The 57,153-nt window shown below is 55.5% G+C and carries 54 protein-coding genes, 3 tRNA genes and 1 pseudogene (1 of these 58 cut by a window edge); 33 read left to right on the top strand and 25 right to left on the bottom strand.

Translation table 11 applies throughout. The features are described from left to right. Positions 1-81 precede the first annotated feature (81 nt). Positions 82-1,230 carry an MFS transporter gene (locus tag BN1124_RS06665; RefSeq protein ID WP_042640245.1) on the top strand — a complete coding sequence of 383 codons (1,149 nt, stop codon included), beginning with the start codon at positions 82-84 and terminating at the stop codon, positions 1,228-1,230. 158 nt (positions 1,231-1,388) lie between these two features. Here the strand turns inward: BN1124_RS06665 and BN1124_RS06670 are convergent, their stop codons facing one another. From BN1124_RS06670 to dinG, 3 genes are all read right to left on the bottom strand, one after another. Beyond that, complete coding sequence (locus BN1124_RS06670; RefSeq protein WP_042640246.1) at positions 1,389-2,285, bottom strand: histone deacetylase family protein; 897 nt, start codon at positions 2,283-2,285, stop codon at positions 1,389-1,391. Between the two features lie 68 nt (positions 2,286-2,353). Then, positions 2,354-3,013, bottom strand: coding sequence for a YccT family protein (locus tag BN1124_RS06675; RefSeq protein WP_042640248.1), 660 nt, complete (start codon positions 3,011-3,013; stop codon positions 2,354-2,356). A 156-nt stretch (positions 3,014-3,169) separates the two neighbouring features. After that, complete coding sequence (gene dinG, locus BN1124_RS06680; protein WP_042640250.1) at positions 3,170-5,242, bottom strand: ATP-dependent DNA helicase DinG; 2,073 nt, start codon at positions 5,240-5,242, stop codon at positions 3,170-3,172. 385 nt (positions 5,243-5,627) lie between these two features. Here dinG and BN1124_RS06685 point away from each other — a divergent pair, with 385 nt between their 5' ends. The 3 genes from BN1124_RS06685 to BN1124_RS06695 all read left to right on the top strand — a co-directional run bounded on the left by BN1124_RS06685 (position 5,628) and on the right by BN1124_RS06695 (position 9,186). Then, positions 5,628-6,671: a porin gene (locus tag BN1124_RS06685; RefSeq protein ID WP_042640251.1), complete on the top strand. Its 1,044-nt coding sequence runs from the start codon at positions 5,628-5,630 to the stop codon at positions 6,669-6,671. Between the two features lie 209 nt (positions 6,672-6,880). Further along, entirely contained in the window at positions 6,881-7,822 is a 942-nt protein-coding gene (locus tag BN1124_RS06690; protein WP_042640254.1) for a hypothetical protein, read from the top strand. Positions 7,823-7,995: 173 nt separating this feature from the next. After that, the gene (locus tag BN1124_RS06695) at positions 7,996-9,186 is read left to right on the top strand and encodes an amino acid aminotransferase (protein WP_042640255.1); all 1,191 of its coding nucleotides are present in this window, start codon (positions 7,996-7,998) and stop codon (positions 9,184-9,186) included. Positions 9,187-9,288: 102 nt separating this feature from the next. On the opposite strand, the gene BN1124_RS06700 is transcribed toward BN1124_RS06695, so the two are convergent. The 3 genes from BN1124_RS06700 to BN1124_RS06710 form a co-directional block, all read right to left on the bottom strand. After that, a complete protein-coding gene (locus BN1124_RS06700; RefSeq protein ID WP_042640257.1) occupies positions 9,289-10,806 on the bottom strand; it encodes a helicase HerA-like domain-containing protein in 1,518 nt (505 codons plus the stop codon). Between the two features lie 150 nt (positions 10,807-10,956). Then, a complete protein-coding gene (locus BN1124_RS06705) occupies positions 10,957-11,454 on the bottom strand; it encodes a DUF2062 domain-containing protein (RefSeq protein ID WP_042640259.1) in 498 nt (165 codons plus the stop codon). Next, on the bottom strand, positions 11,451-11,966 hold the full coding sequence (locus BN1124_RS06710; RefSeq protein WP_042640262.1) for a DUF2062 domain-containing protein: 516 nt from the start codon (positions 11,964-11,966) through the stop codon (positions 11,451-11,453). The genes BN1124_RS06705 and BN1124_RS06710 overlap by 4 nt, the downstream gene beginning before the upstream one ends. A 28-nt stretch (positions 11,967-11,994) precedes the next feature. Here BN1124_RS06710 and BN1124_RS06715 point away from each other — a divergent pair, with 28 nt between their 5' ends. The 22 genes from BN1124_RS06715 to BN1124_RS20770 all read left to right on the top strand — a co-directional run bounded on the left by BN1124_RS06715 (position 11,995) and on the right by BN1124_RS20770 (position 32,697). Next, entirely contained in the window at positions 11,995-14,220 is a 2,226-nt protein-coding gene (locus BN1124_RS06715) for a DNA internalization-related competence protein ComEC/Rec2 (RefSeq protein ID WP_082041466.1), read from the top strand. A 155-nt stretch (positions 14,221-14,375) separates the two neighbouring features. Next, complete coding sequence (msbA, locus tag BN1124_RS06720) at positions 14,376-16,151, top strand: lipid A ABC transporter ATP-binding protein/permease MsbA (RefSeq protein ID WP_042640264.1); 1,776 nt, start codon at positions 14,376-14,378, stop codon at positions 16,149-16,151. Beyond that, positions 16,151-17,137 (top strand): tetraacyldisaccharide 4'-kinase, encoded by a 987-nt coding sequence (lpxK, locus tag BN1124_RS06725; protein WP_042640266.1) that lies wholly within the window; start codon positions 16,151-16,153, stop codon positions 17,135-17,137. Before msbA ends, lpxK begins: the two co-directional genes overlap by 1 nt. Before the next feature lie 333 nt (positions 17,138-17,470). Further along, positions 17,471-17,671 (top strand): Trm112 family protein, encoded by a 201-nt coding sequence (locus tag BN1124_RS06730; RefSeq protein ID WP_042640268.1) that lies wholly within the window; start codon positions 17,471-17,473, stop codon positions 17,669-17,671. After that, entirely contained in the window at positions 17,668-18,429 is a 762-nt protein-coding gene (kdsB, locus tag BN1124_RS06735; RefSeq protein WP_042640271.1) for a 3-deoxy-manno-octulosonate cytidylyltransferase, read from the top strand. Before BN1124_RS06730 ends, kdsB begins: the two co-directional genes overlap by 4 nt. A gap of 210 nt (positions 18,430-18,639) precedes the next feature. After that, positions 18,640-19,284 carry a UvrY/SirA/GacA family response regulator transcription factor gene (gene uvrY, locus BN1124_RS06740; RefSeq protein WP_011706579.1) on the top strand — a complete coding sequence of 215 codons (645 nt, stop codon included), beginning with the start codon at positions 18,640-18,642 and terminating at the stop codon, positions 19,282-19,284. A 253-nt stretch (positions 19,285-19,537) separates the two neighbouring features. Further along, positions 19,538-21,388: an excinuclease ABC subunit UvrC gene (gene uvrC, locus BN1124_RS06745; protein ID WP_042640275.1), complete on the top strand. Its 1,851-nt coding sequence runs from the start codon at positions 19,538-19,540 to the stop codon at positions 21,386-21,388. Positions 21,389-21,739: 351 nt separating this feature from the next. Next, positions 21,740-22,294: a CDP-diacylglycerol--glycerol-3-phosphate 3-phosphatidyltransferase gene (gene pgsA, locus BN1124_RS06750; protein ID WP_042640277.1), complete on the top strand. Its 555-nt coding sequence runs from the start codon at positions 21,740-21,742 to the stop codon at positions 22,292-22,294. A gap of 180 nt (positions 22,295-22,474) precedes the next feature. Further along, positions 22,475-22,550, top strand: a tRNA-Gly gene (locus tag BN1124_RS06755). A 35-nt stretch (positions 22,551-22,585) separates the two neighbouring features. After that, positions 22,586-22,659, top strand: a tRNA-Cys gene (locus BN1124_RS06760). Between the two features lie 41 nt (positions 22,660-22,700). After that, positions 22,701-22,787: transfer RNA gene (locus tag BN1124_RS06765), tRNA-Leu, on the top strand. A 351-nt stretch (positions 22,788-23,138) separates the two neighbouring features. Continuing rightward, the gene (locus BN1124_RS06770) at positions 23,139-24,344 is read left to right on the top strand and encodes a tyrosine-type recombinase/integrase (RefSeq protein WP_042640279.1); all 1,206 of its coding nucleotides are present in this window, start codon (positions 23,139-23,141) and stop codon (positions 24,342-24,344) included. A 147-nt stretch (positions 24,345-24,491) separates the two neighbouring features. Then, positions 24,492-24,848 (top strand): hypothetical protein, encoded by a 357-nt coding sequence (locus BN1124_RS06775; RefSeq protein WP_042640281.1) that lies wholly within the window; start codon positions 24,492-24,494, stop codon positions 24,846-24,848. Next, complete coding sequence (locus BN1124_RS06780; protein WP_025201450.1) at positions 24,841-25,143, top strand: YkvA family protein; 303 nt, start codon at positions 24,841-24,843, stop codon at positions 25,141-25,143. The genes BN1124_RS06775 and BN1124_RS06780 overlap by 8 nt, the downstream gene beginning before the upstream one ends. Positions 25,144-25,265: 122 nt before the next feature. Continuing rightward, the gene (locus BN1124_RS20530) at positions 25,266-25,901 is read left to right on the top strand and encodes a hypothetical protein (protein WP_052445576.1); all 636 of its coding nucleotides are present in this window, start codon (positions 25,266-25,268) and stop codon (positions 25,899-25,901) included. 61 nt (positions 25,902-25,962) lie between these two features. Further along, on the top strand, positions 25,963-26,382 hold the full coding sequence (locus tag BN1124_RS06790; protein WP_042640887.1) for a DUF2787 family protein: 420 nt from the start codon (positions 25,963-25,965) through the stop codon (positions 26,380-26,382). A gap of 734 nt (positions 26,383-27,116) precedes the next feature. Further along, on the top strand, positions 27,117-27,575 hold the full coding sequence (locus BN1124_RS21225) for a hypothetical protein (RefSeq protein WP_156128117.1): 459 nt from the start codon (positions 27,117-27,119) through the stop codon (positions 27,573-27,575). Positions 27,576-27,830: 255 nt separating this feature from the next. Further along, complete coding sequence (locus BN1124_RS06795) at positions 27,831-28,355, top strand: hypothetical protein (protein ID WP_042640284.1); 525 nt, start codon at positions 27,831-27,833, stop codon at positions 28,353-28,355. Between the two features lie 115 nt (positions 28,356-28,470). After that, positions 28,471-28,974, top strand: a complete 504-nt coding sequence (locus tag BN1124_RS21230; RefSeq protein WP_156128119.1) for a hypothetical protein — start codon at positions 28,471-28,473, stop codon at positions 28,972-28,974. A gap of 68 nt (positions 28,975-29,042) precedes the next feature. Further along, positions 29,043-29,618, top strand: a complete 576-nt coding sequence (locus tag BN1124_RS20760; RefSeq protein ID WP_082041505.1) for a hypothetical protein — start codon at positions 29,043-29,045, stop codon at positions 29,616-29,618. A gap of 62 nt (positions 29,619-29,680) precedes the next feature. After that, the gene (locus BN1124_RS20765; protein WP_082041467.1) at positions 29,681-30,853 is read left to right on the top strand and encodes an SIR2 family protein; all 1,173 of its coding nucleotides are present in this window, start codon (positions 29,681-29,683) and stop codon (positions 30,851-30,853) included. A gap of 2 nt (positions 30,854-30,855) precedes the next feature. Beyond that, complete coding sequence (locus tag BN1124_RS20770; protein WP_082041469.1) at positions 30,856-32,697, top strand: ATP-binding protein; 1,842 nt, start codon at positions 30,856-30,858, stop codon at positions 32,695-32,697. A 97-nt stretch (positions 32,698-32,794) separates the two neighbouring features. Here the strand turns inward: BN1124_RS20770 and BN1124_RS06800 are convergent, their stop codons facing one another. The 6 genes and pseudogenes from BN1124_RS06800 to BN1124_RS21835 all read right to left on the bottom strand — a co-directional run. Further along, entirely contained in the window at positions 32,795-35,683 is a 2,889-nt protein-coding gene (locus BN1124_RS06800) for a hypothetical protein (protein WP_048822931.1), read from the bottom strand. 58 nt (positions 35,684-35,741) lie between these two features. Further along, a complete protein-coding gene (locus BN1124_RS06805; protein ID WP_042640286.1) occupies positions 35,742-36,197 on the bottom strand; it encodes a hypothetical protein in 456 nt (151 codons plus the stop codon). 25 nt (positions 36,198-36,222) lie between these two features. Beyond that, entirely contained in the window at positions 36,223-36,414 is a 192-nt protein-coding gene (locus tag BN1124_RS06810) for a helix-turn-helix transcriptional regulator (RefSeq protein WP_042640288.1), read from the bottom strand. 66 nt (positions 36,415-36,480) lie between these two features. Next, positions 36,481-37,623 (bottom strand): tyrosine-type recombinase/integrase, encoded by a 1,143-nt coding sequence (locus tag BN1124_RS06815; protein ID WP_042640291.1) that lies wholly within the window; start codon positions 37,621-37,623, stop codon positions 36,481-36,483. 86 nt (positions 37,624-37,709) lie between these two features. Then, positions 37,710-38,891, bottom strand: a complete 1,182-nt coding sequence (locus tag BN1124_RS06820; RefSeq protein WP_042640293.1) for a hypothetical protein — start codon at positions 38,889-38,891, stop codon at positions 37,710-37,712. 102 nt (positions 38,892-38,993) lie between these two features. Further along, positions 38,994-39,059, bottom strand: a pseudogene (locus BN1124_RS21835) (hypothetical protein); the annotation flags it as partial. 291 nt (positions 39,060-39,350) lie between these two features. Here BN1124_RS21835 and BN1124_RS06825 point away from each other — a divergent pair. The 5 genes from BN1124_RS06825 (at position 39,351) to BN1124_RS20780 (ending at position 46,162) form a co-directional block, all read left to right on the top strand. Then, on the top strand, positions 39,351-40,706 hold the full coding sequence (locus tag BN1124_RS06825) for a hypothetical protein (protein WP_042640295.1): 1,356 nt from the start codon (positions 39,351-39,353) through the stop codon (positions 40,704-40,706). 132 nt (positions 40,707-40,838) lie between these two features. Further along, positions 40,839-41,741 carry a LysR family transcriptional regulator gene (locus BN1124_RS06830; RefSeq protein WP_042640297.1) on the top strand — a complete coding sequence of 301 codons (903 nt, stop codon included), beginning with the start codon at positions 40,839-40,841 and terminating at the stop codon, positions 41,739-41,741. Between the two features lie 149 nt (positions 41,742-41,890). After that, the gene (locus BN1124_RS06835; protein ID WP_042640299.1) at positions 41,891-42,883 is read left to right on the top strand and encodes a zinc-dependent alcohol dehydrogenase family protein; all 993 of its coding nucleotides are present in this window, start codon (positions 41,891-41,893) and stop codon (positions 42,881-42,883) included. A 360-nt stretch (positions 42,884-43,243) separates the two neighbouring features. After that, positions 43,244-44,056, top strand: a complete 813-nt coding sequence (locus tag BN1124_RS06840; RefSeq protein WP_197066174.1) for an NADPH-dependent F420 reductase — start codon at positions 43,244-43,246, stop codon at positions 44,054-44,056. 1,428 nt (positions 44,057-45,484) lie between these two features. Further along, positions 45,485-46,162 carry a DUF4145 domain-containing protein gene (locus BN1124_RS20780; protein WP_197066175.1) on the top strand — a complete coding sequence of 226 codons (678 nt, stop codon included), beginning with the start codon at positions 45,485-45,487 and terminating at the stop codon, positions 46,160-46,162. A gap of 85 nt (positions 46,163-46,247) precedes the next feature. Here the strand turns inward: BN1124_RS20780 and BN1124_RS20535 are convergent, their stop codons facing one another. From BN1124_RS20535 to BN1124_RS06895, 12 genes are all read right to left on the bottom strand, one after another. Then, on the bottom strand, positions 46,248-46,919 hold the full coding sequence (locus BN1124_RS20535; RefSeq protein WP_052445577.1) for a Rha family transcriptional regulator: 672 nt from the start codon (positions 46,917-46,919) through the stop codon (positions 46,248-46,250). Positions 46,920-47,369: 450 nt separating this feature from the next. Then, positions 47,370-48,200, bottom strand: a complete 831-nt coding sequence (locus BN1124_RS21235; RefSeq protein WP_156128121.1) for a hypothetical protein — start codon at positions 48,198-48,200, stop codon at positions 47,370-47,372. A 68-nt stretch (positions 48,201-48,268) separates the two neighbouring features. Beyond that, positions 48,269-48,721: a phage virion morphogenesis protein gene (locus tag BN1124_RS06850; protein ID WP_042640303.1), complete on the bottom strand. Its 453-nt coding sequence runs from the start codon at positions 48,719-48,721 to the stop codon at positions 48,269-48,271. Then, a complete protein-coding gene (locus BN1124_RS06855) occupies positions 48,703-49,173 on the bottom strand; it encodes a phage tail protein (RefSeq protein WP_042640305.1) in 471 nt (156 codons plus the stop codon). The genes BN1124_RS06850 and BN1124_RS06855 overlap by 19 nt, the downstream gene beginning before the upstream one ends. Position 49,174: 1 nt before the next feature. Continuing rightward, positions 49,175-49,510: a peptidoglycan-binding domain-containing protein gene (locus tag BN1124_RS21795; protein ID WP_197066176.1), complete on the bottom strand. Its 336-nt coding sequence runs from the start codon at positions 49,508-49,510 to the stop codon at positions 49,175-49,177. Beyond that, positions 49,507-49,800 (bottom strand): putative holin, encoded by a 294-nt coding sequence (locus BN1124_RS20785; protein ID WP_082041471.1) that lies wholly within the window; start codon positions 49,798-49,800, stop codon positions 49,507-49,509. Before BN1124_RS20785 ends, BN1124_RS21795 begins: the two co-directional genes overlap by 4 nt. Positions 49,801-49,895: 95 nt before the next feature. Further along, positions 49,896-50,108, bottom strand: coding sequence for a TraR/DksA C4-type zinc finger protein (locus BN1124_RS06870; RefSeq protein ID WP_042640307.1), 213 nt, complete (start codon positions 50,106-50,108; stop codon positions 49,896-49,898). Between the two features lie 2 nt (positions 50,109-50,110). After that, a complete protein-coding gene (locus BN1124_RS06875; RefSeq protein ID WP_042640309.1) occupies positions 50,111-50,314 on the bottom strand; it encodes a tail protein X in 204 nt (67 codons plus the stop codon). Beyond that, positions 50,314-50,784, bottom strand: a complete 471-nt coding sequence (locus tag BN1124_RS06880; RefSeq protein ID WP_042640311.1) for a head completion/stabilization protein — start codon at positions 50,782-50,784, stop codon at positions 50,314-50,316. The genes BN1124_RS06875 and BN1124_RS06880 overlap by 1 nt, the downstream gene beginning before the upstream one ends. 97 nt (positions 50,785-50,881) lie before the next feature. Next, positions 50,882-51,562: a phage terminase small subunit gene (gpM, locus tag BN1124_RS06885; RefSeq protein WP_042640313.1), complete on the bottom strand. Its 681-nt coding sequence runs from the start codon at positions 51,560-51,562 to the stop codon at positions 50,882-50,884. Positions 51,563-51,571: 9 nt separating this feature from the next. After that, positions 51,572-52,603: a phage major capsid protein, P2 family gene (locus BN1124_RS06890; protein WP_042640315.1), complete on the bottom strand. Its 1,032-nt coding sequence runs from the start codon at positions 52,601-52,603 to the stop codon at positions 51,572-51,574. An 11-nt stretch (positions 52,604-52,614) separates the two neighbouring features. Then, a complete protein-coding gene (locus tag BN1124_RS06895) occupies positions 52,615-53,448 on the bottom strand; it encodes a GPO family capsid scaffolding protein (RefSeq protein WP_042640317.1) in 834 nt (277 codons plus the stop codon). A 156-nt stretch (positions 53,449-53,604) separates the two neighbouring features. Here BN1124_RS06895 and BN1124_RS06900 point away from each other — a divergent pair, with 156 nt between their 5' ends. Beyond that, on the top strand, positions 53,605-55,374 hold the full coding sequence (locus tag BN1124_RS06900) for a terminase ATPase subunit family protein (protein ID WP_042640319.1): 1,770 nt from the start codon (positions 53,605-53,607) through the stop codon (positions 55,372-55,374). Next, the gene (locus tag BN1124_RS06905) at positions 55,371-56,429 is read left to right on the top strand and encodes a phage portal protein (protein WP_082041473.1); all 1,059 of its coding nucleotides are present in this window, start codon (positions 55,371-55,373) and stop codon (positions 56,427-56,429) included. Before BN1124_RS06900 ends, BN1124_RS06905 begins: the two co-directional genes overlap by 4 nt. A 419-nt stretch (positions 56,430-56,848) precedes the next feature. On the opposite strand, the gene BN1124_RS06910 is transcribed toward BN1124_RS06905, so the two are convergent. After that, on the bottom strand, positions 56,849-57,153 hold the 3' portion of the coding sequence (locus tag BN1124_RS06910) for an SEL1-like repeat protein (RefSeq protein ID WP_042640321.1). Its footprint extends 1,600 nt past the window's final position; the window shows 305 of its 1,905 coding nt (coding positions 1,601-1,905); its start codon lies off the right edge, out of view; it ends in the stop codon at positions 56,849-56,851.

Below are 57,153 nucleotides of genomic sequence, written 5' to 3' on the forward strand. Positions count from 1 at the left end.
CGGGCCATCTCAGGCAGATTGACAATCCAATCGGCGGTGGCATGATGCGCTCGCATTTTGCCTCTCTTCAGGGTTTCCCCCATGACCATCTACACCCGACCAGTGCTGTTATTGCTCTGTGGCCTGCTGCTGCTGACCCTGGCCATCGCGGTGTTGAACACACTAGTGCCGCTCTGGCTTGCCCATGAAAAACTGCCGACCTGGCAGGTGGGCATGGTCGGCTCCTCCTATTTCAGTGGCAACCTGCTGGGGACCCTGCTCGCGGGGGCGCTGATCAAACGGGTCGGGTTCAACCGCAGCTACTACCTGGCGTCCCTGATCTTTGCCGCCGGCTGTGTCGGCTTAGGGATCACCCTCGGCTTCTGGAGCTGGCTCGCATGGCGATTCATCGCCGGGGTCGGCTGCGCCATGATCTGGGTGGTGGTGGAGAGCGCGCTGATGTGCAGCGGCACCTCCCGCAATCGTGGCCGCCTGCTGGCCGCCTACATGATGGTCTATTACGTGGGCACTGTGCTGGGGCAACTTTTGGTCAGCAAGGTGCCGACGGGCCTGATGGAGGTGCTGCCCTGGGTGACGGCGCTGGTGTTGGCGGCCATCTTGCCACTGCTGTTCACTCGCATCGTGCACGAGCGCGGCGAGCATCAGGCCACCACCCTGGTCTGGCCCATGCTGCGCCTGCGTCAGGCCCGTCTCGGTGTCAACGGCTGCATCATCTCCGGCATCGTCTTGGGATCCCTCTATGGGTTGATGCCGCTCTATCTGAACCATCAGGGAGTGAGTGATGCCGGCATCGGCTTCTGGATGGCGGTAATGGTGAGCGCCGGCATCCTGGGGCAGTGGCCCATCGGTCGCCTGGCGGACAGATTCGGGCGATTGCCCGTGTTGCGGGTCCAGGTGTTGGTGGTGATCCTGGGGGCCATGGCGATGCTCGGCAACGCGGCCATGGGCCCGGCGCTGTTTATCCTCGGGGCTGCGGGTTTTACGCTCTATCCGGTGGCCATGGCCTGGGCCTGCGAGAAGGTTGAACAGCATCAGCTGGTGGCGATGAACCAGGCGCTGCTGCTGAGCTACACCATCGGCAGCCTGCTCGGCCCGACCTTTACTTCGCTGCTGATGCAGCACTACTCGGATAAGCTGCTGTTTGTCATGATCGCCGGCGTCTCCCTTGTCTACCTGCTGATGCTGCTACGTAAAATGGGCGAGCATCCGACGCCGGTGGCCCATGCCTGACGACTCAAGGGGCGCAACGAAAAAGTCTGTAACGGGTAGGCCTGATTGGCGGGAAAAAACGCGGTAGAACACTGTTGTGCTTTATATAAAGAAGAGGCGACCCTGGGTCGCCTCTTCTTTTTGGAATGTGGGAAGTCATAGGCACGCGACGGCGCGGTCTAGCCAAAGTGGCGCCGCGCCTCCTCAAACAGGGACAGGTGCAGCGGGATCAGTTTTTGCCAGTCGCGCCGGTAGCCGCCACCCGGCACGGCGGCGATGGCCAGGCCATGTTGCTTGGCACAATCGAACACCATGGCGTCCCGCTGGCGCACGCCCCCATCGCTCAAGGCGAGGTAACCGAGCTCATCGGCCTGATGCACATCCACCCCGGCCTGATAGAGGATGAGATCGGGTTGGTATAGGCGCAGCGCCAGCGAGAGCGCCTGCGCCAGGGTGCTGAGGTAGGCGTCATCCTGCATGCCGGTGGGCAGCGGGAAATCGAGGTGGGAGGCCGGCTTGTCGCGGGGGAAGTTGTGCTCCCCGTGCAACGAGAGGGTGATGATGTCACGGCTGCCGGCGCACAGGGCCGCGCTGCCATCCCCCTGATGAACATCGAGATCCAGGATCAGCACCCGATCGCAGCGCCCCTCGTCGAGACAAACCTGCGCCGCAATCACCAGATCGTTGAACAGGCAGAAACCGCTGCCAAAGTCCCGGTGGGCATGGTGGTAGCCGCCGGAGATCTGCAGGCCGCAGCCGTGCTCGAGGGCGTGGCGGCTGGCGGCGATAGTGGCCCCGACCGAGTGCAGGGTGCGTTCAATCAGCATGGGAGACCAGGGAAAGCCGAGCCGGCGGATGGCCTGCAGATCGAGCCGGCCGGCGAGGGCCGCGTCCACATAGTCAGCATCGTGGACGCGCGCTAGCTGCTCCCGGCTGGCGGGGGAGGCCAGTGCCAGCGGATAACCCTGCTCCGAGAGGGCATCATGGAGTGCCTGATACTTGGCCAGGGGGAAGCGGTGGCGCTCGGGCAGTGCCAGGGAGGAGTAGCTGCGGTGGTGGAAGATGCGAAAGGACATAGTCTCGGCTCAACAAGGTATGAAAAAGGGGAGCCTGGGCTCCCCTTTTTGCTGGCACGCGAGCGCCATTATTGCTGCTGGATCACCCAGATCTGGAAGGCTTTGCGGGTCTCCGCATCGGCCTTGTTGTACCAGCTCTGCAGCTGGGTCAGGGCTTCCGGGTTGCTCTGGGCCTTGCTTGGCGCCACTTCGACCGGCGCGCTGGCGGCGGCCATCACGGCGGCGGTGGAGACGGCCACTGTAGTTGGCTGATTAAAGGCCTTGCCCATCTTCAGCAGCTCCTGCTGGTAGTCGCGGGTCAGCTGGAAGCCACCTACTTTTGGCATGACGAACTGCTCGCTCTCCAGCACCTGGCCGCTGGCCTTGTCTTTGAGGACCACTTTTTGATCCTTGACGAACAGCTTGGCCTCGCTTTCGTTGCGCGGCTTCTTGTAGTCCAGCACCAGGGTCTGGTTGTCGGCGGCGGTGAAGTTGATCACCAGGGGCTCGGCGGTCACCAGCTTGGTGTCGCTGCGGTTGGAGTAGTTGCCTTCGAAGGCCACCACCAGCTGGTGCTTGCCAGCACTGATGGGGAAGCTGCTGGTCTTGTCAAGCAACTTGGGGTTGATGGACTCACCATCGAGCAATTGAGTGACGTAGGGATTGCTTATTTCCAGTTGGCTAACAGCCAGGGCGCTACCTGCCCACAACAGACCAGCCAAGGCTGGCACCAGAACAGTCAGTTTCATTTCATCTCCTTGAACAGTCAGGCAAGTGCCCACTGAAAAATAGGGGCTCATTTTTACAGGTTTGCCACAGGGCGGCAATAGCCGTTTATGGCGTTCCCGCCGGGGATTTTCGCGTTTTTTATCTTCAAGTTGTCCGCCGCCAGTCGATCGTACGGCTTATTCGATCCGTCGGGTGAAGGGAGGCAGGGCGTCGAGCAGCCCCTTGCCATAGCGTTTGGTGAGCAGGCGCCGGTCGAGTATGGTAACCCTGCCCCGATCGGCTTCCTTGCGGATGAGACGACCGCAGGCCTGGATGAGTTTGCGGGAGGCCTCCGGCACCGTCAGCTGCAGGAAGGGGTTGCCGCCGCGCTGCTCGATCCACTCGGCGGTGGCCTCCTCCACCGGGGAGTTCGGCACCGCGAACGGCAGCTTGGTGATCACCAGGTTGGTGAGGTAGTGGCCGGGCAGGTCCAGCCCCTCGGAGAAGCTGCCGGTGCCGAACAGGATGCTGGCCTGGCCGCCGTCACACTTCTGCTTGTGCAGTGTCAGCAGGGCGCTGCGGGACGCTTCCCCCTGTACCAGCAGGGAGAGACCCTTGGCCCGCAGCCCTTGTGCCACCTCGTTCATCTGCTTGTAGGAGGAGAACAGCACCAGGCTCGCCTCCTTGCCCGCCAGCAGGCGTGGCAGTACTTCGACAAGCTCCTGGGTGAAGGCAGGGGCGCTCGGCTCATTGACCATCTTCGGCAGATAGAGCTCGGCCTTGTGGTAATCGAAGGGGGAGCGCAGGCGCAGATAGCGGGTGCCATCGTGTTCTTTCAGCCCCACCTGATGGCGGAAATAGCTGAAGGAGGAGAGGGCGGTGAGGGTGGCCGACACCAGCACGGCGCCGAGGCACCTCGACCAGAGCCACTCCTCCAGCAGATAGCCCACCTCGATGGGGGAGGCGTGCAGCCAGATGTCGCCATCCTCCCCCTTGACCATCCAGCGCGCCATCGGCGTCTTGCCGGTCGGCACGTGGCGGCTCAGCATCTCCCACAGGGCGCAGAAGCTCTCCAGTCGCTGCAGGTGGAAACCGCTCTCGGCCAGCAGGGGTTCGGCCTCCTTGCGACGGATTTCGCCGTCTTTGAGGGCCTCGCCGATGGCACCCTGCATCCGGTCCAGGGCGCGCAGCGCCTTCTTGCTCGCCTCTTTCAGATTTTCCGCCAGCATGGGCAGCGGATCTGGCAAGACGCCATCGGCGAATCGGCAGTGTTGCTCGTGGCCAAACAGGTGTTCGTTGCTGCCGAGCCACTGCTCCAGCGCCTTGAGATCAGGTTGCAGGGAGGCCAGGGCATCCTGCAGCTTGAGCTGGGGATCGAGCAGGCTCTCCTTGTTGAGGGCCCGGGCCAGCTTGCCGGCACTCTGCACCAGTTTCTCCAGCCAGCGACGGGAACCCTTGACACTGGCCGAGGCAGCGCCGTGATCCCGCGCGATGGTGGGCAGGTGGTGGGCTTCATCCAGCACGTAGATGCACTCGTCCGGGGGGGGCAGGATGATGCCTCCTCCCATGGTGAGATCGGAGAGCAGCAGGGCATGGTTGACCACCAGCACGTCGGCTGCGTCCATGTCGTTGCGGGCGCGGTGGAAGGGGCAGTGCTGGTGGTGGCTCAGGGCCTTGTTGCAGCTGTGACGATCGGCGGCGATCCGCTCCCAGCACAGGTCCGGGATGGGCTTGGGCCAGTTGTCTCTATCGCCGTCCCACTTCCCGTCCGTGTAGGCCTGCCACAGCGCCTGATAGCGATCCTTGTCGGCATCGGAGGGCTTGTGCTTGCTTAAACTCCCGAAATCCAGCTCGAAGTTGGCCATCTCGACGCCGTTTGCGGCCTGCTCCAGCAGGTGTTCGCAGCAATAGCGCTGGCGCCCCTTGACCAGCATGAAGCGAAACGGCAGCTCGCTGTGGCGGTGATAAAACGGCAGGTCCTTGTGGATCAACTGCTCCTGCAGGGCGACGGTGGCGGTGGAGATCACCAGTTTTTTCTGGGTGAGGCGCGCCACCGGGATGGCACCCTGGGCATAGGAGAGGGATTTACCGATGCCGGTGCCCGCCTCGGCCACCAGAATGCGACGAGCCCGGTCGTATTCACCGGTCAGCGTCTTGGCGATTTCGGCCACCAGAAAATTCTGCTCCTTGCGCGGCACAAAACCGGGTAAGCCATCGGCAATCTGGCGATAGGTATTGCGAATGGTGGCTTTGAGGCGAGTTGATAGCATGAATGGGGCGTGACCGTATCGGAGGTGAATGCGCACAGGATACCCGCAACAGACGGGCGGGGTCGAGGCAAGCGGAGGCAGGCTCCGATGCTCGAACATTGCACTTATAGTATGCGGACTCATTGCGGTGCAATAAACCACCATAAAGTGGCGATTCAGGCAGCGACTATCGCTGTAAACGTTTTCCCTGACGGGGTAAACAATGTGGGATTCAGCTCACAAAATTTTCGCTATGACTATGCTTTTCGCAAAAAGTTCAAAGTTTTTTCATTGCGGATTGGAAAACCCGGTGATAGTCTCGGCGCCATAGTGATGCAAAGAACATCGCTAACACAGGGAATAACAAGGACTTAGTGTTTAATTACAGTAGGCATTGGAAACAACTATGAAAAAGACAATTCTGGCAATCGCAATCCCGGCTCTGTTCGCTTCTGCTGCTAACGCTGCGGTCGTTTATGACAAAGACGGCACCTCTTTTGATATCTACGGCCGTGTTCAGGCTAACTACTACGCAGACCACAATAAGCTCGACGACAATGGCAACTCGGTTGATGTTGATAGCGAACTGATCGGTACCTCCCGTCTGGGTTGGTCCGGTAAAGTTGCTCTGAACAACACCTGGTCTGGTATCGCCAAAACCGAGTGGCAAGTTTCTGCCGAGAACTCCGACAACAAGTTTGACTCCCGTCATATCTATGTTGGCTTCGATGGTACCCAGTACGGCAAGATCATCTTCGGCCAAACCGACACCGCGTTCTACGACGTGCTGGAGCCGACCGATATCTTCAACGAATGGGGTGATGCCGGTAACTACTACGACGGTCGCCAAGAAGGTCAGATCATCTACTCTAACAGCTATCAAGGTTTCAAGGGCAAGCTGTCCTATCAGACCAACGATGATACTGTCGAGAAGATTGCCGATGTTGGTGGTGATATCAAGAAGACTATCTTCCCGAATGTTAAGCGCAACTACGGCTATGCAGCTGCCGCCGGTTACGACTTCGACTTCGGTCTGGGCTTCAATGCCGGTTATGCCTACTCCGATCTGGAAGGCAAGACCAGTACTGACAGCGGTGACAAGTCTGAGTGGGCTCTGGGCGCACACTACGCTATCAACGGTTTCTACTTCGCCGGTGTTTACACCCAGGGCGAGCTGAATAACGACACCACCAGCTTCGAAGGCAAGGGTCGTGGTTACGAGCTGGCTGCTTCCTACAACGTAGACGCCTGGACCTTCCTGGCTGGCTACAACTTCAAGGAAGCCAAGAACAACACCACTCAGACCAGCTACGAAGACCAGGTTGACGAAACTCTGCTGGGTGTTCAATACAACTTCACTTCCAAGCTGAAGGCGTACACCGAGTACAAAATCCAGGGTATCGACGACCTGGACGACGAGTTCACTGTTGCTCTGCAATATAACTTCTAATCCAGTCTTAGCACTGAGTTAGTGGATAAACGGCCAAGCTTGCTTGGCCGTTTTGTTTTATCTGTCGTCCGTCGTCCTGTTACCTCCTCTGTCCGTCATTCCCCCTGCGCCAGTTCACGTTGTCTCTTTTTTACCCTTGGCTCGCTTCCCGTAAATCGCTAGATTATTCAATTCGTTGAAAGATGGTCGACCCACAGGGAAGGATGCGTTTGATCGATTTCAGTCACCCCGAGTGGCAAGCACTGGCCCGGCAACTGCTGACCGAGGCTCCGCTGGCTCTTCGTGGCCGCCAGTGGCAGCCGCTGATCGGCATGCTCAGGGACAACCAGCTGCTGATCACCCTCGGCAATCACCGCTATGAACTGACCCCGGCCGGCCGCCGCTACCTCACCCGCGAGCTGATGCTGGCCGAAATGAGCTGTGCGCCACCTGAGCCGGAGGAGTGGTTGCAGGCCCAGGGTTGGCAGCTGGGAGAGCGGGTCAACGAGCGGGTGCTGGCGGCGCTCTACCGCAAGGGGGAGGGAGCGTTCAGCCCGGTTGAGCAGATCAACTTTGAAGACAAGGGCATCAGGTTGTGCGGCGATCAGTCGCTCAGGCTGCGTGCCGCTCGCCCCTTCAGCCTGTTCTTCAGCGGCGGCACCCTGCTCGATGCGACGCCCTGGCTGCAGACTCTGGGGGAGGTGGCATTGCCTGCGCGTACCCTGGCGGGGCTTGGCAAGATCCTGTGGGGAGAGGGGGACATCCAGCGGGTGATCAGCACGGATTCCGTCGGCATCTTCACCGAGCTGGCGCTGCCGGAAGATGTCCTGCTGGTGTGGGCCCCGGCGCTGGAGCCCGGCGCCCTGCAATCCCTGATCGCCGCGCTGCCGCCCCACACCCTCTGGAGCCATCTCACCGCCCTGGATCCCGCCGGCGTGGACAGGGTACAGGTGCTGGCCCAGCGACTGGGCCGCCCGCCCAGCTGGTGGCTGCCGCGGGCACTTGCCCCCATCAAGGCGGCCTATGCCGCCCCCTTGCAGGGTTCTCGTCCCTGGGAGCCGAGCCGGATCCCGCGACCCTTGCTGGCACTGTGCAGTGATCTGATCGAATCAAACCGTGGTTTGTCGGCCGAGGCGTGCGCCCTGGCACCCGACTGGCATGCCATTGGCTGACATGGCCGCAGTGCCTCTCGAAAAAGCGGTTTTCCCCTACGGAAGGCGATGGTATAAAGAGTTGACGGAACGCTTGCCAATCTGGCGTTTTTGTCCGCCGCTTTTCGTTTGCTGCTTTTTGTTTCAAAAAAGCGCCTGACACCCCACACATTCAATGGAATACAGGGACTACCATGTTTGAAAAGGTTGTTGCCGCCCCAGCGGATCCTATCCTGGGCCTGACCGAAGCTTTCCGTGCCGATACTTGCAGCCACAAGATCAATCTGGGGGTCGGAATCTACAAGGATGAGACCGGCGCCACCCCCATCCTTCATTGCGTCAAGAAGGCCGAGCAGAAGCTGCTCAGCGACGAGAAGACCAAAAACTACCTCGGCATCGAAGGCAACATCGAATACGGTCGCATCGTGCAGCAACTCTTGTTCGGGCAAGACTCCGCACTGGTTGCCAGCGGCCGGGCCAAGACGGCACAAGCGCCAGGTGGTACCGGTGCCCTGCGCATCGCCGCCGAGTTCGTGGTGCGCAACGGCCTGGCCAAGACCATCTGGATCTCCGATCCCACCTGGGCCAACCACGTCAGCGTGTTCCAGTCCGCCGGCCTCACCGTGAAGTGGTACAAGTATTACGATGCCGCCACCAAGGGGCTGGACTTTGCCGCCATGCAGGCGTCCCTCTCCGAGGTGCAACCCGGGGATCTGGTGCTGTTGCACGGCTGCTGCCACAACCCGACCGGCATAGACCCCACCACCGAGCAGTGGCAGGCCCTGGCCAAACAGAGCGCGGCCGCAGGCTGGTTGCCGCTGTTTGACTTCGCCTATCAGGGCTTTGCCCGTGGCATCGAGGAAGACGCCGAGGGTCTGCGCATCTTCGCCGTCTGCCACGACGAGCTGCTGGTGGCGAGCTCCTTCTCCAAGAACTTTGGCCTCTATAACGAGCGGGTCGGTGCCTTCACTCTGGTCAGCGCGAGCAAGGCCGTGGCCGACGTCGCCTTCACCCAGGTGAAGACCGTCATTCGCGCCAACTACTCCAACCCGCCGTCACACGGCGCCGCCGTGGTGACTGCCATCGTCAGCGATCCGGCCCTCTATGCCGAGTGGGTAGAAGAAGTGACCGCCATGCGGGTGCGGATCCGTGAGATGCGCGAGCTGCTGGTGGAGAAGCTGGCGGCCCTCGGGGTGAGCCAGGACTTCGGTTTCATCCGCGAGCAGAACGGCATGTTCTCCTTCTCCGGTCTCTCCAAGGATCAGGTGGAGCGCCTCAAGAGCGAGTTTGCCATCTATATCGTCGGCTCCGGCCGGATCAGCGTGGCCGGGATCACCCGCTCCAACATCGATCCCCTGTGTGATGCCATCGCCAAGGTGCTGTAAGCCTGGCTTGAGGTGATCACCCGAGCCGGATGATCACAGACTCGACAGCGTAAAAAGCCCGCCATATTTGGCGGGCTTTTCTATTTTTGTCTGTCTGCGGGATCAGCGTCGGCTCTTGCCCCCCAGCAGGGAGCCAAGCACCCCGCGGATCAGCTGCCGCCCCACCTCGTTGCCCAGGGTGCGGGCCACGCTCTTGGCGGCGGTCTGCACCACGCCGTCGTGCTGGCCACCACGGGGGCCGGTGCGGCCAAACAGCATGCCGTTGAGGGCGTCGAGCAGGCCTCCGCCCGCCGGTTGGGTCGACTGAGCGGGGGTCAGGTCGGGTTTATTCTCGGCCTCGGTTTTGTCTCCGTGACTCAATCGCTCGAAAGCAGATTCCCTGTCCTCGGTTTTTTCATAGCGGCCGTGGAGCAGGGAGCCCAGGATCAGCGCTTGACGCTCGGCCTCCGTGAGTGGCCCGATCCGGCTGGCGGGTGGGGCGATAAAGGCGCGCTCCACCACGCTGGGGCGACCCTTCTCATCAAGCAGGGAAACCAGGGCCTCGCCAACCCCGAGCTCGGTGATGACACCGGCCGCATCGAAGGCCGGGTTGGCCCGCAGGGTGTTGGCGGCAATCCGCACCGCCTTCTGATCGCTCGGGGTGAAGGCGCGCAGGGCATGTTGCACCCGGTTGCCGAGCTGCCCCAGCACGCTGTCCGGGATATCGGCCGGGCTCTGGGTCACGAAGTAGATGCCGACGCCCTTGGAGCGGATGAGGCGCACCACCAGCTCTATCTTCTCCAGCAGCGCCTTGGGGGCGTCGTTGAACAGCAGGTGGGCCTCGTCGAAGAAGAACACCAACACGGGCTTCTCAGGATCCCCCACCTCGGGTAACTGCTCGAACAACTCGGACAGCAGCCAGAGCAGGAAGCAGGCGTAGAGCCGGCTGGACTGGGTCAGCCTGGCCGCCGCCAGCACATTGACGTGGCCCCGGCCGGTCTGGTCGGTCTGCAACAAGTCCTGGATATCCAGCATGGGCTCGCCGAAGAAGTGATCGCCCCCCGCGCTCTCCAGGGTGAGCAGGTTGCGCAGTATGGCGCCGACGGAGGCGGTGGAGACATTGCCGTAGCGGGTGGTGAGGAACTTGGCGTTCTCCCCCACGAACTGCACCATGGCGCGCAAGTCTTTCAGATCGAGCAGCAACAGACCCTCGTCGTCCGCCACCTTGAACACCAGCTCCAGCACCCCGCTCTGGGTATCGTTCAGGCCGAGCAGCCGGGCCAGCAGCAGGGGGCCCATGTCGGAGACGGTGGCCCGCACCGGATGGCCCTGTTCGGCAAACAGATCCCAGCAGAGGGTGGGGCAGGGGGCAAAGGCGGGGGCCCCGATGCCGAGCTGGGCGAGGCGGGCATCCATCTTGGAGGAGGGAGTGCCAGGGGCCCCGAGGCCCGCAAGATCTCCTTTCACGTCTGCCAGAAAGACCGGCACCCCGAGGCGGGAGAAGCCCTCCGCCATCACCTGCAGCGTGACTGTCTTGCCCGTGCCCGTGGCGCCCGTGATGAGGCCGTGGCGATTGGCGAGGGCGGGCAGCAGGGAGATGGGACGGCCATTGGCATAGGCGAGGATCAACGGTTCGGCCATGGTGGGCTCCTTGTCTAGGATCGGGCGATGCTGATGGTGTTAAGGGGAAAGAGGGCTACAAGGAGTGTGGTGGTTGAGTCAAGCGATGGCAAGCCGGGCACGCAGTCAGCGCGGACTCAGGGCTTGCCATCCCTGTGATGGGTCAATGGCTTAGGGTGTGTGGGGGCGGCGCTTGCCCAGTCTGGTCAGTTGCAACAGCAGCAGGGTGATCAGGGCGCCGGTGGCGGCGGTCAATACCGCCAGCAGCAGGCTGCCGAGCAGGAAGGGAGGCACCAGGGTGGCCGCCTCGTGCTCCAGCCAATGCAGGGACCAGGTGAGGTGGAAGGGCTCCGGAGTCTGCTGCAGCACCAGGCAGCCGGTGCGATAGGCCCACAGATACATGAAGGGCAGGGTCAGCGGGTTGTTGAACCAGACCGCCAGCAGGGCCAGCGGCAGGTTGAAACTGAAGATGAGGGCCAGCGCAACCGCGACCAGGGAGTGCATGGGCATGGGCACCCAGCTCGCGAAGATCCCCGATGCGATGGCGCCACAGAGCGCCCGACGGCCACCCTGCCACAGCGCCGGGGCAAACAGCCGCTCGCCGAACAGGGCGAACCATTTCTGCTTGCGCAGGGAGTCGGGATCCAGCTTGAAGCGAGAGAGGTTCATGCCTGGGCTCCTCGGCGCTGGCGCCATCGGCGCACCACACTCAGCCGCCACAGCAGAAGGGTCGCGAGGTAGCCGCACAGCGCACTGATGCACGCCAGCAGCAGGGCGCCAAGCAACAGCGGTGGCGCCACCGTCTCGAAGACGGAGCTCAGCCAGTGCCAGCTGAATTCGATGTCGATATCCTGGGAGGGGCTCCCCAGCAGCAGGCAACCGAGCTTGTAGGCACCATAGAACATGGGCGGCATGGTGACGGGATTGGCGACCCAGCACAGGGCCACCGCCAGTGGCAGGTTGGCCCGGCAGACGATGGCGCCACCTGCGGCCAGCAACATCTGAAAAGGCACCGGGATCCAGGCCATGAAGAGGCCGACCCCGACCGCGGCCGAGGCACTGCGGCGGTTGAGATGCCAGAGATTGTTATCCAGCAGCAGGCTGCCGAACATCTTCAGGTGTTTGTGAGTCTTGAGCGCGTCTTGATCGGGTAGCCAGCGCTGGATGAGATGTTTGGGCATGATTGAAACCTTGCTAAATACTTGCTCCATGGATCTGCGTCTGTTGTCGTTTGCCCTGGGGGCAAGCTCCTCATTGCTCTGGCCATGGTTACCTTCAGTCGCATGGGGGGGCGTCTTGCTGTCCCTCGCCATTCCCCTCGCATATTACCGCCATTGGCGGCTGTTGTTCCTGGTGTTCGGCATGCTCTGGATGCAGGCCAGCTTGCCGTATCGGCTTGGCTGGCTGGCGCTGCTGGCGGAGCAGACGAACCACATCATAACCGCACGGGTACAAAGTACGGAGCCATCAGGTGAGAAACCGGGTGATAAATTTGTCCGCCTGCTGCTGCGAGTGGAATCCCTCGATGAGCGAACGCTGGCCCCGGCGCCCCTGGTGCGGATCAACGCCTATCAGGCGCTGCCGCCGATCCCCGCCGGCAGTCGCATCACCCTGGTGAGCAGCCTCAAGCCTGCCCACGGCCTCGCCAACGAGGCGGGAATGGATGGGCGACGGCTGCTGCTTGGCAAGGGGATCACCGCCACCGGCAACCTGCGCCGGATCGTCGAGACCGAGGCGGCGGCCCCAGGCTGGCGCGATCGCTGGCTGGCGCAGGCGAATGCCGGTTGGCAGGGGCTGCCCCATGCCCCCTTGTTGGCGGCGCTCAGCTTCGGCGAGCAGAGCGGCATCACGGATGCGCAGTGGGAGCTTTTTCGCGGCAGCGGCCTGACCCACATCATCGCCATCTCCGGCCAGCACATCGCCCTGGTGGCGGTGCTCGGCTGGTGGCTTGGGCGGCTGTTCGGGTTGCGTGGCGCCATCCTGGTCTCCCTGCTGTTCGCCGCGACCTACAGCGCCCTGGCAGGCTTTGCGGTGGCGACCGAGCGGGCGCTCATCATGGTCGCGGTCTGGAGCCTACTGCGCTGGTTGAAACGAGACTGGCCCAGCCACCGGATCTGGCTGTGGGCCTTCGTGGTGCTTTGCCTCTGGGACCCCTTCGCCCTCTATTCGGCCGGTTTCTGGCTCTCTTTCATGGCGGTGGCGCTGTTGCTGCTGGCGGGATATCTGGAGGCCAAGCCCGGTCTGGTGCGGCTGCAGATCCTGCTGCTTCTGGGGCTGCTTCCGCTGCAACTGCTGCTGTTCGAGGGCATGGCGCCGCTGGCCCTGTTGCTCAATCTGCTGGCACTGCCGCTGTTTTGTCTCGGCATCATCCCCCTCGCCCTCATCGGCGTCCTGATTGCCCCCCTGTCGACCACTCTCGCCCACGGCCTGTTCTGGTTGGCGGATCTCGGGTTGGAGTGGGTGCTATGGGGACTGAGCCTGCTGGCTGAGCATCTGCAGCTCTGGTGGCCGGTACCCGGCTGGCTGATGCCCACCAGCCTGTTGCTCATCCTGCTGTGGGCGGGCTGGCAACTGCCGGTGGCGCGCAGCCTGCTGATCCCGGTGGTCGCCGCCCTGGGGCTGGCCTGCTGGCCGGCACCTGTGCCCTGGCAGTTGCGGGTGCTGGACGTGGGGCAGGGGTTGTCGGTGCTCATCACCCGCGGGGAGCGGGGCATCCTGTATGACACCGGCGATCGCTACCCCGGCGGCTACAACATGGCCGATGCCGCCATCTTGCCCCAGCTCAACCGGCTCGGGGTGCGAGTGCTGGACCAGCTCATCATCAGCCACAAGGACAGGGATCATGCCGGCAATCGGCAAGCCATCTTGCAGGCGGTGCCGGTGCGGCGCGAGCTCTCCTCGTTCAAGTTTGATCAAGGCACCGAGCTGTGTCGGCGCGGGCAGCGGTGGCACTGGCAGGGGCTCGAGTTCGCCGTGCTCTGGCCCGAGCGGCCCGGGGGCGGCCACAACAACGACGGTTGTGTGATGCAGATAAGTGACGGCCAGCAGCGCATCCTGCTAAGCGCCGATATCGAGAAGGAGGCGGAGCGTCGGCTGCTCGAGCTGGAGGGCAAGGGGCCAGCCAGCATGCTTTCCAGCACAATGCTGGTCAGTCCGCACCACGGTAGCCGAACCTCCTCGACACCGGGGTTCGTGGCAGCAGTGCATCCCGAATTTGTGGTGCACAGCGCAGGCTATATGAACCAGTGGCAATTTCCCCGCCCCGAGGTGGTGGCGAGATATGCGGCCGCGCGGCAGTGGGTGACCGGTCAGGATGGGGCCGTGTTGGTGGAGCTCGGCGATGCCGGGCTAGAGATCCGGGCCGAACGTGAGCAGGGTCCTTGGTATAGACGCGGTGGTGCCTGGTGGCAGCCGAAGCTTTGGCCAGAGGAATAAGCCGAGATTTACCATCTGTTTGCCAGCGGTGGCAGGAAATGGTGGAAATTTGGCCCGATGGGAACGCCGGGTTCATGGTATCCGCGTGGCGGCGCTTGGTGGTTGCCCCGGCTTTGGCTAGAATACCCCGTCATTTCCCTTATTAACGGCTATTCATGCAACAAGAAACCTCACAAGAGAGCTGGCCCGTCTTCAAGCGCCTGCTCGGGTATGTCCGGGATCGCAAGCTGGGACTGGTTGGCGGCATCATCGGCATGCTGGGCTATGCGGCCGTGGATACCACCTTCGTCTATTCCATCAAGCCGCTGATCGATCAGGGCTTGAACGGCAACGACAGCACTGTGCTGAAATGGATGCCCTTCTTCGTGCTCGGCATAGTCGCTTTGCGCGGCTGCGCGGCCTTCCTCTCCAACTACTGCATGGCCTGGGTCGGCAACCATGTGGTGATGCGGCTGCAGCAACAGGTGTTCAGCCACCTGATGGCCATGCCCATGAGCTTCTTCGATCGCCAGAACACCGGCAACCTGCTCTCCAAGGTGACCTATGACGCCGGTCAGGTCTCCTCTGCCGCGAGCTCGACCCTGGTCTCCCTGGTGCGGGAAGGGGCCACCGTCATCGGCCTGCTCGGCCTGATGTTCTGGCACTCCTGGCAGCTGTCGGTGATCTTCCTGGTGGTGGGCCCGGTGGTGGGTATTCTGATTGGCCTTATCAGCCGTCGTTTTCGCAAGATCAGCCGCCATATCCAGCAGGCGGTGGGCGATATCACCACCTCCACCGAGCAGATGCTCAAGGGTCATAAAGAGGTGCTGATGTTTGGCGGCCAGCAGGTGGAAGACAAGCGCTTCTTCGCCGTCAGCAACCGCATGCGCCAGCAGACCATGAAGATGGTGGCGGCGGATGCCATCGGCAGCCCCATAGTCCAGATGGTGGCTTCGGTCGCCCTGGCCGTGTTCCTCTATGTGGCGACCATCGACAGCGTCAAGGCGACCCTGACCGCAGGCACCTTCACCGTCATGGTCACCTCCATGATGATGCTGCTCAAGCCGCTGAAAAGCCTGACCGACGTGAACAACCAGTTCCAGCGCGGCATCACCGCCTGCCAGAGCCTGTTCGGTCTGCTCGACTCCACCCCGGAAGAAGACACCGGCACCCGCACCCTGGAGCGTGCCCGCGGCGAGATCGAGTTCCGCAACGTCACCTTCACCTACCCGACCAAAGAGACCCCGGCGCTGCACAACGTCAGCTTCAAGGTCGAGGCGGGCAAGTCCGTGGCCCTGGTGGGGCGCTCCGGCTCCGGCAAGAGCACCATCGCCAGCCTGCTTACCCGTTTCTACGACATAGAGCAGGGGGAGATCCTGCTGGATGGCGTCAATATCCGCGAATACAAGTTGAGCGAGCTGCGCAAGCAGTACGCCCTGGTGTCCCAGCACGTGCACCTGTTCAACGATTCCGTGGCCAACAACATCGCCTACGCGGCGGAAGATCGCTACAGCCGGGAAGAGATCCAGCACGCGGCCAGCATCGCCCATGCGGACGAGTTCGTGCGCAAGATGCCGGCCGGCTACGACACCATCATAGGTGAGAACGGCGCGTCCCTGTCCGGTGGCCAACGCCAGCGCATCGCCATCGCCCGCGCCCTGCTGCGCGACGCTCCCGTGCTACTGCTGGATGAGGCCACCTCGGCCCTGGATACCGAGTCCGAACGCCACATCCAGGCCGCCATCGACGAGCTGTGCAAGGCGCGCACCTCTCTGGTCATCGCCCACCGCCTCTCCACCATCGAGAAGGCGGACGAGATCCTGGTCATCGACGAGGGTCACATCGTCGAGCGTGGCAACCATAGCGAACTGATGAGCCAGCAGGGCACCTATGCCCAGCTGCGCGCCATCCAGTTCGGGGCGAGCCAACCCGCCGCGAGCCAGCAGGCCTGATGCTGGAGCTGCTCTGGTATGAGAAGAGTGGCTGGCGCTGGGCGCTGGCACCCTTCGCCCTGTTGTTTGCGCTTATCAGCGGTGGGCGTCGCTATGGTTATCGTCGCGGCTGGCTCAAATCCTACCGCGCCAGCCTGCCAGTCATCGTCGTCGGCAACATCTCGGTCGGCGGCAACGGCAAGACCCCGGTCGTGGTCTGGCTGGTGGAGCAGTTGCAGGCCCGCGGTTTCAAACCCGGGGTGGTCAGCCGCGGCTACGGCGGCAAGGCGCCCCATTATCCCTATAGGCTCGATGAGCAGAGCACCACGGCCGAGGCGGGGGATGAACCCGTGCTCATTGCCCGGCGCTGCGGCTGCCCCGTGGTGGTAGCCCCCAAGCGCGCCGATGCGGTGCGCCTGCTGGAGCAAGGCGGGGAGGTGGACATCATCATCACCGACGACGGCCTGCAGCACTACGCCCTGGCCCGGGATCTCGAACTGGTGGTGGTGGACGGCGTGCGCCGCTTCGGCAATGGCTGCCTGTTGCCCATGGGGCCCCTGCGCGAGCCCATGACCCGCTTGAAGCGGGTCGACGCCATTATCTGCAATGGCGGCACCCCGGCCAGGGGGGAGTACCCCATGCAACTGGTGGCGGATGCGCCGCGCCGGGTGCGGGACGACGCGTTAGCCGCCGAGCCCTTGCCGCGAGATATCGATGCGATGGCGGGGATCGGCCATCCCCCCCGTTTCTTTGCGACCCTGGAGAGCCTCGGCTATGAGCTCAAGCAGAGCGTCGGCTACGCGGACCATCAGGCGTTCGACAGCGCCGAGCTGCTGGCTCGCTTCGCCGATCGCCCCTTGCTGATGACCGAGAAGGACGCGGTCAAGTGCCGGGACTTCGCGCCGGCGCACTGGTGGTATCTGCCGGTCAGCGCCGAGCTGCCGACCTCCTTGCTCGATACTCTGCTGGCCTCTATGGCAGTGTCTCGCGCTGGGTTTGGTAAGTAGATTGGATTATTGTGCTGATGGTGCAACATTTACCTTGTGGAATGACTGCCATATCGGCTCGTTAAGATAAAAATACCGAGTTGTCCGGCGCAAATATCAGGCCGGCACCGTGAAGGGCGCCTCGTTTGGGGTTGCTGACATGCCTATTAAATTGCTCGACGTGATTGCTGTCGGGCACAGCCGAAGGAGTCTCGTTTTGGCTCCGGACTGCATATTAAACTGCTCGACATGATCGCCGTCGGGCACAGCCGAAGGAGTCTCATTATGGCTCCGGACATGCCTGTTAAATTGCTCGACATGATTGCCGTCGGGCGCCGCTGAAGGAGTCTCGTTTTGGCACTGGATATTAAACTGCTCGACATCATCGCCTGCCCGGTTTGCAAGGGGAAGCTGCACTATCAACCGCAATCTGACAAGGCGCCCCAGGAGCTGATCTGCCGCTTCGATCGGTTGGCCTATCCGCTGGAGGAGGGGATCCCGGTGCTGCTGGAAAACCGCGCCCGTCCGCTGGCGCTGGAAGAGTTGAAGCCATGAGTTTCGTCGTCGTCATTCCGGCCCGTTACGCCTCCACCCGGTTGCCGGGCAAGCCGCTGGCGGACATTCATGGCAAGCCCATGGTGCAACACGTGGTGGAGAAAGCCCTGCAGTCCGGCGCCGATCGGGTGATAGTCGCCACCGATGACGAGCGGGTGCGCGCCGCCCTGGCCCCCCTGACGGAGCAGACCGGCGCCGAGGTGTGCATGACCTCCCCGGATCACCAGTCCGGCACCGAGCGTCTGGCGGAGGTGTGCCGTCATTACGGCTTCGCCGCGGACACCATCATCGTCAACGTGCAGGGGGATGAGCCCCTCATCCCGCCGGTCATCATCCGTCAGGTGGCCGACAACCTGGCCGCCGCCACGGCGCCTATGGCGACTCTGTCCGTGCCCATTCTGGACGCCGAAGAGGCGTTCAACCCCAATGCGGTCAAGGTGGTGACCGACAAGGATGGCTACGCGCTCTATTTCAGTCGCGCCAGCATTCCCTGGGACAGGGACAGGTTCGCCCAGAGTCAGGCGCAGATAGGCCCGTACTACCAGCGCCACATCGGCATCTATGCCTACCGCGCCGGCTTTATCCAGCGTTACGTGGACTGGGCGCCGAGCCAGCTAGAGCAAATCGAGGCGCTGGAGCAGCTGCGGGTGCTCTGGTACGGGGAGAAGATCCATGTCGCCCAGGCGCTGGAAGCGCCACCGGTGGGGGTGGATACCCAGCGCGATCTGGACAAGGTGCGCGCCCTGTTGGCCAACTGAGTCAAAAATCAGTAAGTTGAATCGAAACGGCGCCTCAGGGCGCCGTTTTTGGGTTGAAAATTTATATAGTTATTTGATTTAAAACGGTATTGGTGCACCGCCTCAAACTTTTCCAGGCCATGGTTTGCCAAATCACCGAGTTTGGTTATGATGCAAGACGCCGTGTTAACCCTAACTGGCATATAACGAGATAAAAAACGGGGTGTATGGGTGATTAATGTATTCCTGGTCGATGATCATGAGTTGGTGCGTACAGGGATAAGACGCATTTTGGAGGATGTCCGCGGGATCAAGGTGGTGGGCGAGGCACAGAGCGGCGAGACGGCCGTGACCTTCTGCCGGCAACATCACCCCGATGTGATCCTGATGGACATGAACATGCCGGGTATCGGCGGCCTGGAAGCGACCCGCAAGATCCTGCGGATCCGGCCCGATGTACGCATCATAGTGCTGACCATTCATTCAGAAAACCCGTTCCCGACCAAGGTGATGCAGGCAGGTGCCGCCGGTTATCTGACCAAGGGCGCGGCCCCGGACGAGATGATCCACGCCATCCGGCTGGTGCACTCGGGCCAGCGTTACATCTCCCCGGAGATCGCCCAGCAGATGGCCCTGAGCCAGTTTGCCTCGGCGGACGAGAACCCCTTCAAGTCCCTCTCCGAGCGCGAGCTGCAGATCATGATGATGATCACCAAGGGGCAGAAGGTGACCGACATCTCCGAGCAGCTCAACCTGAGCCCGAAGACGGTCAACAGCTACCGCTACCGGCTGTTCAGCAAGCTCAACATCAATGGCGACGTGGAGCTGACCCATCTGGCCATTCGCTACGGCATGCTGGATGCCGACACCCTGTAACCGGGTGTGATGCACGCTTATGGATAAATAGAGGCGGCCCGAGCCGCCTTTTTACTTTGTGCTCCCTGTGCCTCGCGGTTTCTGCTTGCAGAGTCCCTTTGCGTTCAAACGAGGGGGCGCAGTATGATCTCCCCCGTACACCTTCGTTTGTCCTGAGCCGAGTCGCCGATGCCCCTTCCCGAACCCCTTTTCGATAGCCAGGCCCTGCCGAGTGCCCTGACCCACCACCTCCATCTCTGTTGTGGGGATCATCATGACGGCCTCTGAACCTCTCTTCGACAGCAAGGCATTTCTGAGTGCGGTCACGAACCAGAGCGGTGTCTACCGCATGTATGACGAGGGTGGCACCGTCATCTATGTGGGCAAGGCCAAGGATCTCAAGAAGCGGCTCGCCTCCTACTTTCGCACCAATGTGGACAGCATCAAGACCCGCACCCTGGTGCGCCAGATAGCCGACATCCAGGTGACGGTGACCCACACCGAGACCGAGGCGCTGATCCTCGAGCACAACCTCATCAAGCAGTACCAGCCGCGCTACAACGTGCTGTTGCGGGACGACAAGTCCTATCCCTGGATCATCATCACCGGCCATCGCCATCCTCGTATCGGCGTCCACCGCGGCGCCCGAAAAATCAAAGGGGATTATTTCGGCCCTTACCCCTCAGGTGGTGCGGTGCGCGAGAGTCTGCACCTGATGCAGAAGATCTTCCCGGTGCGCCAGTGTGAGGACGCCGTTTATGCCAACCGCAGTCGCCCCTGCCTGCTCTATCAGCTCAAGCGCTGCGCCGGCCCCTGTGTGGCTGGCCTGGTGAGCGAGGCGGAATACGCCCAGCAGGTGGAACTCGCCAAGCTGTTCCTGGCGGGCAAGAACCAGCAGGTGATCAGCGAACTGGTGGGCAAGATGGAGTCCGCCAGCGGCGATCTGCGCTTCGAGGAGGCGGCCCGCTATCGGGATCAGATCCAGGCGCTGCGGCGGGTCACCGAGCAGCAGTCGGTGAGCGGCAACGTGCTGGACGAGCTGGATGTGATCGGGGTAGCGTTCGAGCAGGGGACGGCGTGCATCCACGTGCTCTTCATCCGTCAGGGCAAGGTGCTGGGTTCGCGCAGCTACTTCCCCAAGGTGCCGGCGGATACGCCGCAGGATGAGGTGGTGCAATCCTTCCTGCTGCAGTTCTACCTGTCGGGGCAGGGGGGGCGGCAGATCCCGAGCGAGGTGCTGCTGGACGTGGCGCTGGAGGACGAGGATGTCATCGCGCAGACCCTGAGCGAGACCGCGGGTTACAAGGTGCGGGTGCAGAGTCGCACGCGCAGTGAACGGGCCCGCTTCATCAAGCTTGCCTCCATCAATGCACAGACGGCGCTGCGCTCGCGTCTCGCCCACAAGAGCACCACCCTGGCCCGCTTCAACCAGCTCGAAGAGCTGCTGGAGCTGGAAACTCCCATCGCCCGCATGGAGTGTTTCGATATCTCCCACACCATGGGGGAGCGCACCGTCGCCTCCTGCGTGGTGTTCAACCGGGAGGGGCCGCTCAGCTCCGAATATCGCCGCTTCAACATCGACGGCATCACCGGCGGGGATGACTACGCTGCCATGGAGCAGGCGCTGGAGCGTCGCTTTGGTAAGCTGCAGGAGCCGGACAAGGTGCCGGACGTGCTGTTTATCGACGGCGGCCTTGGCCAGTTGCGCCGCGCAGAAGAGATCCTGGCTCGCCAGCTGGAGTTTCTCGGCGGCAAATACCCGCTCTTGGTGGGCATCGCCAAGGGGGTGACCCGCAAGGCGGGGCTGGAGACCCTGATCCTGGGGGACAGCCACGAGGAGCTGCACTTGCCGGCAGATATGCCCGCTTTGCACCTGATCCAGCACATTCGCGACGAATCCCACCGTTTTGCCATCACGGGCCACCGGGCGCGGCGCGCCAAGGCCCGTACCACCAGTACCCTGGAAGATATCCCGGGGGTGGGGCCAAAGCGCCGTCAGGCCCTGCTCAAATACCTGGGTGGCTTGCAGGAGGTGAAGAAGGCCGGGGTGGACGAGCTCGCCAAGGTGCCTGGCATCAGCCAGGAGCTGGCTCAGTCCATTCACGACGCCCTGCACTCGCTCTGAGCCAGGGTTCAGGGCTTGCAGTGCTCGGCAGCAGCCAGGAGTTGGTGCAATCCATACCATTCACGACGCCCTGCATTCGCTCTGAGCCGGTGTTCAGGGCTCGCAGTGTTCGGCATCAGCCAGGAGTTGGTTCAATCCATACCATCCACTATGTCCTGCACTCACTATAAGCGGGGAAACTCACCGTACCGACGTACAAGGGCCGTGACGCAGGGGGCCCGCCAATGCCATAATGACCGGCATCCTGAGGTTGTTGATGGATTCATAGACCAAGGCGGGCACCTGTCCGGTTGCATCGGTGATCGGCTTGGGGCTACCATGTAGCGGCATACAAGAAGTGGCTGAAAAATAATGACAAATATTCCTAACCTGCTGACGTTCTTTCGGATTTTGCTCATCCCCGTCTTCGTCATCCTGTTCTACCTTCCCTATCAGTGGGCCTATGTGGCGGCCGCCATCGTCTTCATCCTGGCGGCGGCGACCGACTGGTTCGATGGCTATCTCGCCCGCAAGCTGAATCAGTCCACCGCCTTCGGTGCCTTCCTCGATCCGGTCGCCGACAAGATCATGGTGGCTGCGGCCCTGGTGGTCATCGTCGAGCACTACAACACCGTCTGGGTCACCATTCCCGCCATGACCATGATTGGCCGCGAGATCATCATCTCCGCCCTGCGTGAGTGGATGGCCGAGCTTGGCAAACGCTCCTCGGTGGCGGTCAGCTGGATTGGCAAGTGGAAGACCATGATCCAGATGGTGTCGCTCACCGGCCTCATCTGGCAATACGACATCTGGATGGTGTGGCTCGCCTATGTGTTGCTCTACGTGGCGACCGTGCTCACCTTCTGGTCCATGTTCCAGTACATGAAGGCCGCCTGGGGCGATCTGAGCTATCACTCCCGCTTCTAGCTTGCCTGAGTGAAACCACTGCTTCCCTGCCGTTGGGGCCGGGAAGCAGTCATAAAGGCTAAAAGTAGGGAAGACGGGTAAAAAATACCCGAACGATCAGCGTATTAAATGTTTTTGGTTGACTGAGCGAGGAACATCGTTAGAATGCGTCCTCGTAGTCAGGCAATCAGCCAGACCGATGCGGGAATAGCTCAGTTGGTAGAGCACGACCTTGCCAAGGTCGGGGTCGCGAGTTCGAGTCTCGTTTCCCGCTCCAAATTCAGACAATCGAGAGCCAACTCTCTTTTGCATGGCGCGTTAGCAAAGCGGTTATGCAGCGGATTGCAAATCCGTTTAGTCCGGTTCGACTCCGGAACGTGCCTCCATATTGACAAGCCCGCCGCGCGGACTTGATACCGATTGCGGTGCCCGAGTGGTGAAATCGGTAGACACAAGGGATTTAAAATCCCTCGACGTTCGCGTCGTGCCGGTTCGATTCCGGCCTCGGGCACCATTAAGATTAAAGAAAAAAGCCTTTCAGATTAAACAGATACGACGCTTTATTGCGTCGTTTTTGTTTTTAACTCTCTCCAAGATTTCTCTCCAACTTTTCCTTTCTTGTCCATTTCTTGTCTAAGCGACTTACTACTTCCTGCGACTTGTTGCGAACAACCTGCACTTCGTCCCAACATAGCCAAGGACACGTGGTTGGCCTGCGCTCCGGGCCTTTCCGGGGTCTGTCTCTGGTGCTGAGACAAGTGCCGCTCACCGTTACCCCTTCCTCTTCACTCCCTCCTAAACCCGCATTGAACCCCCTTTGAAACAGATATTAATCCCATGATCCAACCCATCATCGGAGGTATCTATGCAGACCAAATTTCGCTTTACCAATGCAGCCATCAAGGCTTTGCCTGCACAACAACGAGAGGCTGGCGCTACTGAACTGGAGTTCTCCGATACAGAGGTCATCGGCTTAAAGCTCTTGTCAGGAAAAAGCCAGGGCAGTAAGCGTTTCCTACTGCGCTATACCCTCCAGGGCAAGAAACGCAGCATCGCCCTGGGGCGATTCGGCGATATTGATGTGAGCCAAGCCAGGACCATTGCCCGCAAGTACAAGGCGATGTTGGCAGAAGGCATCGACCCGGTAGCAGAGCGGGATAGCTACAAAACTGAGCCCACCCTTTCGGAGTTCTTCTGGCAGACCTTTTTGCCGCACCTTAAGACCATCGGCAAACGATCGATCAACAGCGACATTCAGCGGTTTAAACACAACATCGAACCACGCTTTGGGGCCATGCGTTACCGACAGCTCAAGGCGATGGATGTCCTGCAGTTGCAATCGGAGATGGTTCACCCTAACAACCCTCAGCAGACGGCCTACGCACCGAGTACCGCCAACCGGGTACTGGCCCAGTTAAAGACCATGGGCAGCTATGCGGTGCGCTGGGGCATTCTGGACACCAACGAGGCGGCCAAGATCAAGCTGTTGAAAGAGGACAATGCCAGGACGCGTTTTCTATCGATTGAAGAGATGAAACGGGTCATTGAGGTGGCATTGCAGGATCGCAATCAAGCCGCAGGCAGCTTCATTGCGATGCTCTACCTGACGGGGGCAAGAAAATCAGAGGTGTTACTCGCTAAATGGGAACATGTGAACTGGGAGGATAAGACGCTGTTCGTACCCCTAACCAAGAATGGCAAGAGCCGGATCATTTACCTGAGCACATTGGCTATCGATATTCTGGAGAAGCTCCCCAGAATAGCCGGTAATCCCTATGTGTTCGCGAGCCAGCATATTCGATGTCAGGGCAAGCCCATTGGTGAACCCAGATGTGCCTATGAACGGGTGTTGCAGAAAGCGGGTATCGAAGACCTCGATGAGGTCTGCTTCCATACGGCTCGTCATTCTGTCGCCAGTGCCTTGGTCTCTTCCGGTCAATATAGCCTGTATGACGTCAAGGCACAGCTGGCCCACGCCAGCATTCAATCCTCCCAGCGGTATGCAAAGCTGACCTCTGAGCGCAGTCGCAATATCAGCGAAGGTCTCTCGTCTATGATCCAGGCGGAGTGACCGAAAAGGTATTGTTTATAAACAGATATTAATAACCAGACAGCGCTGCCACATCGGCTGTTGGTCCACATGTCACAGTTCCCAGGCCCTTAAGCTCAGCCGAGCTTAAGGGCTTTCTTATTGGAGAGAAAAACGATGAAAACTTGTATGGAATGGCCGGAGGCAACCCTGCTCGCGGCCTACCCGGACATTTACCCAATGGTCATGGAGCAAATTATCGAGCCCTTTTCATCAGTAGAGGAGGCGAGGGCATTCTGGGACACGACCGGTTGTAGTCTGGTCATTATCGAGATGACGGACTCGGTGAGTGAGTTCCAGGCCATGCCACAGCATACCCAGAATCAGGTGATGTTCGGTTTGCGTTACCCGGAGCAAGAACTCTCCATATCCGAAGATTGGCGTCTGCTGCTGGCCATCCTCAACGATGAGGGGGCGGGGATTTACCTGCTGATCCACTCAGATGCACCGCTGAACACCACCCTGGAGGCGATGAACCATGAGTAATCCCAGCCATAGCGACATCATGCGCAAGTTAAAAGAGATCAAGGGGATTAAGGAGCTGTTGGAAAAGGCCGTGCTCTTGTATGTCCTGCTCACGGATGGCGATCTGCCGGTCTGGTGCTATGCGCTCATCATCGGTGCGCTGGCTTATCTGGTAAATCCGTTCGACGTGGTACCAGATCCCATTCCATTTGCCGGTTATCTGGATGATTTATCGGTCATCACCTCGGCATTAGCCGCACTGCCGGTTAAGTCACACCACCGTCAATCCGCGAAAGACCGAATGAGATCACTGTGACAGTGATGGAGCCGGTCCTGTCACGCTATCGCGTTTTCTATGACCCTTTATCTATGACCCATCTAGCGATGAGCTGGAGATCGCAATCTCCGGTTATCTAATGACGTTGTAAGGAAACTATCATGACAAGACCCCGTAAAAACCGCGTTGAAGAGACCCCTAAACCTGTCAGTAACACGGCAGCAGCATCAAACACCCCCGACACCGCGCCAACCACAGAGCCCCCACTCACATCCGGAGCAAGCGGCTGCGCCGACCCCCTCTCGCCAGCCCTTGCGGCTGACGCCGACAAGGCCAGGCCTGGACCCGGCGACACCGCAGACTCCGTGCCCGGCGGCCCTGTACCCATACACACCTTGCTCAACCATACCGCCGAGAAACTCAGTGCCCGATCAGAAGGGCTGATTTTCTATGCCATCGGTCGTCATGAAGAGAGCGGCGAGCTGTTCCTGAAAATCACCGGCAATCAGGGTGGGGGTTTGCATAGCAAGGAGTGGATTGCGCTGTCGGCGATTGACGATGTGTTGTGCTCCTTGCCCGCAGACAAGCCGTTTAAATCCAGCGTTATGAAGCGACTGTTTAAAGGTGGCAGTGCCAATAACGCCGGATTCTTATCAGCCATTCTGCGCTCGGACGGGCTGAAGTTGATCCAGAAGGCAGACGGCAATCCGATGCTGCACGAACTGGTGCCTGATTACCTTGAGCGCTTGGGTTCGCTAACCAATGAGCTCTGTACCGTAGCTCCTACCATCGAATAACCCCTGCATAGTGCTCACCTGTCCAAGGGGGGCCCCCCTAAACAATCAATCTGAGGTGATTATGACGATCCCATTTGCGGGCGATTTTTCCCTGCCTGTCAGTCAGGCATTGATGAGTATTCTGGACCAGGAACTGGTTAGATCTGGAATGGTGCTGAAGAGGAAATCCAGTCTGGTCTTCAACTTCCGAGACCCGGATTACGGCCCGGTTCGTGGCGGGTTTCATCCGGTGGAAATTCGGCTGCTCAAGCGTAGAGACCTGTGGCAGTTCGATTACGTGACGGACTTTAGCTATCAGGGGCCGGAGGATATGGCGGAGTTGGTCAAAGAGATCGACTTCAACTTTTTGAGCGAAGAATACTACCTGCTCCGTTACGGCCAGATGGGACCAGCGTCGGCCAGGGAGCTCTATACGATGTGGGAGTCGAACTTCGTCAGTTACTACCAGATGGGCGTGTTTACCGTCTCAGTGGCTGCGTAACCGTCGCACCGGACAGGAGAGGAACAGGAACCAGCGGCGGTTTGGTTCTGGCAGTGGTTCTACTGTGTTCACCTTTCCATGCAGGGCAAGGAGCCATGGACTAACCCAACTCGAAACCGGTCAGCGGCTCAGTAGGTTAGTCCATCCTTCGTCTATTTCAGGTGTCCTTCTCACCACCCATCCCCCATCCCCCATCCCCCAAAACAAGTATCCCCCGGCCCGTGGCTGGGAGGCTTGTTTTTTTGTCATCGACGGGGAGGGAGAAAGACAGATATGTGTGTATCCCCCATGGACGTATTACACCTCACCTGAATTTAATGAAATATCAGCAGGTTATGCACGCAGTGTCTGGCGCAACGAGCGCGTTTTGCGCAAAGCAAATCAAGTTTCGTCGAGTAATCGCTCATTCTGTGATGATGGCAAATGTTAAATGTTTCAATCTGCTGGTATGGTAGGATTCTTACGCATCACTGTTCTGGTTTTTGTACGTAGGTTTGGTTTGGCGGCGCATCCATGGCTTACTAACTGACTTTTTATACAGTAGTAATGATAGCGCAAAAAGAGGAAGTTAAGCGAATACGTTCAGCCACCAAAAGGTTACTGGTAATATTATGATTTAATAAAGATTTTTTTACTTGGCGGTGATGAAAACAGGGTGGAGTTATATGGAAGGCTCTGCTAACGGATTAGTACCGCCTTCCATCTAATCACTGTTAGTCAGTCAGGGATAGCGTATGGCATGGAAAATTGAAAAATGGCTAGACGAGGTTTTTCCTGGTGAAAGCAACTTATTTTCTGAATACCGGAATCTATCTGAGCGCGAGTTTGTAATAGTTGCAGCCGGTGTTTTGGACTTAGCTCTAGCCGAATTAATTAGTAAACGACTGATTGATAACCCAAAAGAATATGAGTCATTCCTTGGTTTAGATGAATCAGGTAGTGCGCCTGCAGGTAGCATGGGTGCAAGGATTCAACTCGCGTTGCTTTTGGGAATCATCAGAATTGAAGATGCACGTATTCTTCGGATCATAAAAAATATTAGAAACAAATTTGCGCATAGGGTAAATGTTAGTTTTTTAGATCCTTCGGTTCAGCCGTTAGCCAGTAAACTCTGGTGGAGTGGTCCGAGCGCTCAAAGTTTATACTGCAGTCATACCCAGAAGATGCACGTATCGCGAGTAAACAAGGTCTGAGTGAACTAGAAGAACAACTTGATAAAGTTTCTCAAGCTGGTGAAGGTTTGTTGATGGCCGTATTCTCAGTTTATCAAGCTTATTTTTACCGCTTAAGTGATAGAGTTGAACGAATTAATTATGTAGTTGGAAAGCCAAGCAATGATCTACAAATCGACTAACAAGGCGCTATTGTCGCCGCATGCGCGGCTGGGACGGCTTACGCTGCGCTCCAGCCGCCCCCCCAAAGCTTTGCGTTAGAAGTATGGAGAGCAGATGACACAAGAAGAAATTCAGCTCTATTCCGACATTGTTAAAGTAGGCTTTCCTATTGTTGGAACGGTTTTGGGTGGCGTCATTGGCGCATTTTCCACTTACTTTATTACCAAACTTAATCATTCAAATGATGACCGCAAGGAATCGCTAAGGCGCCGCCAAGAATTAGTCCTTGAGGCCGCGAAAGATATAACAGAATTCGAGCATCTGATTGGCACATATACTACTGCTGTAAGTAATCATGTGCGTCAATTAGTTGGTGCGATTGATATGGAGGCTGCACGACAAGCGATTGTTAACAATAATCAGTCTCTTCGTCGTGCAAGAATGACCCTAAAAATACTAGCGCTGACTGAAGCAGAGAAACATCTTGAAGATTATATAGTTGTAACTCGTGAGGTTATCGCTTATGGCCCTAAAATAAAGCCAGACAGAATAGCCGAAATTGCAAAAATTATTACAAAAGGTCCTACTAAGTTCTATGAAGCTTTGGCACCAGAGCTTGGGAGCAATGTTGCTAACTAAAAAACTTCTAACAAGGCGCACCATTCGCTCCCTACGTTCGCTGGGATGCCAACCGCGATGCGGTCGTCACCCATGTGCGCGGCGTTAACTGCCTAAACCAAAATCGAGTAACCAGATGATTTCGAGAGAAGAAGTATCAGAATTATGTGAAATATTGGAAGTTCTGATTGAACGGTTCAAACATTTGCATGGTTCGTGTTTATACATGAGTTCTTTGCTGGCAGCTTGCATTAACGATCATACAGATATGAATGCAGAAGTGGTTACTGGTAGTTTGACAGTGGCAGATAAAACTGTATTTTCTGATACACCAATATTACCTGCCTTGAATAATGCAAAAGGTAATGTTTTAGGTAGCTGGGATGGGCACTCATGGGTTCAAGTTTCTGGTCTGATTCTCGATCCATCTATATTTCACACAATCTATTCCACAGCAACGCCTGAGTCAGTAGTTAAACTCTTTGTGCAGAGATTTGGTAACAACCAAAATTATCTGATTGGTCAAAGCCATAAACTAAAAGAAATCGATGTTGTTTACATGGCTAAGGAAAGGTTTGAAAACAAGCATATCGATATGCTTATAAAAAGTGCTGATGCAATGGCTGCAATCAGCAGTTAACAAATGAATCCAGGTGACGCCTACGGTGCACCTTATTTATGCGTTAGGCATCAGGAGAAATTATGGTTATGGAAATACTGACGGCGATTCTAGTCGTTGTTACTGGGATTTACGCATATTTGACATATAAAATGTCGAATATGAGTGAGCGTTCTGTACAGATGATGAAAGAACAAACCGAAGCGATGTCTCGCCCCTATTTGGTAGTTCAACCTATTGTAAGACCCCATACTCCTTTCTTGTATTTAAAAATCTACAATAGTGGCAAGACACCTGCATTAAACGTAAAGCTGGAACTGGATAAAGACTTTTATCAGTTTGATGAGTCTAATAAAAACTTGAGGGAAGTAAGCGCGTTTTCATCTACTTTTGATAGTTTTTCGCCAAACCAAGAGTTATTTTTTGCTCTTGGTCAAGGTTGGCTTATCTTTGGTGAGTCAAAGCATTCATTGCCCAAACAGTTTGTAGTCACAGCATCTTACAGCTATATGGACAAAGAAGTAGTTGAAAAAAGTCATATTGATCTACGCCCATTTGCACAAAGCGAAGGTGAAAGAAATCCTATCGTAGAAGAACTTGAGAAAATTAGAAAAGCTCAGGAGAGGTTGGCAAAAAAGTGTACAGCATGTCCCAATGTTAGATAGGTAGAAAAGCAGCAGTGATTGCCAGTGCGAACATGGTCACAGTTCTATAATAAGGAAATAAAATGAATGGATTGATTGATGATGAGTTGTTTTCGCAAATTGAAGAACACCTAAAGTGTAGTGAGCAAAGCTGGTTAATGGGGGCTGGGATCAGCTTCGATGCTAAATTGCCACTAATGTATCCTTTGACCAACAAAGTTAAGAAAGATTTAGAAGCTGGTAATAAGGGGCTGTATGAAGAAATTATAACTCCGCTTTTTGAGGAGTTGCCCGAAAATTGCCATATAGAACATGTTCTTAGTCACCTTGGAGACTACGCTGCATTAGCTGAAAGAAACAAAGAAAATAAAACGAAAATTAATGGTCGTGAAATTGAGTTAGCTAGCCTAGAGTCTGCACATAATCTAATTTTAGAATCAATCGCAAATGTTATTCGGTGTGGATACGTTGAAAATAAGGCTGGGGAAACCGTTGAAGAGGGCACTTTGTCTAAGCCAATCGTTGACATCGAAGCGCATTTAGAGTTCGTAGATACGCTATTTAACTATGCTCCTGCAGGTGTTTATGAGCGAAGGAAAACGATCAGCATTTTCACAACTAACTATGACACTCTATTAGAAGATGCTTTAGCACTAAACAAAGTTTCATATTGGGATGGATTTACGGGAGGGGCTGTGGCTCATCGCACCCAAAGATACGGCGAGCCTGTACCATTAAATGGGCAGCGAGCAAATCTAATCAAGTTGCATGGGTCGATAGATTGGTTTCTCTGTGACAAAGGTTATGTTTGGAGAGTTCGGGACAACGACCGCTACCCCAAAGTAGATCGACGTGTTCTAATTTACCCCCAAGCTACTAAGTACATTGCAACTCAACAAGACCCTTTTTCTACTCAGTTTGACCTTTTCAGAAAATCTCTAAATTCTAGTAATAGCAATACGCTAGCTGTTTGTGGTTACAGCTTTGGTGATGATCACATCAATAATGAAATTGAGTTCGCACTATCTAAAGAAAAAAATAAAACAGTGTTGTTGGCATTTTTGGAATGTAGGGATGGAATACCAGCATGTTTAGAGCGATGGCGTAGTTCCAGTTTTGGATCAAGAATTATTATTGCTTCATTGCACGGTTTATACGTCGGAAAACAAGGCCCATTTAAAAGAAAAGAAGATGATGATTATTGGTGGACATTTAGAGGTGTCACTTCAATACTAAAAAATGGATGTGAGGTATAGTCATGTTTACATCAGAAGAGGAATTAAAAATAGGACAGGTTGTTGAAGTATCTGGAACTAATATTAAAGTCGAGATCTCTGATAAAATTTCTGAGCTATCTAGAACATTCAACGGTCGCGTTTATCCTATAGGGCAAATAGGTAGCATGGTGAAAATTCACTATGGCCGAAAAATAATTTTTGGTTTGGTGACAATGCTCAGAATGCGTTCAGAGGAGTTAATTGAATCAGGAATGCCTGTGAACGCCGATTCAGATCAACGCGTAATGGAAGTACAGCTATTGGCTGAAGGAAGTTGGAATAACAGTATTTCAAAATTGTCCTTTAAACGTGGTATTAAGACTTATCCTCTACCTCAGCAAGGTGTATTTCTACTAACTAGCGAAGAAATTTCTTTTGTATACCGTTCAGCAGAAGGTTCAAGAAATGAATCCGTTGATCCACTAGTCCCTTTTGCAGTTTATAGTGCATCCGAATCGACAACATGTAGAGCTAACATAAATAAGATGTTTGGTATGCATTGTGCTGTTCTCGGTTCTACAGGATCAGGAAAATCAGGCACTGTAGCAGCAATTATTCATAGTGTGCTATCTCATAAACATGATGGTAAAGAGTTGTCTCCGCAGATAGTAGTTATTGACCCCCATGGAGAATATGGTTCAGCTTTTAAGGCTAGAGCAGTCCAATATCGTGCGTATGATATTGCAGCAGATGATGATGATCAAGAAGAGATAAAGCTTCCTTACTGGTTAATGGCGAGTGATGAGTTTACGAATCTAGTTATCGGAAAGTCTGAAAAAAGTGCTACTAGCCAAAACAATGTAGTTCAAAAAGCACTTGCTCACGCAAGAATGGTTGTTGCTGGAATTGTAAAACCTTGCCCAAGAGAATTTGGTTCAGATGCGTTGAAGCATCTGGAAAATATTGATGATCCGGATTTTTATGATAGTAAAGATGTTTCAGACATTTTGGAGTTTGATCGAGATAAACCTAGGCCATTTTGCCTGGATGAGTTTGAGAGTCACGTGCGATATATACAGGGTGGTAGATTCAAAAAGGGAGAGAAGATAATAGAAACACTACCAGCATCAGATTCAGGCATGACTTATGTTTCATCGGTATTAGACAAGCTAAAAGTGCTTAGAAGAGATAATCGTCTTTCATTCATGATGAAGTGCTGGCGAGATGATGAACATCAAATAAAATTACATGAGGTTTTGAATCAGTTTGTTGGTGCGCCAAAGCAGGAAGGAAAGGATATTAGAATTATTGATATTTCAGGTCTTCCAAATGAAGTCGCTGGCCCCCTTACCGCATTGATTGCTCGGTTGCTCTTTCAGTATAAAGTTTTTCAGACACAAGATGAGAAAGAGAAAGATCCTATTTTAATGGTGTGTGAAGAAGCACATAGATATGTCCCTGAGCATGGAGAAGCTCAGTATTCAGCGGCTCAAGGTGCCATAAGACGTATTGCAAGAGAGGGACGAAAATATGGAATTGGACTGATGCTAGTAAGTCAGCGCCCCGCTGATGTGGACAGCACTGTAATATCACAGTGTGGTACGTGGGTGGTTTTAAGACTTACAAATTCGGCCGATCAACAGCATGTCGCACGTTTCCTACCTGATGGACTATCCGGTATGGTTGGTGCGTTACCTATTTTATCTCAGCAGGAAGCGATATTTGTTGGTGAAGGTTCTGCGCTACCTTCTAGAATAAGAGTTAGAGATTTAAATAAAGAGCAATTGCCCAAGTCTAATACAATTCCATTTGCTGAGGGCTGGTCTAGTGATCGCTTAGACTTGGATAAGTTAAAGGAAATATCGGAGAGAATGTGTAGTTAATGAAAGACTTATAAAAAAGGAGCTACAAGAAGGGGAAGCAACATAATGGTTGCTTCCCCAATCGCCTTATTACACCAACCAGATATTGCTATATCAATCAGTCGGTTATCACTTCATGGCTCGGCGCATCCTGCGTGATTTGCGCTATCTCGGTCTTGGGGTTATTCAACCGGCTTTGGAGCTGTGGCATGTCCTCGGGCTTGAACAGCGCCCCCAGCTCTAACCCTGGGCACTCTTGCAGGATCACCCGCACCAGGCGGACGGTGCGCGTCGTCACCGGTACACACTGCCCGACCAGTTTGGCGCGTTTGGCGGACTTGCAGTCATCCACGCTGGTTGGGCAGCCATTGATGGTCAGCCATTCGGCCAGCTCATCGTACCCCATCGTTTTCGTCATACCGAAGGCGGACTGGGTATAAGCACGCAGGAAAACCCGCTTTAGGATGCCAAGCGAACCTTCATCCGTCACACGCATTGGCAATCCTTTTATCGACGTCTTGCAGACGAAGTAATCCTCCCAGCTCTCCCAGTCATTGAGGGTCTTCAGGCAGTTCGTTCGCCGCCAGTTATCGAATACCACCCGTTGCTCCATAGCGGCTGCTACCGTCGGCCAGGGGCGTGTATCAAAGCAGATGTGTTCGGTGCCTAGCACGCTCTGCATTGATGGCAGCATGGGTTGCCGCTTGAAGTCGAACTCAAGATTCAGGGTCTTTGACCTGCTCACTGAGACGAGATCGTGTTCATTGATCCACATTTCAGCCGTAGATATTAAATGGTCACTCTCGACTTTTTGACCGGGGGTACGATTCAGATACAGGTCAAGCATGTACGCCTGATGCAGCTCCTTAGAGCAGGGGGGCTTAACCCCAGCCTTGGCCAGGATCTGGGGCTGACCCTCAACGCCTTCGGGAGTAAGTTGACCACGAGTCTTCATCGCGATGACCTGTTTAACCTGATGTTTTTGCTCCAGCATCCGAAAGCCAGGGCCATCCAGTCGCTCGCCCAGTTCCTGAAAGCGGCGGCATATCGGGCCATTCAGCACAAGTTCGTCATAGGTTGCATCGGTGAGAAAGCCATCCGTCGTGACGCTCACTACGGTTCGGTGAGCGGGGATGGAAGCCAAGACTTCCCCGAGTACGGCACGGATCAGGCCGGTCGTATGCGCGGCAAAGAATGCGTTGGTGATGGCGGAGCGCTCAATGGGCTTGCTCAATCCACTGGATGTATCGAAGGCTGACTTGCCCCTCAGACCTTGTGCCAGCTTGCCATAGAGAGAGTTACCAATTTCTTTCCAAAGTAGCTCTTCGAAGGATTTCTTCACATACGATTGGCGTTTTTCCCGAACCTGCGAGACAAAGGGCTCAAACAGGCGCTGCGTCGTATCTGTCCAAGGGATGATGACACCTTGATGTATCTCAATCTGGCAACCCATGCGGAGTGCGACCTCGATCTCCGGTGCGGTACAGAGCGATTCACCAGTGAGGGGAAACAGCAGGCCAATTTCAGTACGCACCGGTAGGCTGGGATAACGTGTCCCGTATGGAAATCTATATTTAACGCGAGCAAGACCAAAGACATGGCCACAGAACTCGGCTGTGTTGGTGGTCATTCGCGCTCGCTCATAATCAAGGGGGAAAAGGTCAACGAGCCCTGTGGTATAGGCTCCGCTTAGGTCAAAATCGTTGAAGAGCGATAGGGGGGTCGGGCCACACCAAAAGCATTCGTTTCGTCCACCGTGGTAGCAATCGATGGCAAGATTTTCGAATAGCTTCGCAGCAGGGGTCATCTCCCGAACCTTCTTGGTCACAGGTCTGGATGAATTCTTGCTCCATCCAGTCTGCTCTACCTCATGGGTTCCAAATAGCTGGTCGCGGTCTTGGGCCGTTTCGCGCAGATGTTTCAGGAACACCGATGTGGCACAGCCGCCAATCGTCTTTGGCAGGGAGGATAGCCCCAGCGTCTTAGCAAACTCATGGAGTCGTAGGCCATATTTGACCGCGATTTCGGCATCACGCAGGGCATAAGCTTCAAAGGCGGCCTTGTCCCCGGCTAGTAGTTCATCCATGCGTTCAATGGAGTGACCGGCAGGGAGGGACAATTTTGGTAAGTCAATGAGTTCACCTACGGCAGCCAGACCAGCACCACCTGGGGTGTGCAGCATAGTGTCGACAAAGGTGAGCAAGGTTCGTTGGGCTTTACGCTGCTTGTCTCGCAAAATCAGCGGTGTCGGTTTTGCCCGGCGGCGCAAGATATTATCCAGATCGATGCCGTATGCACTGTTGATTGATGCCACTGTTTTGCGGATTCCATCCATCTGGGTTTTGAATAGCCAGAAGTCGCCAAACGAGGCAAGGTCTGCCCGTAGGAAATGGGCATACACAAAGACATGTTTGGGCCATTCCGTGATTAGCCCCTTCTCCTTACATACCACCACGATGTGGCTGATAGATCGTTCAAAACTCAGTCGGTCAGATTTTTTCGAAGAGGCAGGGTAAATGACTTCTGCGTGTTCCCCTTTCTCCGTGATGACAAAGAACTGGTAGGAGAGAATGTCGTTGTGCTTTGTCTTGGGGTTGTAAACGTATTCGCTGTCTATGCCGATATGGAGCACAGACCCTTTTGCGGGAACCACTGTCTCCCCAGGCTTGAGATAATGCTGTGTGCGTAACCGTAATGCTTTGTCGGTTGAATTCTCCTGCACGGGCAGCAGGTAATCAGGTATGTCGGGGTCTCCCGCGATCACATCAGTACTCAGACCGTTCATTACCCAGCCAGGATCGTGTGAGGGAGAATTCATGTACTGGCAGGGGTCGAGCGCACTTTCAATCGCGAGCGCCAATGCGCTCTGGTGTTGTGCGTCGTTGAACATGTCATAGCCACCGTGAGGGGGCCGGTTATTCAGATCTGGCTGCAGGTTGGCGTCTGCGTAGGGAAAGCTCACCGCCGTGCCCCCTGCATTATCTGTGGGTTTTTCTTGTCGTTTCATGAGTGTTGGCTCGTAAAAAAGGGCCTCCTTGGAGACCCTTCATTGAAGAGGAATACGGTTAGGCGCTTAGCTGGCGTTCAATAGCCTCCATGTCCTCATCAAGTTCTTCTTTAGAGTCGCATGCAACCCACAGGGGCTTGGCGTCTGGCAGCAGAAGGGAAATACTGATCCAGACATTGGCGTCTTTTACGACCGGGGTGCAACCGGCAATCAGGTCCGTTGCGACCAATAACTTCTTGGTTCGGATGAACTTGCGCTTCTTTTGCTTGAGCACGAGACTAGAGACCTCTTTGAAGCGCTCCTCGATTTCTTGACGGTCACTGCTCTTGTACATAATGGCCGGGTATGAGTTGCTGTCGGACCATGCCATCAGCGCATGTGGCTGGTCGGGATCATTGAGCTGCATGTGTGCAACGCGGCTGATCGTGCCCAGGTTCGTCAAACCACCTTTCGCTTTGAGGAATGCACCAACGATTTCATAGGCAGCGGTATGTTGAGTAGTATTTGAGCTCATGAGAGCCTCCTTGTAGTCATGGTTGTTAATTAAGGTTTTGCAGTTGCTTACTTTCCCACCTCTCCACTTCTCTGAGTGGGAAACGGGTCTGGCGACCGATAGTGACAAATGGGGGTAACGTCTCAGGTGCGATGACCATCTGCTTGTCCACCCAGCTCTTGCTGACTCGCCACCGCTGGGCCAATTCGCTGCGAGTGATCATCTTGTCTTCGTCCATCGCTACCTCTCGTTTGTGCTGTCGTTCGACTGGAGCTACTGTCCCAAAAATCGAGAACAGAAAATCTCATCTGTCATGCACGCTGCTCCAACTAGCCTGTGTGGCGTTGATTTTTTCGATGAGCTCGTTGACCTGATATCTCGCGTACAGCCGTGTCGTCTCAAGGGAGTTGTGGTTGAGTGTCTGAGCTGCCAGGGCCAGATCACCGGTTTCCTGGAGCAAGGTGGTGGCAAAGCTGCGGCGCAAATCGTGAATACATAGACCTTGGATCCCCGCATGTTTACAGACTCGTTCGAAGGCATGGCGCGGATACGCTAAAGGCGCATTGGCCCGGTTAGGAGAGAAAAACAAGTAGTCCTGAATGCCGAACGCTGCCTGCTGATCTCTAATCGTTGCGATGGCAGACGTCGATAACGGTACAACGTGCTGTTGGCCGTTTTTGGTGAGAGGAAGGACGAGATAACCAGCATCAAGATGAACGTTCGAATTCTTGATCGAGAGAACTTCACCGATCCGCATCCCTGTATAGAGGGAAAGCAACAAAGAGTAGGCCCCAGGGGTTTGTAGCGCATTGCATGCCGTGATAAATCCCTGACGTTCATCCGTGGTGAGGACCCGGTGACGCTGGTTATTTTCTTTGAGTCTCTTTACTCCATTCATGGGGCTAGAAGCCAGATAGCCATGTTCGACCGAAAGCGTGAACATGCGGGAGAGGGCGGCGAGGATCTTGTTTACGCTGGATGGCTGGAGATGAGCACAGAGGTCGAGCTTGAACGATTCAATGTCCTGCCGCTCGATTTTTCCGATCTTGCTGTCACCAAATCGAGGCAGGATATACTTCTTCACCTTATACAGCTCAGATGCCGTGTTACGTTTGTTCAGCTTGAGGTCGGTGAGGTAAAGGGTTTGATAGACCTCATCGAGCCGTTTGTTCTTGCCCAGCGAGTAAGTGCCGCTTTTGAGTGCCTGCATGCGCTCATAAACGGCTCCACGAGCATCCTGAATCGACAGGTATGGATAGGTGCCGAGTGTCTCGCAGATCCGCTGATAGTTGTGGGTGGCTTTGAATAGAAATGAGATGGTCTCAGGGTAACGCATGACTCTGAGCTGAGGCTGCGTTACGTCTTTGTATTCCTGCTGTTTCCCGTTCGTTGGGAGAGGAAGGGCATCAAGGGCTTTACGAGTAAAGTGTAGGGGGATGATGGGCATGACTGTTACCTCCTGATAGTGGGGAGGTAACAGTAATCGGAGCGTGGTTTGAGTTATCTCACGTGTGATGCATGCAGGTCAGAGCGTCAGCCCTCGTGATTGAAGTAGTGGTCAACGAGTGATGGATATTTGTAAATATCGGAAATAAGGTTTCTTCTTGAAGCTAGTTCATCTGAAATAGAATTTCCGTCGAATTCCATTCGCGTATAAGGAAACGCTTCGGCAAGCGCCATAATCATTTCCGGACCTGTTACGTACAGTTCGTCGGTTGCATCAGTGGTAGCATTTTTAAATTTTGGTTGAGAGTGTTGCCAATAGTATAGCCAAATTTTGTAAGTTATATTTCTATAGTAAATCGGTATCGACATCAACTTGTTTGTTTTTCCTTCTCCAAATGTTCTGCGATTATGTGTAAAAAATATATATTCATCAGGAGATAATGTCCTGCTGCGTTCCTTTATTGGGAATATTTCTTCAATGTGGAGTAGTATGAGATAGGTTGCGGTGAGGAATGTTTTGACTATATGATGATAACTTCCAAAATCCATTGAAATCTGAGTTCTGATTGCCATAAACATATCATCGGTTGTATTTTTCTCAGGGTGATGCTGAGCATTTTCTTCAAACTTTAACCATTGTTCAGTAATGCCCTGAGGAATATTAATTAAGAGGATGTCGGCTAGATGTGAAAGGAACTCAGTCGACGTTCCAACAAGCGTAGATCTATCCGGATATTGATATACTTCATTTGCGAAGGAAATCAGTCTTGTAGCGATGTCACGTGCGGAAGCGTTAATGTCATTCGTCATCTGAAATATATCGAGTTTACTACCAATATGTTTTCCAATAATAATCCCAAGGAAATTTACATTTTGGGGGGAAGGGTGAATAAGCGATCGTAGTTGGACTGCTATATCCTTAATAACTGAGGTGTCTATAGGGAGGTTTTCATTGTTTTCTGAGAGCGCCATCAAATGCTCAAAAGTATTTTGAAAAGCGTTTTCTTTGTGCTGATAATTTTTTATTTTCGTCGTTAATTTTTTTTGCAGATATTGATGGAAGTTGAAAATTAGTTCAATGTCATCTACCGTTACAAATTGAATGATATTTGGCTTTAGCTGGTTGCTAAGCCCATGGTTATTAATTTTAGGTGATTTATCGATTTCATTTAAGAATAAGTTATCTAACTCATCTTTACCGAGTAGTGCCATGAAATATAAAACATCTAGATCATCATGCCCGATTAATCTGTATTTTTCTTTGGCCATATACATGTCTCTTACTATCAAACAGTGAAATATTACAACCTTACAAGAGCCACTTCCCGCAGCTTTGAATACAAATATACTACCGTTCGGTGTTGCCTCCAACTAGTTGAAGTGATAGTGCTCGATAAAGGCACCAATCGATTTCTCATGTAGTTTGACAGAGCGAGAGAAGCAGTGGGCTTACCTGTCGGTATACCTGCGCTTATTGGCAGAGTGGGCAATGAACGATGATGTTGGCCATGAGGAATATAGGGTCTCAAAAGCCGTCATACACATTGCCCAACCGATGGATGGCACTACCACGTTGCGGTCATCCATAACTGGGCCACTCCGCAGGCAGAGTAGATTCGACATAACTCATAGGTTTATTCATCAAAGAACAAAATCTTGCATAGGGGCTGGTCCCGCAATTAGTCACACGGGATAATTGAGCGCTCTTTCACAAGGAGGGCAGTGCTAATGCCAGTCAAAATGAGCCGCGCTTTTGATGCCTCAAGAGGAATTGTGTCGATTGAGGATGTGCCCAGTGGTAAAGCTTGTGGGTGTACATGCATTGACTGCAATGAGCCGCTTGTCGCAAAGAAAGGTGAGATCTATCGGCATTATTTTGCCCACGAACCCACCGCTTTGTCGGATGAACCGAAAGCCAATGTCCGGGGATGCCATTGGGGGCCTGAGACTGATCTCCACATCCTGGCGAAGGAGGTTTTGGCCGAGGATAGGCAGCTGAGTTTGCCGATCGGCATTACCAGCCCAAGGTCGGAGCTGCTGGTATTCGATACTGTGCAGTTGGAGTTCCCGGAAGGCAGTCGGATCCCCGATGTGAGTGGTTATGTGAATGGTGAAAAAATCCTAATTGAAATCGCGGTAACCCACTTCTGTGACGAAGAGAAAGTGACGTATCTGCGGCGCATTAATGCGACCTGTGTTGAGCTCGATTTCAGCAAGTTTTCGTTTAATGTCGAGGTGCTTTCAAAGGACTCCGTGCGTGACTACCTTGTTCACTGCCCGAAGAAGTGGCTCTCAGTTGCGCCAGCGGGGCCAATTGCAGAGGCTATCCATCGGCACGAACGGCAGACTCTCCGCGATTTGATCGAGCAAAACCGCAAACAGAAAGCGCAAGCGCTGGGGCTAGAACAACAGGTTATGCGCTACGAAGCTCGGGTAGCTGGTCACCAGCCGGAGATCACGCAGATGGAGGCAGTGATTGCTCAAAAAGAAACGCTGCTGGCTGGCCTGGGGCGACGTGTCGAAGCAGCGAAAGTTCGTCTGGATGCGGTAGAGCAAGAAACGCGGGAGCAAAAGGAACTCCTTGTTCTCAATGCTTCTCGTCTTGAACGGCTCGATCAGCTACCCATTCGAGAAGCTGCTTTGGAGAAAGCAGAGAAGGCCGTAGACAAGCGAATGGTCGAGACGGATGAGGAAGTGCAGTTGCGATTAAAGGGTCTGAGCGCTGACATGGATTTGCGAGAGGCAGCATTGAAGCGGCGTGAAGCAAAGTTAGCTGGGTCACACAACAGGCTGGACTTGAAGGAAGCTGACCTCCTAGTGTGGGAAGAGAATTTGAAACAAGGCGAAACTGACTTCATCAAGCGGGTCAATCATGAAGCGGAACGTCTAGGTAAAGCCCAGTTTGAGAGGTTTAAGAAGGAAAATATTGCTGAGCTTCGGGTCTGGGAGAACCATTACCAGTCTTTACGCAAGACGATAGAGGGAGTCCGGCGGAAGTTTGGTTCATTTGTGCCGGTCCCAGAGATGCCGCCGGAACTGATCAAATTCAACGTTAATCAGAGCAAACTTCGTTCTAGTGACTAGCCGTGTATGCGTGACAGGAATATCTCATTACGAGTCTGGTGGTGTTTCCTTCTCTGAACGAAAAAAATTAATGTCGTTGGGATGGTTACTTTACAATGCCAGTTTTAAACAGCCTAAAAAACAGGTGATCACGTGCATACCAACATGATTGAATACCTTAATATTTTTATACAGGTTGTTGAGCAGGGTAGCTTCACAAAAGCCGCTGATGTACTTCAGATCCATCGCCCCACCGTGAGCAAAGCGATACAGCAGATAGAGAATGATCTGGGTGTAAAACTCATTCATCGTACAACCCGAAAGCTGAGCGTTACTGCTGAAGGGGATGAGTTCTATCATCATGCCAGGCATGTTCTGGCTGAAGTTAATGACATGATGGCCAGTTTTTCACCGACTCTTCCACCGCGAGGACGCCTGCGACTTGATGTACCCCTGGCGCTGGCGCATGCCATCTTGATCCCTAATCTCAGGCATTTTCAGGCATTGTACCCAGGTATTGAAGTCGTGCTGGTTTCATCGGATAAAAAAACCGATTTGATTACGGAAGGCGTAGATTGCCTTGTCCGCCTGGGTGCGCTTCAGGATTCAAGTTTTGTTTCCAGACGTCTTGGTGACATCAGGATGGTTACCTGTGCAGCCCCGTCTTACCTGCGAGAGCACGGTCGGCCGGAAACACTTGCGGATCTGGATCAGCATCGGGCGGTTAACTTTTTTAGCGATCACAGTCGTGAGGTGATGGAATGGAAGTTTATCGAGGACGGGAGTGTCATTTCGCTGCGCCCTGCGAGCAGTATACTGGTTGATAATTCTGATATTCTGCTTTCCTGTGGTCTGGCCGGTCTGGGTATTATCCAGGCCACCTTTGACGCCCTTGCCCCCCATCTTTCTTCCGGCGCTCTTGAAGAGGTTCTGACGCAATACCCCTCGGTGTCGAAGCCCGTATCAGTGATGTTTCCGGACAGGCGCTATCTGTCTCCAAAAGTACGGGTTTTTATCGACTGGTTCAGTGACGTTATGACCACACAGATCCGCTGAAGCAGGTTGATTGTTAATGGATAATTAATACTGAAGTTCCCTGTCGGCTATTTCTGGTGCGTTTATAACAATGTAGATTGTTCACAAATGATTCGGACATCCCTTCAGCATTATTCTGAAGATGTACCGTTAACTGACGAGAGCTGAATATGTCTAAAGTTGTTACCTTTAACCGCACCGGTGGTCCGGAAGTACTGGAAGTTGTTGATATACAGGTGCCCGCGCCGGCAGCGGGTGAAGTGCAGATTCGCGTACATGCTATTGGTCTCAACCGTGCAGAAATCATGTACCGCAACGGTCAGTATGTTAATGAGCCGGAATTTCCGGCTCGCCTTGGTTATGAAGCAGCTGGCGTTGTTCAGGCCGTAGGTAAGAATGTTGAAGAGTTTGCCAGTGGAGATCTGGTAAGCGTGATCCCTTCATTCATGTTTAATGAATACGGCATGTACGGCGAACTGGTCAACGCACCGGTGCACGCTGTCGTGAAGCATCCGGAAAACCTTTCCTTCGAGGAAGCCGCCGCAAGCTGGATGATGTATGTCACCGCTTATGGTGCGCTGGTTGAATTTGGCAACCTTCAGGCTGGTCAGAATGTCGTGATCCGCGCAGCATCAAGCAGCGTGGGTCTGGCTGCCATACAGATAGCTAACATGCTGGGTGCAAAACCCATCGCGCTTACGCGCACCGCAGAAAAAAGCGAAATGCTCCTGAAAGCCGGTGCAGCCGCCGTTATTGCTACAGCGGAGCAGGATATGGTTGCTGAAATCAATCGTGCAACAGATGGCGCGGGAGCCCATATTGTTTTTGATCCCGTCGGCGGCCCCGACGTGGCAAAACTGACTCAAGTAATGGCACCGCAGGGCATGTTCTTTCAGTATGGCGCGCTCGATAGCCGTGACATGCTTGTGCCTGTATTTGATATTCTCGGTAAGCATCTCACTCTGCGTGGATATGAGCTGTTTGAAATCACGATGGACTCTGAAAAAATGGCGCGCGCAAAATCCTTCGTCACAGAAGGTTTACGAGTCGGCAAACTGAAGCCTGTCATCGATAAAACGTTCCCGCTCGACGAGATTGCAGACGCCCAGCGCTATATGGAGGCCAATGGCCAGGTAGGCAAAATAGTTGTGGTCGTAGAGTAATTCTTACCGCAGTATTTTATAAATGATTTTGCTAATGAGTCATGGCGCCAGCAGCCCGGTACGCCTGCGTATTGTACTGAACTGAACTGAACTGAACTGAACTGGATAAGGTGATACTCAGAGAAGCACTTTTAGCAGCAGATGCAACTCGTGCCCCAAAAAACCGCGATGAGCTGTTAACGATATTTATGCCCCCCGGTGCAACTTTTACGCATGAAGAAATTATCGCGCATAACCGTGCCGTAACCGCATAACGCAATCAGCCTAAGACTTTATGAGTAAACTATGACAGGCCGGGCGCATCGCATGTCGTTACTAAGCTGACACATATTTCCATTGTAGAAATGCGGGGTTTTAACTATGAAACCGCTCATTGTCTGTAAACAAACAACTGTTCAGGATAAAAAAATGAATCAACCCCCCCCACTTAACATTGGGATACTTGGTACAGGCCACATAGGTAAAACCCTGGCCCGGAAACTGGCAGCTGCAGGACACAACGTAAAGGTCGCTAACTCGCGTGGCCCGGAAACGATTGAGGCTGAAACACTAGAAACAGGTGCTTTGCCTGTTAAGGCTGAACAAACCGTCAGCGACGTTGATGTGTTAATACTTTCAATACCGCTTATGCGGATCCCTGAGATTTCGCAGCTCATCCGGGACCTGCCTGCTGACGTTATCGTGGCTGACACGTCTAATTATTATCCGCACCGGGATCAGAAAATTGACGCGATTGAAGGCGGCCAGGTGGAAAGCCTGTGGGTTGAGGAGCAGTTAGGTCGACCCGTTATTAAAGCATGGAATGCGATTGGCTCCGGATCTTTTGCAGCCAAAGGCAAGCCAGCAGGCGCAGAAGGCCGCATTGCCATTCCCGTGACCGGGGATAATAAGGAGCATCGTGAACTAATTATGAAATTGGTCAGCGATACCGGTTTTGATGCCTATGATGCCGGCAGCCTGGCAGAATCCTGGCGTCAGCAGCCGGGGTCTCCGGTTTACTGCACAGATCTGCATTACGATGAGATATCCGCCGCTCTGGCATCAACTGAGGCATCTCGTCTGGCCACAAGAAGGGATCTTGCAGCCGCCATATTTCAGGAGCGGGCCGGCGACAGCAGGACCAATCCGGATGCTGATTTTGGTGTACAGGTATCACGTATAATCTTTATGTAAGTATTTATCGGGCGCTCAGAGAGAACTTAACATATCCACCATTCAGTACAGGAGTTCGAGGTATTACCGCGAGCTCCTGAATTGCCATATTAGATTCATACACTCCAATACCGTTTCTGTGCCGGGAACAATTTCCGCTCCTCGCTCATAACTGACCGAGGTCCTTCCTGCGGGCGGCTTGGTGCCAAAAACGGTCGTTCATCGAGCGCCACGGAAAGAACACTCCACAGATGTAAAAACCGTGGCGAGTCATTTATGCCAGAAACTGCAACTTCTCTAATTGCATATTCCGGCCGTAAATGAACACCTATTCCGGTTTTAAATGAACGCTGATTCCGGCTTGCGTGTACACCGATTCCGGACTGCTCTGGACACGTACTCTGGAGCCAAATGAACGGTCATGATTCGACCTGTGGGCATGATAACTGCCGTGCTGCGCTTGGCTGCTGGCTTGTTCGGCGAGTCGAAAAGATGCCTCCCCTCAAAGCTCAGCTTCTGCTCGAGTACTCCCTGTCGGCATCCTTTCCGGAAATGGTGTACACAGATTCCGGAATCGCTGTTCAACTTGGCCGGAATACGCACTAATGCCTCTTCAAGTGAAGCTCGTTCTTTACCGACCAGTAGTTGTAACGGGAAAGGCAGACTGGGCGCTGACACGGTTCCCATGATTTCAGCAACTGCCGCAATCACTCGCAGGCTTCCGTGACGGAGGTAGAACATCCACAGGGACTTGTTCACAGCTTCCCTAAAAGGCGTTGCCGAGTGAGAGAAAGACTCAACGGTATATGTATGTCCCCAATGGCGCTATTACACTTGGCTATATTTTTATATAAATCAGATGGTTGAAGTAAGTTTCTTACGCGCATATCACTTGGTTTGCGCCAGAGTACTAACTTCTTTCTTGGTACTGGCCCTTTTGAAGGGGATGGTCTCGTTCACGGTAGCGATGCGGAAACACTGAATTCACCATCATCTTTGCGAATTCTGTGATAAGCGGCATGCGATGCCCTATGACGAAGTGCCATTCGTTGCGAATTAGCCGTGTTACTTGCTCCATCTGTTTGCTATCAAATGTTATAAGATGCAAACGGAGCCACTCGATTTAAAATCCCTCGCTTTTCGAGGCGTGCCGGTTCGATTCCGGCCTCGGGCACCATTAAAATCAAAGAGTTACGAAGGCCACTAGCGATAGTGGCCTTTTTGTTTTTGGCCAAATGGCGACAGAGTGGCGACAGCGGTTTTCAGTGTTTTTATACTGGTTAAATAGCTGAGGTATCGGCTAATAGGTATTGATAGCCCAGTCTCATGTATGGATTAATACTTATTAATAAATATGATTTTCTCAATCTGTTTTGAAATTTCCCTCAAGTTTTTATTTTCTTTTTAATTCTATTATGTGATCTATTATTGTTTGTAAAATGTGAGTGAATGAAAATGGCTGAATTAATTGCTGATTGCCCAAGATGTCATGTAAAACGTACAACCTTCTCTATTCTAAATCATGATGGAAATAACTCTTATAGTTACAATGAGTTATTTTGTAAATGCCACCACTGTTATAAAACCGTTGTATTTAGTGTGGCACCAATAAGTAATGGAGTTAGGGAATCTATCAACTCAAACAGATTGATAAATTTGACGCAAAGTATTTCTGAGGTCTCCGTGGTTACAGTTCAGCCAAATGGTATTATCCCTCCCCCCGAACATCTCCCAGAAGATATAATGGTGTGTTTTAATGAAGGGGCTCAATGCTATTCTATCGGTTGTTATAATGCCGCAGCAACGATGTTTAGGTTGTGCCTGGATAAGGCAACAAAGTCATTCCTCCCGGAGGATCCCATGGCTCCTCCTGTTGCAAAAATAAGACGAAGTCTTGGCTTTAGAATGGACTGGTTGTTTGAGAATAATATTCTACCTAGTGCACTGAAGGGGCTGGCGGAGTGTATTAAAGATGATGGAAATGATGGCGCTCATGAGGGCATTCTTTCGAAAGTAGATGTTGATGATCTGATTGATTTTACCATCACCTTACTGGAGAGACTTTATACTGAGCCTAAGAAGATTGAATTAGCTAACCAACGGCGGTTAGAAAGAAGACAGCAATAAGGCCCAAGAGGGCCTTTTTTCATTTCGGATGTTTACCAATCGTTAGCGCAAAAGTTTGCGGTGCGATCGGGGATTGGGAACTGAATTACCACAGTCTAAGGCTTTGGCCTATCTGGCGGGTTTGGTCGTGCAGGGGACGCAGTACTCGGGCCCAGTTGCTGTCGTCGTCGGCATAGAGGGCCGGGGGGAGGTTGCGGGTGTGGTTGACCAGCACCGCTTTGGCCTTAGCTAGGGTGCTGGGGTATTCGCGCACAATGGAGTAGCAGTTCGGCGCTTCTCGGTGTTCGGCGGCGTAGAGCAGATTTTCCACGGTCTTGGCAAGATGCAGCATTTTGTCGGCGGCGCGCCAGCACCAGGCGAGATCGTTCAGCCCGTCATAGCTTAGGCCGACTGCTGGTTGTGGGCGCTGTGTGGCGGCGAGGTGCTCGGCCATCCAGTTAAAGGCGTTGATATAGGCCTCTTTGGTCGCCGCTGCCTTAGCGCCGGTGAAGCCCATCACCACAAAGATAAAGCCATCTTTGGTCATCTCGTAGAAACGGGAAGAACGCTTTGCCCCATTTCCAATTTCGACCTCTTGGGACATCTCCGCAAAATTGCGGAGATGAAAATCTGAGCTGCATTCGAGGTTGCGGATCTTCTTCAATACGTCGTCATGACGCTTGCCAAAGAGTTCGGCGACTTTCAGGGACGTGGTGACAGGTTGGCCTTGTTGAAGACTGATGATCTCGGCAGGGGTAAAGCTGTTGATGCTGTTCATAGTGTGATTCCTGTGATGCAGTGAATCGCCACCTAAGAGACCAATCTTACTGGTGACGAACTGGACAGGATTGGTCTTACCGGGCATCACAGGGATCCGGCGCCCCCGAAGGAGCTCCTGCCCAGCCCGTCATAACTGAGATTGCGGGTACTACTGGGCCGCACAAAAAAACACGCGGGCGCGTGTTGTGCGCTGTGATGCTGTCGGGAGACCAATCCCGGCAACGGATTTTGCCGTTGCCTGCGCAGTATCGCGCAACCAACCGCAACCATCAACCACCAATCGGCACAACCCCGCCTGACCGCACACAACGCCAACAGCAGGGTAGCGACTTCAAGCAGGGCAGGGGATGTCTGTTTTGCGAGGGAGCAAACACAGAGCTGCGAGCTGGATAAGGTTGGCGTACCTGCTCCCCGCATGGCCCTTACCCAACTCACCTTGGTGGGAAAATCATGGCTTGCTGGGTGTTTGTTCTTCCGTTGTGGTGGTTTTTTCCATTGACGGTACGGTAGTGCTCTCTATTTGTTCATGACGTAAATAAAAAGTTCCTTCCGCTGGTGACCAAAAAGCACATTTTATGGAATTGCAGGCAATTTGCATTGCTTGTATACCATCAGGATACTTTGAGTATTTAATATTTACAGCTGATTCATATTTTCCATTAGTGAAATCCTCCATATGCTTTTTTGCCATGCTTGAGCCATCATCAGACACATAGTAAATCAAACCGATAAATGCTATGCAGAGAACCAGCGATATTGAGAACTTTATATATATGTAAAATGCCCTGTCTGCGACTTCACTAAATGGTTTTGCCTCTTCTTCAGTAGGACACTGTGAAGTGAGCATTTTGAATAATGTATTTCTTTTTATTCTGCCACTAATGTTGTCTATAAACTGAAATGTATTTTTTCTTAATTTTTTCAATTGCTTAAATGTAAGCGCCGTGATTGACATCATTACTATGAACCCAAGGAATAGAAGTAATGCTACTAAAAGAACCTTGAATAGCAAGAGAACCAATCCCATTGAGCCAATTAATAGAGATTCTTCCCTAGATTGTGGAAATAAGCTACTACTAACATGGAACACTGAAAGGTATCCATCATGTATACTCATGCCAAAGAGGTAAAGAATAGCAATGGAAGCTAACGGAAGTAGCGAAAAGACTATCTTGCTAAGAAATACGGGTTTATTTTCTTGAGGAATAGATAACACATGTGATGTGCCTTTGGTTACTCGACGATGGATTCGATTCTTTAACTCCGTATTCTGATTCATTTTAACCTCTCAAGCGAATGGAATGTTTCAGAAATATGGTATGAGCTGCGTCATCGTTCGGCAACACGCTAATTTGTGAAGTGGATCAACAATAGCGCCTCCAGTTGCTCTATCTCCTGATTGGTGATGCCTAGCATGTCCCGCGCCGGATAGCGGATCTCGCGACCCTTGATGCGGTCTTTGAGGCCGTATTGGTGGATGGTGGCGAGCCGGTTGGCGGTGCCGACAAACTCCACGACGGCCTGCTGTTCACTGGCGCGGGCCTTGAGCCAGGTGGTGTTGCTGATCTTGAAGAACATCTTGCGGCGAAGGCGGCCCCGGCCTTTCTTCAGTTTGAGTTGTGGCTTGCGCGGGGCCATGGGGTGGCCATCGGGCTGGAGGTTGGCCCGGATCCGTTGGGCCTGGCTGGCGCGCAAGGTGCGGGCCATCTCGCTAGCCAACTGACGGCGAGCCGCCGGCTCCATGCTGGCCAGCAGGCCATCTGCCCAGTGGGTCAGGTGGCTCAGATCGTCGGTGGCCACGGCTGATGCTCCCCATTGATAAAGAGTTCCCAGGTGATGCCGTCATAGGGATCTTCCGGCGGCTCTGGCAGGTGTTCCCAGCCAATCCCCTGCTCGTTTTGCCACACCCTGACCCGCTCGGTCAGCTTGACTGTGATGATTAGGTCCATCAGGTCGTTCGCGAGGTATTCGGCCTCGAAGGTGATGCCCTCCTTGCGCATCTCGTCGTTGGTCATCAGCTCAGGCTGGTGTTGGCGCAGCCAGGCCAGCAGCGGCACCATGATCTGATCCGGGTGGCCGGCAAAGTCCTCGATGCCGATGGTGAGCGGGTATTGCCACTCGAACGAGAGCGAGCGGGCGCCGGTGCTTTTGACATTGCCCGGGGCGATGAAGATGTGCAGTTTGTCTGGGTTGGTCTTGAGGTGGGGCACGCAGCGGGTCAGCACCTCACGGATCTGTTTTGGTTTTTCCATGCTATTTCCCGTTTTGGTGTCGTTGTTGGCAGGCGATAAGGCTATCGACCTGAGCGGCGGTGGCCATGGCGGCCAGCGGCAGGCCCAGCAAATCAGCGCCGCTCCGCATGTGGTTGACGGTCAGTTGATTGCCGCGCTCGCTGCCCAGCAGGACAGCCATAGTGCGTGGCCCCGCTTGGCCGATGGCGGTGATCATGTGGTCCCGCTGGAAGGCGAGCAGGGTGTCTTCGGTGGCGCCACCAAACCAGCCATCCGGCTCGACCGGGTAGCCTGCCTTGGTCAGGCGGCGCTGCAGATCGGCCACGGCGGCGCCGGTATCCCCTTTTTTCAGGCTCATGGCAGGTACCTCCGGTTAACGTTGCGGGCATTCGGCGTGGGCTGGCGGCGGTGTGGCAGCAGACGCATGACCGAGCCGCGAGAACCGATCAGGGCGGTCAGTACCACGGTGGCCAGCAGGACAGCTGCGGGATCTGGTGATGGCAAAACACCCAGCATGGCGGCAACTAACGGGGCGGCCAGAGCCCCAGCCACAAAGGCGGCGATAAACAGCCCGGCTTTGCGCAAGTTGCCGAGCTCGGTGGTCGTGACGATGAAGACCAGGGCCCCGGCGAATGCGCCGAGCAACACCCTGGGTCTACACCTGGGAAGAGTGACAGCATGGCCAGCCCTGTGACGGTGAAGGCGGCAACGCTGGATGAAACAAGTTCGGGCATCGTGATCTCCTATCGTTGATTGTGGTGTTCGGCCAGGGTCTGGCAGTCGGTGCAACGCTCACAGCCCCTGATCGCCTCGCGGCGTGCCTGGGGGATGGGGTCGTCACAATCGATGCAGTAGTGGGGGCCGGTGCCCGCAATGCGGGCGGCGTGGATGCGGGCAGCCAGTTGCTGCTCGCTGATGTTGGCCAGTCGTTCGAGTTCGTCGTCGAGGCGGCTCATGGTCAGTCCCATAGCTGGATCAGCGGCTGCTCGGCCTGGGTGGGGGCCGCTGGCATTGTGATGAGGGTTCCGGTCGGGATGATGGGGCCGAGCGCGGCCAAACCGGGGTTGAGGTTGAGCACTTGCTCGGTGATGCCTGCGGTGTAGCCGTAGTGCCGAAACAGGATGAGATCGAGGGTGTCGCCCTGCTGGCTGCGCAGTTGCATCAGATCAGCTCCACTGTGTTGTGGGTAGTGCCGAGGATGTCGCGGATGGCAAAGCGGGCGTCGCGGTAGAGGTCGTCAGAACTCACGACTTTGGCATCTGCCCCTTTGACGCCGTCACCGGTGGCGCTGTAGTCGGTGTAACGCTCCAGCAGGTTGGCACGGGTCATGGCATAGACGGCGCGTCGGTAGCTGTGCAGGTGCACTGATTCGTTGTTGATGCGCTCACTCGGCACAGCGGCCAGAGTGGTGTGGCCTTCGTCCTGGCGGATTAGGCGCCAATCAGCCAGATCGCGGTTGACGCTGGTGATGGCGTCGACCACGGCATGGGTGAGGCGTGCGGTAGTGACGGTGCCATCCAGCCGGATTGTCTCGTGCAGGTCAGGCAGCGAGATCGCCGGCCAGAAGGGGCTGGAGGTTATCTCCCCTTCGGCTGGTGTAGTTGGTGCATTGGCAATGAATCCGGTGCTCATGTTGTTCCTTCTCCGCTGGTTGGGCGGTGGTCGGGCCGTCTGGTATGCCGCTGGCATTCGTCAGGCCCGAGCCGCCCAGGGTGCGGGGTTCGCTCGGTTAGCTGCCGCCGCCAGTGGCGTCGGGTTGCTGTTCTTTTTTCAGTTCACGCTTGAGCACTTCGAGCTCCTTCTTGATGCCCACTTTGTCGTGCAGCTCGATGGCGCGCCGGTAGTGCTCTGCGGTTTGCTGCTTGAGCCCCTCGGCGTAGCAGGCACGGCCCACGGCCTTGTGCAGCTTGGCGCGCACCTGGTCGAAGATGTCGCAGCCGGCGAGTAGGGCCATGTATTGGCCGAGCAATGACAGGGAAGGCCCGGTACCAGCCTCTTGCTGCTTGATGGCTGTGTCGGCGACTTCTTCGGCGATCATGGTGGCAGCGGTACGCTCGTAGCGGTCCGGGGTACTCAGGCCGTGGCGGATCACGTAGTCAGCCATGGGCAGAGCCCCTGCCAGATCGCCGGTGTCGAGGTGCCAGAGCATGACTGTCACCAGGACGTCATCCTGTCCGCCCTGATCGGCGGCCAGCAGGCCATCAATCCAGGGTTTGTAGACGGCCAGCATGGGGCGCTTGGCGTCGATCTTGCGTTCTATGCTCTGGATGTTTTTGAGGGTGCGGCGGTGTTCGGCCAGCTGCAGCAACTGGAGCTCGTAAGCGTTGGCGCGAGCCTGGTCGAACTGAGGATTGGCCACCCCTTGCAGGGCGGCCAGTGCTTTTTCGCGGTGGCGACGGGCGGGTGTCATGTCACCCCCTTATGCGCCGGGGGCCGGGTTCGGCCCCATGACGATGTTTTCGACCAGGGCGACGCAGTCGTAGTCCTCGATCACATAGGCGTCATTGGAGCTTTCGTAGTTGACGATACGGTTGCGCTTGGGCTCTTCCTCGATATGGCGGCGGCGAGCACCGTCTTGCCAGTAGATGGAGAGGTTGCTGAGCTTAGTGATCAGCAGGGCGTTGTCGGGGAAGAAGGGGACGCGCACAGCCTTGAGGCCGCCGATCTGCTTCTGGCTTACCAGCACCTGACCGGCCAGCTTGTTCTGGTTGTCGCTGGCGTCATTGATGATGGGGAAATACTTGTCCGACAGCAGTTTGCGGCCGCAGATGACCACCAGATCGGTGTCGTCCTGGAACCAGGGCTTGATCAGCTCGTTGACGGCGTCGAACACCAGGGCGTCGAGATTTTTGTAGTCGCCGTCGGCGGCATCCACGTAGATCTTGCTGCTGCCATCGGTACCCTCGCTCATGACCTGGGCCGGGGCATCCGTGCGGATGTGCTTCAGCCAACCGATGTTGACGTCTTGCAGCAAGGGGTTGGCATTGCGATCGGTGTCGGGCGCCGCGCTGGTGCCGTGCCAACCGATCGTGATCCGGTCCAGCCCCTGCCGGGTGATGATGGCGTCGCGGATCCGGGTCTGGAAGTCTGGGAACTTGGCCCAAGAGTCGAGCTGGGCGTAGCCGATCATGGTGTCGTAGTTGGTCTGGGCGCACTCGTAGTTGTGGTCATACAGGGCGGCCGGGTTGTTGGGCTGACGGTCTTTGGTATCGGTGTTGGTACGGCCCGCGATGGTGCTGCTGATACCAATGCCGACTTTCTGCCCCTTGAGTTCATCCACCTGCACCATGTTGATCATGGAGAGGAAGGAGACCGACTCCTGCACCTTGGTTTCCAGGGGCTGCTGGACGCTGGGCTGCACGTTGAACTGCACCATGGCGCTGGTGATGGCGTTGAGTTTGGCCACCTTGCCGGTGAACTCGTTGAACTTCTGGCGGGTTTCATTACGCATGGATGGGGTCCTTAGCAGTCGGTTTCGATGGTGGTGCCGCTGTTGTTACCGGTGGCAGGCTGGCGCTTGTGGCTGAAATCTTCCTGGCCTTCCAGCTTGGCGGTGAGGTCAGCCAGTGCTTTGGCGGTGGCTTCCTGCTGGCTGGTCAGTTCGGTGATGGTCTGGGCCTGCTCGGTGAATTTCTTCTGCAGGTCGGTATCAAGGCTGGTGACCTCCTTGGCCACGGCCTCGACAGCCTTGTGCACGTCACTGAAATCGGTGGTGGATTGCTTCTTGTGGGTGGAGAGCAGCGCGGTGACCCGTTCCAGCAGACTGGGGCCTTTGTCGCCTTCTTCTGAAAGCTCGATTTCTGTTTCGATGGCGCAGCTGAACAGGTTGGCCGGTTTCTGTTTGCGGGCTGCCAGCGGGCTGTTTTCACCAGCACCTGCGCAGAACTGCAGGTATTCGGTACCCAGACTGGCCGGGCTGTCGGTGACGGCCAGACCGACCAGATAGGCTTCGCCGGTGCCGGCAAAGTCCAGATCCAGCTCGATGGAGGTGTAAACCTTCTGGCGGGCTTTGGTCAGTTTGATCAGGTCGTCGGTGGGGTCGATTTCTGCGAACAGGGCCATTTTCTTTTCGTCGTCGATCTCGACTTCTTCGGCGTAAACACTGCGCACATCGCCATAGGCGCGAAATGCGCTATCGGGGTAAAGGCTGCGGAAGTGTTCGAGGTTGACGCGGGCACCGTACTTTTCTTGGTTGTAGTTCTTGGCTGCTTGGGTGAGCCATTCCGGCGCGATGGTGCGGCCATCGGTGGTTTGGCCTGCCACCGCGACGCGCTTGAATTTTGCTTTCTTCGCCATGAGCTGGGATCCCTTTGGTGATTGGGTGGTGATGTCGCAGCTATGGTCTGGGCGAGTGGCGGGATCGTGCAATCGGCGGCCAGTGTATCTACGGCGGATACACTGGCGCGGGCGTCAGGGCGTCAGGGCGTTTGTCGGGGTCGGTAGACTGGCGCCATGACTACAGCACCCTTAGTTTTTCCTCATATCGAACCCAGACGGCAGGCCATGCACCTGTTCTTCCAGGGCTACCCGCTGCGTGCCATTGCAGAATTGCTGCAGGTGCCGGAGGGGACAGTCTCGACCTGGAAGAAGCGCGATGGCTGGGATGACATCAAACCAATTGACCGGGTCGACTTCGCCATCGAGGCACGGATGTGCCAGTTGATCGCCAAGGACATGAAGAGCGGTGGCGACTTCAAGGAGATTGACCTGCTGGGCCGCCAGCTTGAGCGGATTGCCCGGGTCAACAAGTACAGCAATGGCGGCAACGAGGCCGACCTCAACCCCAAGGTGGCGAACCGCAACAAGGGACCGAAGAAGGCCCCCGAGCGCAATGTGGTGGAGCCCGAGCAGCAGGAGCGCCTGCTCGAACGGTTTGAGTCGACCATGTTCGGCTATCAGCGCACCTGGTATGAGGCCGGCAAGCATCACCGGATCCGGGACCGGCTCAAGTCGCGCCAGATCGGCGCCACCTACTTTTTCGCCTTCGAGGCTTTCATCGACGCTCTGGTCACCGGGCGCAATCAGATCTTCCTGTCGGCCAGCAAGGCCCAGGCCCATGTCTTCAAGCAGTACATCATTCAGTTTGCCAAGGATGAGGGGGTCGAGCTGAAAGGCGACCCCATGGTGCTGCCAAACGGGGCGCACCTCTACTTCCTCGGTACCAACGCCCGCACCGCCCAGAGCTACCACGGCAATATCTACATGGATGAGTATTTCTGGATCCATGGATTCCTGGAGTTCCGCAAGGTCGCCTCCGGTATGGCGATGCACAAGAAGTGGCGCCAGACCTACATTTCCAGCCCGTCCAGCCTCTCCCATCCCGCCTATGCGTTCTGGTCCGGTGCCAACTTCAACCGGGGCAAGCCTAAGGCAGACCGGGTCGAGATAGACCTGAGCCACACGAACCTGGCTGAAGGCAAACTGTGCGCCGATGGACAGTGGCGGCAGATCGTCACGGTCGAAGATGCCGTGCGCGGTGGCTGCGACCTGTTCGACCTGGATCAGCTGCGGGGCGAGTACTCCGAGGAGGAATACCGCAACCTGCTGATGTGCGAGTTCATGGACGACACGTCGAGCGTGTTCCCGCTCGCCACCCTGCAGCGCTGCATGGTCGACAGCTGGGAGCTGTGGGACGACTACAAGCCCTTTGCCCAGCGCCCGATGGGCAACCGATCGGTGTGGATCGGCTATGACCCGGCCAAGGGTGGTCAGGGGGATAGTGCGGGCTGCGCCGTGCTGGCCCCGCCGGCGGTTCCCGGCGGCAAGTTCCGGGTGCTCGAGCGCCACCGCTGGAGCGAGATGGATTTCGACGCCCAGGCGCGGGCCATCAAGGCCATGTGCGATCGCTACAACGTGGGGTACATCGGCATCGATACCACCGGGATCGGGGAGGGGGTTTATCAGCTGGTGAAGCAGTTCTATCCGGCGGTGACCGCCATCCAGTACAACCCGAGCGTGAAGATCCAGATGGTGATGAAGGCACAGGATGTGATGAACAAGGGGCGGCTGGAGTTCGACAGCGGTTGGACCGATCTGGCGGCCGCTTTTATGAGCATCCGCCGCGGCGTGACCGCCGGTGGCAAGATGCCGACCTTTGAGGCCAGTCGCTCAGAGGAGACCAGCCACGCCGACATTGCCTGGGCGACGATGCAGGCCCTGTTACATGAACCGTTGGCAGGCGCCACCGGTGCCAATACCAGCATGATGGAGATTTTCGCATGAGAAAGCGCCGCGCTTCTCGCAGCAATCTGCGCACGACCCAGCCGGTGACGGCGACCCAGCAACCCGGCGCCTCGGCCATCGAAGCGTTCAGCTTTGGTGAGCCGGTACCGGTGCTCTCCCAACGGGAGGTGTTCGACTACCTTGAGGCGATGCACAACGGCCGTTGGTATGAGCCGCCCCTCTCCCTCAACGGGCTGTCACGGGTCTACCGGGCTGGGGGGCACCATGCCTCGGCCATCCAGGTGAAGCGCAACATCCTGCGCTCCTGCTTCATCCCCCATCCGAAACTCAGCCTGGCGGCCTTCACCGGGTTGGCGTTGGACTATCTGATCTTCGGCAATGGCTACCTGCAGGCGGTGCAGAACCGGATCGGCGGGGTGTTGCGCTATGACCACCTGCACGCCAAGTACACCCGGCGCGGGCTGGATCTGGATGCCTATTGGTGGATTGCCCAGCCAGGGCAGGAGCAGGAACTACCCGCTGGGCGGGTGGGCCATGTGATGGAGGCTGACATCAACCAGGAGATCTACGGCATCCCCGACTATGTCGGCGGGCTGAACTCGACCCTGCTCAACGAGTCGGCCACCCTGTTCCGCCGCCGCTACTACGAGAACGGCAGCCACGCGGGCTTTATCATGCACATCACCGATGCAGTGCAGAACGAGGGGGACATCGCCAAGCTGAAAGAGGCGCTGCGCCAGAGCAAGGGCCCGGGCAACTTCAGCAACCTGCTGCTCTACACCCCGGGTGGCAACAAGGATGGGGTGAAGCTGATCCCAGTCGCCGAGGTTGCAGCCAAGGATGACTTCCTCAGCATCAAGAACGTCAGTCGGGACGACCAGCTGGCCAGCCACCGGGTCCCGCCCCAACTGATGGGGGTCATGCCGAACAGCACCGGCGGTTTCGGCGATGTGACCAAGGCCGCCCAGGTGTTCGACATCAACGAGATCGACAGCATCAAGGCCAGCCTGCTGGCGTTCAATGACTGGGCAGGGGAGGAGATCATCCGGTTCAATCCTTACCGACTGTCAGATCTGACAGGGCAGGCAGAATAGGCGAGGCTAGAGTTACCTCGAGCGCTTGGAGTTTGTGTGTGTTCATACGGCATAGGAAAAGCCCCCTCACCGAGGGGGCTTTGTTTTGCATCTTATCTGGCGGCCTGAGCGCTCCGCCACTGCATCGACCCGCTTACCGCGCCCGACATATTCCCTGATCCTCGAGCACCGGCCCAGAGCAGCAGGCTCAGCCTGCCGACCTCTACCAGCACCGCTGGCGCGCAATCGGGACCCCGCCTCGCCTGCCCGCTTTATGTGTCGATTTCCATTCGGGTGAACGACTGTCGGCAGGGAGTAGTTTCCCGCGCCAGCACTGGCCGCGCGCGGAACTTTGGATCCTTTTTGCGATCCTTCACTTTCCGTCAGATCCTTTCACCTTCCCAGTGGGGGATGGCACTGTACTTCCCCGGTCTTTGCACTTACTGATAAGCGCACTTGGAGGCTTTGATATAAAAATCCGGCTTAGCATTGAGTTGACCATAGAATTTGCTGGCCAACTGATGATGCCAGTAGGGGGCCATCATCTCTTGGTGAGGTGACTTGGGGCCCAGGGTCACATGCTTGACCGGGGCAAGGTGGTTGGTTCGGTGCAGCTCCAGATAGAGTCGGGGAGGGGTGCTTTTTATCAAGTCAGGTGCTTGAATCTGAATTTCTTTGGCACCGTATTCCAGATGGGTGACGATAACGCGGTGTTCTTTCTCTGCTTCATAGTCCGCATCTTTGA

The organism is Aeromonas eucrenophila (assembly GCF_000819865.1).
Lineage (GTDB): Bacteria > Pseudomonadota > Gammaproteobacteria > Enterobacterales > Aeromonadaceae > Aeromonas > Aeromonas eucrenophila.

Bases quoted from the DNA above. Each gene is read 5' to 3' on its own strand.
- BN1124_RS20765 (WP_082041467.1), top strand. From the start codon at position 29,681: ATGAATGGATTGATTGATGATGAGTTGTTTTCGCAAATTGAAGAACAC.
- BN1124_RS06685 (WP_042640251.1), top strand. From the start codon at position 5,628: ATGAAAAAGACAATTCTGGCAATCGCAATCCCGGCTCTGTTCGCTTCT.
- BN1124_RS21795 (WP_197066176.1), bottom strand. From the start codon at position 49,510: ATGAGCCTGAAAAAAGGGGATACCGGCGCCGCCGTGGCCGATCTGCAG.
- lpxK (WP_042640266.1), top strand. From the start codon at position 16,151: ATGCTGGAGCTGCTCTGGTATGAGAAGAGTGGCTGGCGCTGGGCGCTG.
- uvrC (WP_042640275.1), top strand. From the start codon at position 19,538: ATGACGGCCTCTGAACCTCTCTTCGACAGCAAGGCATTTCTGAGTGCG.
- BN1124_RS06695 (WP_042640255.1), top strand. From the start codon at position 7,996: ATGTTTGAAAAGGTTGTTGCCGCCCCAGCGGATCCTATCCTGGGCCTG.
- BN1124_RS06820 (WP_042640293.1), bottom strand. From the start codon at position 38,891: ATGGCCAAAGAAAAATACAGATTAATCGGGCATGATGATCTAGATGTT.
- pgsA (WP_042640277.1), top strand. From the start codon at position 21,740: ATGACAAATATTCCTAACCTGCTGACGTTCTTTCGGATTTTGCTCATC.
- BN1124_RS06805 (WP_042640286.1), bottom strand. From the start codon at position 36,197: ATGAGCTCAAATACTACTCAACATACCGCTGCCTATGAAATCGTTGGT.
- BN1124_RS06800 (WP_048822931.1), bottom strand. From the start codon at position 35,683: ATGAAACGACAAGAAAAACCCACAGATAATGCAGGGGGCACGGCGGTG.
- BN1124_RS06855 (WP_042640305.1), bottom strand. From the start codon at position 49,173: ATGGAAAAACCAAAACAGATCCGTGAGGTGCTGACCCGCTGCGTGCCC.
- BN1124_RS06790 (WP_042640887.1), top strand. From the start codon at position 25,963: ATGACGATCCCATTTGCGGGCGATTTTTCCCTGCCTGTCAGTCAGGCA.
- BN1124_RS06700 (WP_042640257.1), bottom strand. From the start codon at position 10,806: ATGGCCGAACCGTTGATCCTCGCCTATGCCAATGGCCGTCCCATCTCC.
- BN1124_RS06835 (WP_042640299.1), top strand. From the start codon at position 41,891: ATGTCTAAAGTTGTTACCTTTAACCGCACCGGTGGTCCGGAAGTACTG.
- msbA (WP_042640264.1), top strand. From the start codon at position 14,376: ATGCAACAAGAAACCTCACAAGAGAGCTGGCCCGTCTTCAAGCGCCTG.
- gpM (WP_042640313.1), bottom strand. From the start codon at position 51,562: ATGACACCCGCCCGTCGCCACCGCGAAAAAGCACTGGCCGCCCTGCAA.
- BN1124_RS20535 (WP_052445577.1), bottom strand. From the start codon at position 46,919: ATGAACAGCATCAACAGCTTTACCCCTGCCGAGATCATCAGTCTTCAA.
- BN1124_RS06705 (WP_042640259.1), bottom strand. From the start codon at position 11,454: ATGAACCTCTCTCGCTTCAAGCTGGATCCCGACTCCCTGCGCAAGCAG.
- kdsB (WP_042640271.1), top strand. From the start codon at position 17,668: ATGAGTTTCGTCGTCGTCATTCCGGCCCGTTACGCCTCCACCCGGTTG.
- BN1124_RS06825 (WP_042640295.1), top strand. From the start codon at position 39,351: ATGCCAGTCAAAATGAGCCGCGCTTTTGATGCCTCAAGAGGAATTGTG.
- BN1124_RS06770 (WP_042640279.1), top strand. From the start codon at position 23,139: ATGCAGACCAAATTTCGCTTTACCAATGCAGCCATCAAGGCTTTGCCT.
- BN1124_RS06670 (WP_042640246.1), bottom strand. From the start codon at position 2,285: ATGTCCTTTCGCATCTTCCACCACCGCAGCTACTCCTCCCTGGCACTG.
- BN1124_RS06875 (WP_042640309.1), bottom strand. From the start codon at position 50,314: ATGCAACTGCGCAGCCAGCAGGGCGACACCCTCGATCTCATCCTGTTT.
- BN1124_RS21230 (WP_156128119.1), top strand. From the start codon at position 28,471: ATGATTTCGAGAGAAGAAGTATCAGAATTATGTGAAATATTGGAAGTT.
- BN1124_RS06675 (WP_042640248.1), bottom strand. From the start codon at position 3,013: ATGAAACTGACTGTTCTGGTGCCAGCCTTGGCTGGTCTGTTGTGGGCA.
- BN1124_RS06715 (WP_082041466.1), top strand. From the start codon at position 11,995: ATGGATCTGCGTCTGTTGTCGTTTGCCCTGGGGGCAAGCTCCTCATTG.
- BN1124_RS06810 (WP_042640288.1), bottom strand. From the start codon at position 36,414: ATGGACGAAGACAAGATGATCACTCGCAGCGAATTGGCCCAGCGGTGG.
- BN1124_RS21235 (WP_156128121.1), bottom strand. From the start codon at position 48,200: ATGAATCAGAATACGGAGTTAAAGAATCGAATCCATCGTCGAGTAACC.
- BN1124_RS20770 (WP_082041469.1), top strand. From the start codon at position 30,856: ATGTTTACATCAGAAGAGGAATTAAAAATAGGACAGGTTGTTGAAGTA.
- BN1124_RS06890 (WP_042640315.1), bottom strand. From the start codon at position 52,603: ATGCGTAATGAAACCCGCCAGAAGTTCAACGAGTTCACCGGCAAGGTG.
- BN1124_RS06880 (WP_042640311.1), bottom strand. From the start codon at position 50,784: ATGAGCACCGGATTCATTGCCAATGCACCAACTACACCAGCCGAAGGG.
- BN1124_RS20780 (WP_197066175.1), top strand. From the start codon at position 45,485: ATGAAAATGGCTGAATTAATTGCTGATTGCCCAAGATGTCATGTAAAA.
- BN1124_RS06665 (WP_042640245.1), top strand. From the start codon at position 82: ATGACCATCTACACCCGACCAGTGCTGTTATTGCTCTGTGGCCTGCTG.
- BN1124_RS06780 (WP_025201450.1), top strand. From the start codon at position 24,841: ATGAGTAATCCCAGCCATAGCGACATCATGCGCAAGTTAAAAGAGATC.
- BN1124_RS06815 (WP_042640291.1), bottom strand. From the start codon at position 37,623: ATGCCCATCATCCCCCTACACTTTACTCGTAAAGCCCTTGATGCCCTT.
- BN1124_RS06840 (WP_197066174.1), top strand. From the start codon at position 43,244: ATGAAACCGCTCATTGTCTGTAAACAAACAACTGTTCAGGATAAAAAA.
- BN1124_RS06795 (WP_042640284.1), top strand. From the start codon at position 27,831: ATGACACAAGAAGAAATTCAGCTCTATTCCGACATTGTTAAAGTAGGC.
- BN1124_RS20530 (WP_052445576.1), top strand. From the start codon at position 25,266: ATGACAAGACCCCGTAAAAACCGCGTTGAAGAGACCCCTAAACCTGTC.
- BN1124_RS21225 (WP_156128117.1), top strand. From the start codon at position 27,117: ATGGCATGGAAAATTGAAAAATGGCTAGACGAGGTTTTTCCTGGTGAA.
- BN1124_RS06895 (WP_042640317.1), bottom strand. From the start codon at position 53,448: ATGGCGAAGAAAGCAAAATTCAAGCGCGTCGCGGTGGCAGGCCAAACC.
- BN1124_RS06900 (WP_042640319.1), top strand. From the start codon at position 53,605: ATGACTACAGCACCCTTAGTTTTTCCTCATATCGAACCCAGACGGCAG.
- BN1124_RS06775 (WP_042640281.1), top strand. From the start codon at position 24,492: ATGGAATGGCCGGAGGCAACCCTGCTCGCGGCCTACCCGGACATTTAC.
- BN1124_RS06905 (WP_082041473.1), top strand. From the start codon at position 55,371: ATGAGAAAGCGCCGCGCTTCTCGCAGCAATCTGCGCACGACCCAGCCG.
- BN1124_RS20760 (WP_082041505.1), top strand. From the start codon at position 29,043: ATGGAAATACTGACGGCGATTCTAGTCGTTGTTACTGGGATTTACGCA.
- BN1124_RS06870 (WP_042640307.1), bottom strand. From the start codon at position 50,108: ATGAGCCGCCTCGACGACGAACTCGAACGACTGGCCAACATCAGCGAG.
- BN1124_RS06710 (WP_042640262.1), bottom strand. From the start codon at position 11,966: ATGCCCAAACATCTCATCCAGCGCTGGCTACCCGATCAAGACGCGCTC.
- dinG (WP_042640250.1), bottom strand. From the start codon at position 5,242: ATGCTATCAACTCGCCTCAAAGCCACCATTCGCAATACCTATCGCCAG.